Raw genomic sequence first — 55,973 nt, forward strand, 5'->3', positions numbered from 1 at the left:
GGACAAGGTGGTCAGGTGAAGCAAAGCTTCAGCCATGGGCGCACGAAATCGGTCGTGGTCGAGAAAAAGCGCAAGCGCGTTGTGGTCCCCAAGGCTGGGGCGCAGCAGGGTGCGGGTGCTGGAAAGCCGTCCGGCACGCCCAAATCGGACCCGTCGCGCCGTCCGGCTGGTATCTCTGAAGCAGAGATGGATCGCCGTCTGAAGGCACTTGCCGCCGCCAAGGCGCGCGAGACCGAGGAAGCCGCCGCGCGCGAAGCCGAGGAAAAGGCCCGCGAGGAAGAGCGCCAGCGCCGCCGCGAAGAGGCAGAGGCCCGCGAACGCGAAGAGCGCGAGCGCGAAGCCGCCCTGCGCGCCAAGGAAGAAGAAGACGCCCGCGCCAAGGCAGAGGAAAAGGCAGAGGAAGAGGCACGCAAGGCCCGCAAGGCGGCGCCGCCGCCTGCCGAACCGGCAGCCCCCGCTGTGCCCGAAGCCCCCTTGTCAGAGCGCGCGCGCCCGGCTGGCGGCGAGTCGCGCAAACCTGCAAAGCGGGTGGAAGACGACCGTGGCGGTCGTCCGTCCAAACCGCGCGAGGATGGCGGACGCCGCTCCGGCAAGCTGACGTTGAACGACGCGCTGACCGGTGGTGGTGGGCGGGAACGCTCCATGGCCGCGATGAAGCGCAAGCAGGAACGCGCCCGTCAAAAGGCGATGGGCCAGACCCAGTCGCGCGAAAAGGTCGTGCGCGAAGTGCAACTGCCTGAAACCATCGTGGTGCAGGAACTGGCCAACCGCATGGCCGAACGCGCCGCAGATGTGGTCAAGTCGTTGATGAAGATGGGTGTCATGGCCACCATGAACCAGTCCATCGACGCCGACACGGCCGAACTCATCATCGAGGAATTCGGCCACAAGATGGTGCGTGTTTCCGACTCGGATGTGGAACAGGTGATCGAACAGGTCGCGGACAACCCCGAAGACCTGCAATCGCGCCCGCCGATCATCACGATCATGGGGCATGTGGACCACGGCAAGACCTCGCTTCTGGATGCTATCCGCAAGACAAACGTGGTCTCTGGCGAAGCTGGTGGCATTACCCAGCATATCGGGGCCTATCAGGTCACGACCGAAAGCGGAGCGGTGCTGTCCTTCTTGGACACGCCGGGCCACGCGGCCTTTACCAGCATGCGCGCGCGCGGTGCCAATGTGACCGATATCGTGGTTCTGGTTGTGGCCGCTGACGACTCTGTCATGCCGCAGACGATCGAAGCGATCAACCACGCCCGCGCCGCCAAGGTGCCGATGATCGTGGCCATCAACAAATGCGACAAGCCCGCCGCAGACGCCAACAAGGTCCGCACGGAACTGTTGCAGCATGAGGTTGTGGTCGAAGCCATGTCGGGCGATGTGCAGGATGTGGAAGTATCCGCGGTGACCGGCAAGGGCTTGGACGAACTGCTGGAAGCCATCGCGCTTCAAGCGGAAATCCTTGAACTGCAAGCAAACCCCGACCGCGCCGCCATGGGTGCCGTGATCGAAGCGCAGCTTGACGTGGGCCGCGGCCCCGTGGCGACCGTTCTGGTGCAGAACGGCACGCTGCGCCAAGGCGATATTTTCGTTGTGGGCGAACAGTGGGGCAAGGTGCGTGCGCTTCAGAACGATCAGGGCGCGCGTGTCAAGGAAGCTGGCCCCTCTGTGCCGGTCGAGGTGCTGGGCCTGAACGGCACGCCCGAAGCGGGCGATGTGCTGAACGTGGTCGAAACCGAAGCGCAGGCGCGTGAAATCGCCGAATACCGCCAGCAGGCGGCCAAGGACAAGCGCGCCGCTGCCGGGGCTGCGACCACGCTGGAACAGCTTATGGCCAAGGCCAAGGAAGACAAGGACGTGGCCGAGCTGCCCGTGCTGGTCAAGGCCGATGTGCAAGGTTCGGCCGAAGCCATCGTGCAGGCTTTGGAAAAGATCGGCAATGACGAGGTGCGCGTGCGCGTCCTGCATTACGGTGTTGGTGCGATTACCGATACAGATGTGGGCCTTGCCGAAGCATCCGGCGCGCCGATCATCGGGTTCAACGTGCGGGCAAATGCCTCTGCGCGGAATTCGGCCAACCAGAAGGGCGTGGAACTGCGCTACTACTCGATCATTTATGATCTGGTCGACGACATCAAGGCTGCCGCATCGGGCCTTTTGTCCGCCGAAGTGCGCGAAAACTTCATCGGCTATGCCGAGATCCGCGAAGTGTTCAAGGTCACGGGCGTTGGCAAGGTGGCCGGCTGTCTGGTCACCGAGGGCGTGGCGCGCCGCTCTGCGGGCGTGCGCCTGCTGCGCGACAACGTGGTGATCCACGAAGGCACGCTGAAAACCCTCAAGCGCTTCAAGGACGAGGTCAAAGAAGTGCAGTCGGGTCAGGAATGCGGGATGGCGTTTGAAAATTACGACGATATCCGCCCGAAAGATGTGATCGAAATCTTCGAACGTGAAGAAGTCGAGCGCAGCCTGACTTAAGGCAAGATTGTCGAAGAAAAAGGGCGCATTTCGCGCCCTTTTTTATGCCCTTAGCTGAATGTCCCCCGTCCCAAGCTTGCGGGCAGTCATGGGTGCCGCCCTGTGGCGTCAGGACCGGGGGCGTTCTTTCTTGGGGTCGTAATGCGCGAAAGGCACGATGCGTGCGGGCAGCCGTTTTTGGTGCCCGTCCAGCTTGCCGATTTCGACCTCTGTCCCGATGTCGGAACAGGCCACATCCACCCGCGCCAGTGCGATCGTCTTGCCCAGCAGCGGCGAGCGCATGGCGGACGTCACCTCGCCCACCTGCGCGCGCCCGATATGAACGCAGTCGCCATGGCCAACCTCTGCATTGCTGTCTATGTCCAAGCCCACCAGCTTGCGGGCAGGGTGTTCCTTGCGCCGGATCAGCGCGTCGCGGCCGATGAAATCCTCGGTTTTGGATTTCAGCGGCACGGTAAAACCGATGCCCGCTTCGAATGGGTCGGTCTGGTCGCTGAAATCATAGCCTGCAAAGATCAGTCCGGCTTCGATCCGCACCATGTCCAGCGCATCCAGCCCTAAAGGGGTCAGCCCGTGGTCGCGCCCGGCGTCCCAGATCGCATCGAACACGGCGGCGCAGTCGCGCGGGTGGCACATCACCTCGTAGCCTAATTCGCCGGTATAGCCCGTGCGCGACACAACGATGGGCACACCATCGGCCCCGTGCAGCCGCGCGGGCGTGAAGCGGAACCAGTCCAACTGGTCAAAGGTCGGGCGGTGTGGCGCAGTCCAGACCACCTTGCGCAGCAGGTCACGGCTTTCCGGCCCTTGCACGGCGACATTGTGCAACTGGTCGGTCGAGGACCGCACCAGCACGTTCAGCCCCGCTTTTTCGGCCTGTTCGCGAATCCACTCGCCGCCGTAATCGGTGCCACCGATCCAGCGGAAATTGTCGCGCCCCAGCCGGAACAGCGTGCCATCGTCGATCATACCGCCATGCGGGTAGCACATGGCAGTATAGACAACCGCGCCTTCGGCCATGGTTTTCACGTTGCGGGTGAAAATGTATTGGCACAAAGCCTCTGCATCGGGGCCGGTAATCTCGAATTTGCGCAGCGGCGACAGGTCCATGATGACGGCTTTCTGCCGGCACGCCCAGTATTCCTGAATCGTGCCTGCCGTGGCAAAGGAACTGGCCAGCCAATAGCCGTTATACTCCACGAAATTGCCGGTGAATTTCGCGAAAGAGGCGTGGAAGCCGGTTTCCTTGGTCATCTTTGGCTCCGAATCTGGGGTGGCGCGGATCGCTATGGCGCGCTTGAAGGGTTCCGTGCCGCTATAAGTGCGCACATGAATGTCGGTCGGGTTCCAGCCATTGGCGGCGGTGGTGTCGTCCGGGCAGGCGGAACTGACGCAGACCAGATCGGTCAGCGCGCGTAGCAGAACATAGTCGCCGGGGCGCGACCAAGGCTCGTCCGTATACAGCACGCCATGGTCGTCCAGCCCGGTGTTGAAGAAAAAGTTTATCGCCATCCAGCCGGGGCGCGGATCGGCCCCGAACCCGGCCAGCGCGCCGTTGAAATTGTCGGTGCAGTTCACATGGCCGGGATAGCCGATATCGTCATAGTATTTCGCGGCGCAGGCCATGGCGAAAGCATCGTGCCGCCCGCAGGTGTCCTGCACGACCTCGACCAGCGGGTCCATGTCCTGATCGTAGTATTTCGCGTGTAGGCCCGGCATGGGGTAGGCATGGCCCATCAGCGTGCGCGTGGTGGTCACGTCCAGCGGGCGTTGCAGGCCGCGATCCAGCTTGCGGGCGTCGAAACACTGAAAATCGGTGCATTGGCGGCCATCCACATCCAAAATCTGGATGAAATCCCCGGCCTTGACGAAATACGCTTCGGCGGTGGCGGAGCGCACGCGGATATCGGCCAGCGGGTCTGCTAGCGGGTCGGGCAGGTCGAACCCGGCGCGGGGGCGCAGCTTGGCGCGGGTCAGCAGCACGGCAAGCGGGGTCAGCGTGTCTTGCCCATGGGGCGACATGGCATCTCCCGGCGCGGCAATCAGCAGATGCGCGTCGCGGGTGGCGGTGAATTCCTCGGACGCCCCTGCTTTCGTGGCCGCGTCGAACAAGCGCAGGCTTGGGGCATGGGCCAAGCCCGCCCCCAACTGTTCCAGCTTGCGCCGCACGCGGTGCAGCGAGGTGTCGCCCGAAGACAGGACCGCCCGCACCCCTTCGGCCTGCGCATTGGCCGGGGCACCCAGCGCGCCGATGTCGCATTGCCCATTGGCGCAAATGGCCAGCAGCTCCGCCGCCTGCCCGCCTTCCATGTTGCGAATGCTTACCCGGTCGCCTTGGTGCAGCTGCACCAGAATCGCGCCGCCACCTTCGACATGGTAGCGTTCCACCCCGGCGGGCAAGGTCAAGCCTTGCGGCAGGCGCACAGCGCTGGGGCGGGGCGCACCCGGTATGACCTTGGGGTAGGTATCAAGCGGCATGGTGGCACCCGTGCGATAACTAGGAATATTTATTTCCCATGAAGAATATTTGGAAAGACGCCCTCAAGCAAGACAATTCTGAGAATCGCCTGCACGCCATTGCGCAGCCCGGCTATTTGCGATTATCGCAAACCATGTGTCGACCCGGATAATCGCTGATGAATTTTGCCATGATGCTTCTGCTGGCCTGCCTGATCGACCTTGCGGTGGGTTGGCCTGACGGGCTTTATCGGCGCATTGGCCATCCTGTTACATGGCTTGGGCGGGCGATTGGCTGGTTGGAGCAGCGCTGGAACCGGGGCACGCCCGTAGTGCGGCTTGGGTTCGGGGCGTTGACGGTTGCTTTGCTGGTTGGCGGCGTTGCCCTGCTTGGCGCGGTGCTACAGGCGCTATTGCCGCAAGGCTGGCTGGGCCTTGGGCTTGGCGCGGTGTTGGCATGGCCCCTTGTTGCCCTGCGCTCTATGCAAGAGCATGTGCGCGCGGTCGAAGTTCCGCTGGCGGGCGGCGACCTGCCCGCCGCGCGACATGCGGTGTCGATGATCGTGGGTCGTGATGTCTCGCAGGCGGATGAGGCCGCAATCAGCCGCGCCGCGCTGGAAAGCCTGGCCGAGAACAGCGCCGATGGTATCGTGGCGCCCGTGTTCTGGGGCGTGGTTGCGGGTTTGCCGGGGATCATGGCGTACAAAGCCATCAACACGCTGGATTCGATGATCGGCCATCGCAATGACCGGTATGAGGCGTTTGGCAAAGTGGCCGCCCGGCTGGACGATGTGGCGAACCTTGTCCCGGCGCGGCTGACCGGGCTGATCTTCGCGCTTGTCGGCGGGCGGCCCGTGCAAGCCTTGCGCGTCATGTGGCGCGACGCGCGCGCGCATCGCTCGCCCAATGCCGGTTGGCCAGAGGCCGCCATGGCTGCCAGTCTGGGGCTGCGCCTGTCCGGCCCACGCCGATATGGCGACACCGTTACATCAGAGCCATGGCTGAACGCCGCGGGTGCTGACGCCACACCCGCCAGCCTGACCCGCGGGCTGGTGCTGTATAGGCGCATGTTGGGGCTGATGCTGGCGGCGTTGGTCATCACCGGGGGGATTGCTTATGCGTGACCATGGCGGCGATCTGGCACGCGCGCAGGCGGTCTATGGAGTGGGGGACTGGCTGGACCTGTCCACGGGTATAAACCCCGTTGCCTACCCCATGCCGCCCCTGCCGCTGGCGGCGCTGACACGTCTGCCCGAAAACCGCACCCTGATGGCCTTGGAGCAAACCGCACAAGCCTGCTACGGCACGACCGCCCCGATTGTGGCGCTGTCGGGCGCGCAAGCCGCCATCCAGCTTGTGCCCCGGTTGCGCACGCCGGGGCAAGCGCGGGTGCTGGGGCCGACCTATAACGAACATGCCGGGGCCTTGGCCGCGCAGGGCTGGCAGGTGCAGCAGGTGCACAGCGCCGAGGCGCTGGCGGGTGCCGATCTGGCCGTGGTCGTCAACCCCAACAACCCCGATGGGCGGGTGCTGCCCCCGGCACAGCTTCTGGCCCTACGCGACCGCGTCGGCCTGCTGATCGTGGATGAAAGCTTTGTCGATGTCACGCCCGAAGCCTCGCTAGCCGCGCAAATGACCGAGGCAGAGGAGCGGATGATCCTGCTGCGATCCTTCGGCAAGTTCTTTGGGCTGGCGGGGCTGCGGCTGGGCTTTGCGATTGCGGGTGCCGGCCCTGCGCGCGCCTTGCGCGACATGGCGGGGCCTTGGGCGGTCAGCGGCCCGGCGCTGGTGGCCGGGTGCGCTGCGCTGGCCGATAGCGGCTGGCACATCGCCGCCCGCGCCCGACTGGCGCAAGATGCGCCAAGGCTGGATGCCGTGGCCGCACGCGCCGGCTGGGCCTTGGTGGGGGGGACCGACCTGTTTCGCACCTATCACACGCCCGATGCCAAAGCAGCGCAGGCACAATTGGCGCAGGGGCATGTTTGGTCACGGATTTTCCCTTATTCCGACCATTGGCTGCGGCTGGGCTTGCCTGCGCCGACAGGATGGGGTCAGGTGGAACGGGCAATACTTGCGACGGGCGCAGCATGAGTTTTCTAAGCGATGCAGGCACCTTGACCATTCTGGATGCCGCTGCGGTGGCCCTGTTTTTCGCCATCTGGTTATGGCTGGGCTGGCGGATCGGGCACCCATCGGCGGCGAAACCGTCGGTCACCGTGCTGATGCAGGAATACCGCCTGCAATGGATGCAGATGATGGCGGCCCGCGATCCGCGCATTTTTGACGCGCAAATCATGATGAGCCTGCGTCAGAGCACGTCTTTCTTTGCCTCGACCTGCCTGTTGGCGATGGGCGGGCTTCTGGCCTTGATCGGCAATGTCGAACCGCTTCAAGGTGTCGCGACGCGCCTGACCAATATGGAAAGTGTCAGCGCGGTGCTTCAGGTCAAGCTGTTCCTGCCGCTGTTCATGCTGGGCAATGCGTTCTTGAAATTTGTCTGGTCAAACCGGGTGTTCGGTTATTGCTCTGTCATCATGGGGGCGGTGCCGAATGACCCGGACCACCCGCAGACCTTGCCCATGGCCCTGAAAGCCGGGCACCTGAACGCGCGCGCGGCTTTGAATTTCAATGCCGGGTTGCGCTCTATGTATTTCGCGCTTTGTGCGCTCGCTTGGCTTGCGGGCGCATGGGTTTTGCTGGTGGGTATAGCCGTCACGGCTTGGGTCGTCTGGAGCCGGGAATTCGCCTCTGCCTCTCGCGAGATCATCTTGTCGCGGGACAGCGATGCAGCGTGAATGGTGGGTGATGAGAGACTCGAACTCCCGACATCTTCGGTGTAAACGAAGCGCTCTACCAACTGAGCTAATCACCCGACAAAGCGCCAGATAAACGCTTTCCAAGCCCTGTGCAAGACGCGTTATCCCGCCAGCAGCTCTGTCAGCAGCGGGTTTGGAAAACGCCGGGTGCGGGTGATGGCCAGAAAGGTTTCGTCAATTCCGTCAAGTTGTTTCAACTCGACCAGAACGCCTTGGCGCAGTTCGTCCTTCACCGCAATGGGCGGTAGCACGGCAAAGCCTGCATCGGCGCGTGCCAGTAGGCGCAGCATGGCCATGTCATCGGCTTCGGCGGCGATGTTGGGGGTAATGCCAAGCTGGTCAATCAGCCCGTCAAAGGCAGCGCGCAAGGCGGTTTCCGGGGTAGGCAGGACAAGCGGCGCAAAGCTCAACAACTCGGGCAAGGCCAAAGGCGCGCGCGCGGCGCGCAGGGGGGTGCCGATCAGGCTGACGGGTTGCGAGGCCAGACGCTGCACGCGCCACGGGCTGGCCGCATCGCGCGCAGGCGCAAGATTGGTCAGCACCACATCATAGGCCATGGCATCAAGGCCGCGCAGCAGGTCGGCCTGATTGCCCGACCGCAAGATCACCTCGACATCCGAACGCCCGACCAGCGGTTCCAAAAACTGCATCTGGAAATTGCGTGATAGTGTTGCCAAAGCGCCGACGCGCAGCGCGCGCCGCACCTGACCGCGTTCACGCAGCGTGGCCGACAAATCCTCGGCGGTGCGAAAGATGGTTTCGGCATGTTCCAGCGCAATGCGCCCGGCTTCTGTCAGCACCAGCCCACGCCCGCGGCGTTCGAACAGGTCATGGCCAAGCGCGGCTTCCAGCGCCTTGATCTGCGTGGAAAGTGCGGATTGCGACAGGTTCAGCCGGCCCGCCGCCCCGGTCAGCGTGCCGTCGGTCGCCACGGCGCGGAACAGCCGCAAATGGTGCAGGTTCAGCATAGTTCTACCAAACAGAACGATTACCCAAATAATATGTAATTTTTTGAAAGTTTGGCAAGTGATATCTGCGATGCACCATTTCCAGACCGGAGGGACGACATGACCACCCTGCTACCCTTGGGCCACTTTGCCCCGCTGCTTGTTCTGGCGGCTGCTATCCTTGGCTATGCCCGCCCGGGCCGCCGCCCCGCCCATGTGCCATTGCTGGCCGAAGCTGCCGCGCTTGGCGCCTTGGTGCTTGCTGTTTTCGGTGCGTTGCAACTGGTCATGGGCGCGGCCCTGACCACCGGTTCTGGCGCGTTTTTGCTGCGGTTGGACGCGGCAAGCGCAACCATGACCTTGCTTGTCGCCTTCGTGGGCTGGGTCGTGGTGCGCTACTCGCGCAGCTATCTGGATGGCGAGGCGCAAGAGGGCCGCTTTCACGCCCTAATGCTGACCGCGCTTGCCGCCGTGCTGGTGCTGGTGCAATCGGGCAGCATGGCCGTGCTGATCGCATCTTTCATCGCCATTGGCGTGGTGTTGCGGCAATTGCTGCTGTTCTATAGCGACCGGGCAGAGGCCCGGCGCGCGGCGACCAAGTTCGCCCTAGTCTGGGGCGCGGGCGATCTGGCGCTGGTGCTGGCCGCGCTAGCGCTGTGGCAAGCTTTTGGCACGGTCGATGTGGTGGCGCTGGGCATTGCAGCTCAGGGCGGCTTGCCGCTTGCGGGCCATTTGGGGGCCGCGCTTCTGGTTCTGGCGGCTGCCCTGAAAACGGCGGCTTTCCCGCTGCATGGCTGGCTGACCGAAGTGATGGAGGCACCCACGCCGGTCTCTGCCCAGCTGCATGCAGGGATCATCAACGCGGGCGGGTTCCTGCTGATCCGCAATGCGGAACTGGTGCAGGCCAGCCCCGGTGCCTTGGCCGCGCTGGTCATGCTGGGCGGGTTCACCGCGCTGTTCGGCGCCATGGTAATGCTGACGCAAAGTGCCGTGAAAACCGCGCTGGCATGGTCCACGGTTAGCCAGATGGGCTTTATGCTTTTGCAATGCGGTCTGGGCCTGTGGGCGCTGGCGCTGCTGCATATCGTGGCGCATTCCATGTATAAAGCGCATGCGTTCCTTGCCTCTGGCAACGCTGTTCGTGCGGTTGCGGGGGTTACCCGGCCCGGCCCGGTTGCGGTGCCCGGCCTTGGGGCCGTGACGCGCGCATTCCTGTTGGCATTGGCGATCTATGCTGTTGTGGCCACGGGCTTTGGCGCGGTGGCGGGTGCGAAATCGGCGCAGGCGCTTGCCTTGGGTGCGATCCTGATCTTCGGGGTGGCCTATTTGGTTGCCCAAGGTCTGGCAGATGCCGCCCCGCGTGCGCTGACGCAGCGCACGGCGCTGGCCTCGCTCGCTGCCGCCGTCGCCTATTTCGCGCTGCATGTGGTGGCGGGCGCTTTGTGGGGGCCGTATCTGCCCGCGCCGCCCGTGCCCGGCGCGCTGGAATGGGCGCTGATCGTGCTGGCGCTGGCCTCTTTCGGGTTGATCGCTGTCGCGCAGGCGCTGTTCCCGCTCTGGGCGCATCATCCGGCCACCGCCGGGCTGCGGGTGCATATCGCCAATGGCCTGTATCTGAATGCCGTGTTGGACCGCTTGATCGGCGGCCTGCGGACCACCACCAAAGCGTAAGGGAGAGAGCAGATGTTCCACAAGCAAGACCAGTTCACGCCAGCGCATATCTCGGGCATTCTGAAAGCCGCCGAAGCTGCCGCGCGCGACATCCCGCCCGCGTTTCCGCTGGATGCCACGGTCGCTGTGAACCCGTTCATGGGGCAGTTGGGCGAAGATCTGGCCACCGCCAGCGCGCGGTTGGCCCGCGTGGCCGGGGTTCGCATCACCCGCGAGCGGGCTGCGTATGCGCGGGCCGTGGCTGAGGGCACGATCACCGATGACGATCTGACAGAGGCGCTTGGCGCCTGCCCGCATTCCACCAAGCCCGCCAACCTTGACGCCCTGAAAAGCCAGCTTGCCACCGACAGCCCCGCGCCGCGCGCGCTGCCCACGGTCGCGCATCTGGCCGCCCATGCCACGGGCACCGACTGGCCTGCGTTGATTGATCGGTGTTTCGGGCTCTGGGCGGCGGCGTATTTCGACCGGGGCCAAGCGCTCTGGACACCCGCGCCCGGCCATTCTGCATTCGCGGGCTGGCGCGAATGGGCCACGCATGACCTGACGCCCGAAATTGCCGGGCTGACCGGGTTTTGCGCCCATGTCGCCAGCGCGCCAGATACGCCCGAACGCGCCATCCTGCGCGCTGCCGACCGGCTGGGGCTGACCGAGGATATGGCGGAATCGGTCTTTCACCGCTTGCTGATGGATATTGGCGGCTGGTCGCAACACGCGCGCTGGCTGCTGTGGCAGGCAGAGCTTGCTGGCGGTTCGGATGCCACGATCACCGACCTTCTGGCGATCCGGCTGGTCTGGGAAGAGGCATTGTTGGAGCTTGCCCCGCAAGCCGCGAAACCCTGGGCGCAGACCCGCGCGGCCCATGCCGCCCCCTTGGCCCCAAGCCCCGCGCAAGTGGTCGATGCCGTCCTGCAAGAGGCGGCAGAGCGCGCGCATCAGCGCGACCTGACCGCCGCCATGACCGGGATAGCGGCCACGGATGGGCGGCCAGAGGTGCAAGCCGCCTTCTGCATCGACGTGCGGTCCGAAGTGTTCCGCCGCGCGTTTGAAGCACAGGATGCCGCCATCGAAACAATCGGCTTTGCTGGGTTCTTTGGCCTGCCCTTGGCGCACCGGCCCCATGGCGCGGACCAGACGGATATTCACCTGCCGGTGCTGCTGAACCCCGCGCTGACCGCGTGCAGCCATGCGGCCCCCAAGGCAGAGCAAGACGCGCGGATCGCGGCTCGTGCCACCCGTGCCTGGGGCCGGTTCCGGCAGGCGGCGGTGTCGTCCTTCGCTTTCGTCGAATCCGCAGGGCCGCTCTATGGCTGGAAGCTGGTCAAGGGGGCCTTGGGGTTGGACGGGGTGCAGCGTGACAAATCCCCGGCCCCGCAGATCGAGGGCGGGCTGACGCCCGAGCAGAAGGCCGATATCGGCGCCAAGGTGCTGACCGCAATGAGCATGACCAAGGGCCATGCGCCTTTGGTGCTGCTGCTGGGCCATGGCGCAAGCGTCACCAACAACCCGCATGAAAGTGCCTATCATTGCGGGGCCTGCGCGGGGCAGACGGGCGAAATCTCGGCGCGGATGCTGGCCATTCTGCTGAATGACCCCGAAACGCGCGCCGGGCTGCCTGCGCATGGCATTACCGTGGCCGATGACGTGCTGTTCGTGGCCGGGCTGCATGATACAACAACAGACGAGATCACGCTTTACGACGATTGCCCGGCGGCCACGCACAAGGACCGGTTGGCGCAAACCCGCCGCTGGCTGAAGGCCGCAGGCGCGCAGGCGCGGGTCGAACGTGCCATGCGCTTGCCGGGGGCGACCGCGCAAAGCGTGACCGCGCGCGCCGCCAACTGGGCAGAGCTTCGGCCCGAATGGGGGCTGGCAGGCTGCGCCGCGTTTATCGCGGCCCCGCGCGGTGTGACCCGCAAGGCGGACCTGCAAGGCCGGGCCTTTCTGCACAGCTACGACTGGCAGGATGATGCAGGCTTTGCCACGCTGGAGTTGATCCTGACCGCGCCCGTCGTGGTCGCAAGCTGGATCAGCTTGCAATACTATGGCTCTAGCGTGGCCCCCCATGCCTTTGGCGGCGGCAACAAGCTGATCCACAATGTGGTGGGGGGCATCGGCGTGGTGCAGGGCAATGGCGGGGTATTGCGCCCCGGTCTGCCATGGCAGAGCATCCATGACGGTGACGCGCTGGCGCATGACCCGTTGCGCCTGTCGGTGATGATTGAAGCACCGATGCAGGCGATGTCGGACATCTTGCAAAAGCACCCCGATGTGCAGGCGCTGTTCGACAATGGCTGGCTGCACCTGTTCGCGCTGGAGGGCGGCAAAGTAGCAGGCCGCTATCGGCCCGGACGGGTCTGGGACAGCATTGCCGCACAGGCCAAGGCCGCCTGAGCCTTGCCGCGCGCCGCGTGCCGCGCTACGGCAAAGGCAAGCAAGGGGGCGGCAATGGATGATGAAACGACACCGGGGCAGGCCGATCTGGTCTGCCCCGTATGCCTTGGCGCGGCAGTGCCTTTCCTGACCATTGCAGCGCGGCACTACCATCGGTGCCCGACCTGTCAGGCGCGGTTTCTGGACCCTGCGCATTTCATTGCCCCGGCTGAAGAGCGCGCGCAGTATCTGACGCATGAAAACGCCATTGATGATGCGGGCTACCGGCGGTTCTTATCGAAACTGGCCGCGCCGCTATTGGCCCGTCTGGCGCCCGGTGCCCATGGGCTGGATTATGGCTGCGGTCCCGGCCCCGCGCTGGCCGCAATGCTGTCAGAGGCCGGGCATGAAGTGGCGCTATACGATCCGTTTTTCGCGCCCGATCCGGCCCCCTTGGCGCAGGTCTACGATTTTATTACCTGCACCGAAGTGGCTGAGCATTTCCACCACCCCGCCGCCGAATTTGCCCGGCTGCGCGGCTTGGTGCGCCCCGGTGGTTGGCTGGCAGCGATGACCAGCTTTCAGACCGATGACGCGCGCTTTGCGGGCTGGCAGTATCGGGCGGACCCGACACATGTTGTGTTCTACCGCGACGCAACCTTCCGCTATCTGGCCCAAACTTGGGGTTGGCGCTGCGAGATACCTGTCAAGGATGTCGCGCTTTTACAGCGCCCCTTGGGCTAATTCGCTGTTCAGCCGCCGGGCCATCCAGATGCTGCCTGCCGCGAGCGTCAGGCACCACAGGCCCATGGCCAGTGTTTGCGCCGGAAAGTCGATGCCCGCATCGATCAGCATGCCGGTAATGCCCGGCCCGATCGCGGTTGACAACACGATGATCGTGGTCCCCAAGGACCGGATCGCGCCCAGATGCCGTGTGCCATAGACCGCCGGGAACAACCCGCCCCAAAGCGTGCTGGCCATGCCTTGGGTAAGGCCGACAATGGCCAAGGCCACATACCACATGACCACGTTCTCCGCCGGGCCGATCAGCGCCACGCCGACGCCCATCGGCACCAGCAGCAGCGGTAATAGCCGGTGTGGCCCGAACCGGTCCGCCGCCCATCCGCTGAGGAATGACGCGGCCACAGTGAGCGATGCAAAAGCTGAATAGCCCGGCGCCATCTGCGCCAGTGTCCAGCCTTTGACCTCTGCGATATGAACTTGGTGAAAGAACACCACGGTCCCGATAAAGCCCGGTGTCAGCAGCACCGGCACCAGCGCGGGGAAAAACCAGTGCCGCAGCGCGTCGGTCCGGTTCCAGTGCCGTGCGCCAAGGCCGGTCATGCTGTCGGAATGGGCCATCCCTTGGGGGGTGCGTTCATGGCGCAGGCTGGTCCACAGCACAGGCGCGACGACCAGCGCCAGCACCAGCGCGACGCCAAGCCATGTCGTGCGCCAGCCGATGCTGGCGATCAGCAGCACCGTAAGCAGCGGAATGACCACCTCGCTTGCCGGGTGGCCCAGATTGGCGAAAGCCACAGCGCGCCCGCGCGTGGCCTCAAACCAGCGGCCCATAGCCGTCATCGCCATATGGATGAGCATGCCCTGACCGCAAAAGCGCAGCAGGAACAATGTCAGACCCAGCAGCCAGACTGATTGCGCGGTCGCCATCAGCACCGCCGCCAGCGCGAAAACCAGCGTCATTGCCGGGGCTAGCCGGGATAGTGGCACGATGTCGGCCAGCGAGCCGCGCCAGAACATCAGCGCGGCAGAGGCCAGCGTGGCCACGGTATACAGGCTGCCCCAAGCGCCGTCGCTTAGGCCATGCACGGCCTTTATGTCGCCCGCGAAGAGCGAGATGAACCACGTCTGCCCAAAGGCAGAGGCGAAGGTCAGCAAGAACCCCACGCCCAACCAGCGCAGGTTGGTCTTCAAAAACTGCAAGGCGTTTTGCATGGCGGGGCCTGACTGCCGGACAGGTCAAGATGTCCGGGCAAAAGGAATAATGCTTAACATGTGTCATACCCCTGTGCCGGGCGCAAGCGGCCTAGCGCATTAGCACAACCGGCACTTTGCAACTACGCACCATTTCCGTCGTGCTTGACCCGATGACAAGGCTGCGGATGCGCGAATGCCCGTAAGCACCCATGACGACCATGCCGAAGCCCTCGGCCTCTACCAGCTTGCCCAGATCGGTTTCCGGCTGGCCGGGGATGACGCGGGTTTCAACGGCAATCCCCGCAGCTTTCAGCAGGGCCTGCGCATCGGCCAGCCCTTTTGTGACCTCTGCGGTTTCGGCACCGACGGTCACAACGGTTACGGCCAACCCGGTAAACAGGGGGCTGCGCGCGATATGGTCCACCGCTTTCATGGCCGCGCGCCCGCCATCATAGGCCACCAGCACCGACGTAATCGGCCGGAACGCGCGAGAGGCGACAAAGACGGGCTTGGTCGCCGTGCGCACGATGCGCTCAAGGTTCGATCCCAGATGCCCCTTGGCGAAATCGGCGGCCTCGCCGCGTTTGCCGACCATGATAACGCGCGCGTCAGCTTCGATTTCGGAAATCGCCTCGACCACGTCGCCATGGCGCAGGCGGGTGGTCACGTCTTGCGCCCCGGCTTGCTCTACAAGGGCGCGCGCATCGTCCAGAATGGCGCGGCCCTGATGGTTCATCAGCTTGGCACGCTGCGCGTCCAGATCGGCCAGTTCCGCCATCAGGGCGCTGCGCGCGCCCAGCCGGATCGCGCCAGACAGGTCGCGCGCCTCTGACACGTCGCGGCGGCCCAGAACATGGATCAGTCCCACTGGCGCGCCCGTGGCCTTGGCGATCCATGCGGCATGGTGGCAGACGCTTTCGGAATAGATCGAGCCATCGACCAATGCGATGATCTTCTGTGTCATGGTCGGTCCTTTCAATGGTCCATCAACGTGCCCATGGCACCCGGCTTGTCATGAATGGCCAGCTTGTCCACCAGTGTTTCGGTGGCCTTGTTCATGCCCACCACCTCGACCTCTGCGCCATCACGGCGGAATTTCAGAATGGCCATGTCCAGCGCCTGCACCGATGAAATGTCCCAGATATGCGCGCGGCTGACATCAATCACCACCCGTTCTGGGGCTTCCTTGAAGTCAAACGCGTTCATGAAATCCTCGACCGAACCGTAGAACAACTGCCCTTCGATATGGTAGGTGCGTTCGCGCCCATCGCGGCTGGTTTCCGACCGCACACTGAAAAGCTGCGCAATCTTGCCCGCAAAGAAGATACCCGACAACAACACACCCACCAGCACGCCAATGGCAAGGTTATGCGTGTAAACCACCGTCACCACCGTCGCCACCATGACAATAGAGGATGACCGCGGATGCGTTTTCAGGTTGCCGATGGACGACCACGAGAACGTCCCGATGGATACCATGATCATGATCGCGACCAGTGCCGCCATGGGGATGATGCTGACCAGATCGCCCAGCACCACGACCATGAAGAGCAGGAACACGCCTGCCGCAAAGCAGGACAGCCGCCCCCGCCCGCCGGATTTGACGTTGATGATAGACTGCCCGATCATCGCGCAGCCCGCCATGCCGCCGATAAACCCGGTCGCGGTATTGGCTATGCCCTGACCGATGCATTCCTGATTGCGGTCCGACTTGGTGCCGGTCAGGTCATCGACAATGTTTTGGGTCATCAGGCTTTCGAGCAACCCGACCACGGCCACCGCAATGGAATAGGGCAGGATAATAAGCAGCGTATCCAGCGTAAGCGGAATATCGGGGATCAGGAACACCGGCAGGGTGTCGGGCAATGCGCCCATATCGCCCACGGTGCGCACATCCAGTCCCAGTGCAAGGGCCAGCGCGGTTAGCACCACGATGGTCACAAGCGGGGAGGGGATGGCCTTGGTCAGCAGCGGGAACAGGTAGATGATGGCCAGCCCTAGCGCCACCAGCACATAGGTCAGCCATGTCACGTTGCGCGGGTCCAGTTCCGGCAATTGCGCCATGAAAATCAGGATCGCCAGCGCGTTTACAAAGCCGGTCATCACCGATTTTGAGACATAGCGCATCACGAAGCCGAGTTTCAGAAGCCCCGCTGCGATCTGGATCAGCCCGGCCAGAACGGTCGCGGCCAGCAGGTATTGCAGCCCGTGTTCTTTCACCAGTGTGACCATCAGCACCGCCGTGGCAGCAGTGGCAGCCGAAATCATGCCCGGCCGCCCGCCCGTGATTGCCACCAACACGGCAATCGAGAAACTGGCATACAGCCCCACCTTTGGGTCCACGCCCGCGATGATGGAAAAGGCAATCGCTTCGGGTATCAGCGCCAGCGCGACCACCAGCCCGGCCAGCAGGTCGCCGCGAATATTGCCCAGCCATTGGGCGCGGTAAGCGTCGAGTGAAATCATATGTTCAAGTTCCGTGATCGGCAGTCGCGCTGCGCGCAGATCTGTCGTTATCCGGCGGATCGGCGGCCGGAAGAGCCACCCGAACCGTCGTTCGGGTCCATGTTCGCTGCGGTGCCGCGTAACCGCAAAAACACCAAAGGGCAACATGGTTCTGCAAATGGTGCGGCGCGCGACCTGGTGGATCGCGCGCCAAGGGTTTGTGTTGACTGTTTGCCTGTCAGCTCGCGCGCTGGGCTTGCAGCCGGGACAGGTAGCTGGTGGCCTGCCAGTCTGCCCGCGCCTGCCAATCCGCCTCTGGCTGAAGCGCGGCGCGGGCGGCCTCAATCTCGACCTCGTCAAAGCCAGAGCGGCGGGCCATCGCGTATTGATCGGGCATGATCTGCCCGCAAGCCCGCAGCCGCCCGGTATACCCCTTGCGCCGCAAGCTGCGCGCCAGCGTAAAGCCGCGTCCATCGGCCACACCGGGGAAGGTCACGCAGATCAGGGTTATCTCTTTGCCGGGCAGGGGCAGGGCGTCCGGGTCCGTGTCTGGCGCAAGCGTAAGCACTTTGGCCGGGTCGTCCGGTTGGTCCAAGGGCGCAAAGCCCGCGTCTGTTACAAGAACATTCATGCGGCATTGTCCTTTCGGTTCGGATGGGCGATCCCGCCGATAAAGTGAATCCCGCATTCGGTCTTGTCCGACCCACGCCAACGCCCCGCGCGCGGGTCTTCGCCCGTGCGCACCGGGCTGGTGCAGGGTTGGCAGCCGATAGAGGGGTAGCCGCGCGCAACCAGCGGATGGCGTGGCAACGCGTGCCGGTCCAGATAGGCGGCGATTTCTGCCGCGCTCCAGCCTGCAAGCGGGTTCAGCCGAATGCGCCCAGTGTCCGGCTCACGCTCGACCGGGGCAAGGCTGGCGCGGGTATCGGCCTGAAAGCGCTTGCGCCCGGTGATCCAGCCGTCAAAGCCGTGCAACGCGCGCGCCAGGGGTTCGGCCTTGCGCAAGGCGCAGCAGCCCTCGCGGTCCGACAGGTGCAACAGCGCGTCGGGGTCGCGGGTGAACAACGCTTCGCGGTCCGGCGTGACGCGGCGAATGTCGGTCAAGCCCAGATGCTGCGCAAGGTCGCGCTGATAGGCCAGCGTTTCGGGAAATAGCGCCAGCGTGTCGATGAAGATCACCGGCAGCGCGCGATCCACCTGCGCCACCATATGCAACAACACCGCCGAATCTGCCCCGAAGGACGACACCATGGCAACCCGCCCCACCCGTTCAATGGCGCGGGCAAGGAAATCCGGCGCTGGCAGCGCGCCCAAGGCCAGCAGGTCTGGGTCAAGCGGCGCGGACATCGGCATCCCTTTCATACAGCGCGGCTTTGAACGGGTCGTGCCCAAGGCGGCGCAGCGTGTCGATGAAGGATTCAGACGGCCCGGAACGCAGCGCCAGATAGGTATTCACCAGCCGGTCCAGCGCCGGGATGACCTGATCATGGGCAAAGCCCGGCCCGGTGCGCTGGCCAAGGGCGGCCGTTTCCGTGGCGTCCCCGCCCAGCGTGATCTGGTAATTCTCCACGCCCGCGCGGTCCAACCCCAGAATGCCGATATGGCCAAGGTGATGGTGCCCGCACGCGTTGATGCAGCCTGAAATCTTGATCTTCATCGCGCCGATATCCAGTTCTCGTGCTGCGAAATGCTGCGCAATATCCTGCGCCACGGGGATGGAACGCGCGGTGGCCAAGGCGCAATAATCCATGCCGGGGCAGGCGATGATGTCCGAGATCAGCCCGATATTCGCCGTGGCCAGCCCTTCGGTGCGCAAACGCTGGTGCAACGCAGGCAGGTCGGATTCATGCACATGCGGCAGGATCACGTTCTGCTCGTGGCTGATGCGCAACTCGCCATGGCCATAGGTTTCGGCCAAATCGGCCAGCGCGCGCATTTGCGCGCTTGTCGCGTCGCCCGGTGTGGCGCCATGCGCTTTCAGGCTGATGGTGACAATGGCATATCCGGGCGCGCGATGCGGGTGCAGGTTGGTATCGGACCACGCGCGGAACACCGGGTCGGCATTGCGCGCTTGGGCATAGGTATCTGTCGGCGCGGTGCGATAGGCGGGCGGCGCGAATGCGGCCTGCAATTCGCGCAATATCGCGCGATCGGCCCCCTGCCATTCTGCCCGCAAGGCCGAAAAACGACGGTCTACGCGGGCGCGAACCTCTTCCACGCCCAGTTCTTGCACCATGATCTTGATACGCGCTTTATATTTGTTATCGCGCCGCCCGTAGCTGTTATAGGCGCTCAGGATCGCTTCGACATAGGGCAGCAGGTCGGCCTGTGGCAGAAACGGCGTCAGCACCTGTCCGATGATGGGCGTGCGGCCCAGACCGCCGCCCACGCTGACCTCGAACCCCGGCGCGCCGTCGCACATGACCATGCGCAGCCCGATGTCATGCGCACGCGTTGCCGCGCGGTCGCGCGGGCTGCCGGTGATCGCAATCTTGAACTTGCGCGGCAGGAACTGAAACTCCGGGTGGTCGGTGGACCATTGGCGTAGCAATTCCGCCACGGGGCGGGGGTCTGCGATTTCATCGGCCGCGGCACCCGCGAAGTGATCCGCCGTTACGTTGCGCACGCAATTGCCAGAGGTCTGGATCGCGTGCAGCCCTACCGTGGCCAGCGCATCCAGCATATCGGGCACGTCGCGCAGGCGCGGCCAGTTGAACTGAATGTTCTGGCGCGTTGTGAAATGGCCATAGCCCTTGTCCCAGCGGTCGGCCACATCGGCCAGCTTGCGCATCTGCACTGCCGACAGCGTGCCATAAGGAATGGCCACGCGCAGCATATAGGCATGCAGTTGCAGATACAGTCCGTTCATCAGGCGCAGCGGTTTGAATTCGTCTTCGGTCAGCGCACCCGAGAGGCGGCGTTCCACTTGCGCGCGAAACTGCGCGTTGCGGGTTTTCAGGAAATCGTGGTCGAATTCGGTATAGCGATACATCTTGGCTGCTCCGGGTCAGGCATGGGCTTGTTTGCCATGCGCGTAATTGGACGGGCCTTTGGCGCGGAACGCCTCTCGGAAATGGCCGGGTTTGGGACCGTCGGCGCTGGCTTGGGCGGGGGCCAGATACGCGCCGACAAGACGGTCCTGCTGGCCTTCGGCGGCATCCAGCGCCTCGGCGGCCTCGCGGGCATCGGTGAACAGGCGCGCTTGCGATAGCTCGCGCACCCAATCGCCCGAAGCGGCCAGGTAGATCACGTCGCCTTCCAGCAGGTCATTCGCGGTTAGAACGGACGGGGTGAAATGACGGCTCATAGCGCAAGCTCCGTTTGGGGTTGGTTTTGCGCCGCACGCCGCGGCGGCAGGCCCAGAAGGATAATGGCGGGTCCGTCCAGCGCAGCGGTGGCTTGTGGCAGGTCGGACAGGCGGGTGTACAGCCGGGTTTCATTGGGGCAAGAGGCGTTTTCCACGATGGCCACATCCATCGCCGGGCTGGCGCCGTGCATCAGCAAACGCCCTTGCACGAAACGCGCGGCGCGCTTGCCCATGTAAAGCGCTGTCACGGCACCGGGTGCGGCCAGCGCGCGCCAATCGGCTTCGGCAAAGCCCTGCATGTCATGTGCCGTGACCAGCCGCAGATCGCCGTTGCGCCCGCGCCGGGTCAGGCTTTGGCCAAGGCTGGCGGCGGCGGCGCTGGCGCTGGTCACACCGGGGATGACCTGCCAATCCAGACCGGCGCTGTCCAAAGCGTCGGTTTCCTCATCCAGCCGCCCGAAAATGCTGGCATCTCCGCCTTTCAGCCGCACAACATGCGCGCCTTGCGCGGCATGCTCGACCAGCAGCGCGTTGATATGGTCTTGCGACACGGAAGGGCCATAGCCCTCTTTCCCGACCGCGATGATTTGCGCTTCGCGCCGGACCAGTTCCAGAATTGCGCCGCTGACCAAGCGGTCATGGACAACCACATCGGCGCGATCCAGCAGCTTGCGGGCTTTTAGCGTCAACAGTTCCGGATCGCCCGGCCCGGCGCTGACAAAGTCCACCCGGCCCGGCGCGGGTTTGCGCGCCAGATGCCGGGCCAGCAGTGCGTTGAGCGCGTGTTGCACGGCCCCTTCGCCGGTTGCCAGTGCCGCTGGCCCGGCATGATCGTAGAATTCCGCCCAGAAGTCGCGCCGCGGGGCACCTTTGGGCAACCGCTCTGCCATGGCGCGGAACGCCTTGCCAATGCGCGCCAGCTTGCCCAGTCCGGTGGGCAATTCGCCTTCCAGCCCGGCCTTTATCTTGCGCGCCAGAACAGGGGCCGCACCTTCGGTGCCGATGGCCACCACAACAGGGTCGCGGTCGACAATTGCGGGGGTGATAAAATCGGACGCCTCCAGATTATCGACCACGTTGACCAGCACACCTGCCTTCTGTGCGATAGCGCGGATGCGGGCATCCTGCCTGTCATCCTCGGTCGCGGCATAGACCAGCCGCGCGCGCTGTAGGTCGCAGCCCAGAAGCGGGCGGTGCACCAGCGTCACGCGTGGACGCAGGGCAATGATCTGGGGCAGGAAGGCGGGAGCGCATAGCGTGATGATCGCATCGGTCTTTAGCAACAATCGCAACTTGGCCAAGGCCGCATCGCCGCCACCGCCAATGACGACATGCGCGCCGCGCAGGTTCAGGAAAATGGGGAAATGCTGCATGAGCCACCTTTTGGATCTCTTGCCCCCTATATGAAATACTTTCCCGTAAAGCGCCACATAGAGTAAAAAAAAGGGAAAAATATTCCCACATTTTGCCCAAAGTTCGAAAAAAGTCCAAGGCTGCTCGAAACGGGCAGACAGCTTTCCAGTCTTGCTGCCAAGGCAGAAAAAGCGACTTGCGGCAAACCCCTTGTTTGCGCCCATGCGCTTCCCATTTGCGCAAGGCTTCGGCCCGTTCGGTCGATGGATTCGGCTGTGAGAGGGCGTTTCGTGATGGATTGGGTTCTGGTGTGTCTGGGCTTGCTGGCGCTATTGCTGGGCGGTGAAGGCTTGGTTCGCGGCGCGGTTGCCATTGCGCATCGGTTCGCAATGCCGCCCCTGTTGATCGGGCTGACGGTTGTGGGGTTCGGCACGTCCATGCCGGAACTGTTGGTTTCTGCGGATGCCGCGTGGCGCGGCGTGCCCGATATTGCCATCGGCAACGTGGTCGGCTCCAATATCGGGAATATCCTGCTGATCTTGGGCGTGACGGCGCTGGTCTGGCCGGTCCATGTGGCGGGGCGCAGCGTTCGCCGTGATCTGGCCGTTATGGTCCTGGCTGCGATTGCGCTTGTGCCCTTGTTCTGGCTGGCCGAGGTTGGGCGGCTTGCCGGGGCGGCCCTTTTTCTGGGTCTGATCGCGTATCTGGTCTGGGCCTATCTGAACCCGCAGGGCGCAGCGCTGGACACTGAACATACGCCCGCGCAACCGCTCTGGCAGGCGTTGGGCTGGTTGGTGGCGGGTTTGTGCGCGTTAATGCTGGGCGCGCGCCTGCTGGTGGATGGTGCTGTCAGCATCGCCCATGCGCTGGGCCTGTCAGAGGCGTTTATCGGCCTGACAATCGTGGCGGTCGGAACCTCGCTGCCGGAACTTGCGACCTCTGTCATGGCCGCACGCCGCAAACAATCTGCCATCGCCATTGGCAATATTGTGGGGTCCAATATCTTTAACGTGCTGGGTATATTGGGCATTACGGCACTGATTGCACCCATCCCCGTGGCCGATCGTTTCCTGCGGTTTGACCTGCCGGTGATGATCGCGGCCTCTGTCGTTCTGGCGCTGATGCTGCTGATGCGCGAGGGCCTTGGGCGCAGGGCGGGTGCGGTTCTGTTGCTGGCCTATGCGGGTTTTGTCTGGGCCGCGCAAGGCTAGCGCATAGCTAGCCCAGCAGATGCGCCATCTGGCGCAGCGCAAGATTGTAGCCATGCGTGCCAAAGCCTGCCATCACCGCATCGGCCCGCTGGCTGACATAAGAATGCTGGCGGAACGCCTCGCGCTTGTGGACCTGACTGATATGCAACTCTATCACCGGGCCGTCGAAGGCATTGAGCGCGTCTAGAATGGCAATGGATGTATGGGTCAGCGCGGCGGGGTTTATGATGATGCCTGCCGCCGTGCCGCGGGCCTCTTGCACCCAATCCACGATCTGCCCTTCATGGTTTGATTGCAAGAAGCGCAGGTCAAGCCCCAGATCCTTTGCCAGAGCGGCGCATGCGCCTTCCACATCGGCCAGCGTGGTGTGGCCGTAAATCTCTGGTTCGCGCTGGCCCAGAAGGTTCAGGTTGGGGCCGTTCAGAATGTAGATCAGGCGGGCCATGGCGCGCGTCCTTTTGTTATCTTGCCCTGTTCTAACTGCAAGGCGCGGGCGGGCCAAGCGAAAGGCGCTTACTCTGCCAGCGCGCGCATGACCGCGATCAGGTCCGATTTCCCTTCAAACCCGATGCCGGGCAGGTCGGGCATGGTGATATAGCCGTCCTCGACCCGCACCCCATCGGGAAAGCCGCCATAGGGCTGGAACAGGTCGGGGTAGCTTTCATTCCCGCCCAGCCCCAGACCGGCTGCAATGTTCAGTGACATCTGGTGCCCACCATGCGGAATGCAGCGACGGCGCGACCAGCCCAACTGGTCCAGCACATCCAGCGTGCGCAGATATTCCACAAGACCGTAAGACAGCGCGCAGTCAAATTGCAGCCAGTCGCGGTCGGGCCGCATACCGCCATAGCGCAGCAGATTGCGCGCGTCGTGGTGCGAGAACAGGTTTTCGCCCGTGGCCATGGGGCCGGGGTAGAATTCGGGCATGGCGGCCTGAAGCTGGTAATCCAGCGGGTCGCCAATTTCTTCATACCAGAACAGCGGATATTGCCGCAGCATCTTGGCATAGGCGATGGCGGTTTCCAGATCGAAGCGGCCATTGGCATCGACCGCCAGTTGCGCTTGCGTCCCGATCTCATTCAGCACGGCCTCTATTCGGCGCTGGTCTTCGGCCAAGGGCGCGCCGCCGATTTTCATTTTCACGACCGTGTAGCCCCGGTCCAGATAGCTGCGCATCTCGGCGCGCAACTGGGTGTCATCCTTGCCGGGGTAATAATACCCGCCCGCCGCGTAGACAAAAACACGCGGGTCCGCCTGCGCGCCATATCGCTCTGCCAGCAACCGGAACAACGGCTTGCCCGCGATCTTGGCGACTGCGTCCCACACGGCCATGTCGATCGTGCCCACCGCGACGGACCGCTCCCCATGCCCGCCGGGCTTTTCATTGGCCATCATCGCGGCCCATATGCGGTGCGGGTCCAGATTGTCGCCGGTCGCGTCCAGCAGCGTCGCGGGGTCGGCCTGCAACACCCGGTCGCGGAAGCGCTCGCGGATCAGCCCGCCTTGCCCATACCGACCGTTTGAGTTGAAGCCATAGCCAACCACCCGCCGCCCATCGCGCACCACATCGGTCACAACCGCAACGAGGCTTGCCGTCATCTTGCTGAAATCAATGTAAGCGTTGCGGATGGGCGACGCGATGGGCTTCGTCACCTCGCAAATATCCAGAATACGCATATGTGTCCTCTCCTTTTGGGCCAGACCCTAGAAGCCGTGCGCGCAATGGTCCAGAGGGTGCAATCCCGCTCGCGTTGCCGGCGCACCCGCGCTACTCTGTGCCCATGCCTGCCCTGTGCCGTGACTGTCTGACCCAATTCCCCGCCGGGCCGCGTTGCCCGGCCTGCCATAGCCGCAGGGTTGTGGCGGGCGCGGAATTGTTCGACCTCAGTATCGCCCACATGGATTGCGACGCGTTCTATGCCAGCGTGGAAAAGCGCGACAACCCGGCCTTGCGTGATAAGCCGGTGATCGTGGGCGGCGGCCAGCGCGGCGTGGTGACGACCGCGTGCTATATCGCGCGCATCCACGGCGTGCGTTCTGCCATGCCCATGTTCAAAGCCTTGCAGCTGTGCCCCGAAGCGGTGGTCGTAAAACCCCGGTTCGAGGCCTATGTGACCGCCTCGCGCGAGATACGCGCCATGATGGAAGACCTGACACCCGCCATCGAACCCCTGTCGCTGGATGAGGCGTTTTTGGACCTGTCGGGCACACAGACCCTGCACGGCGCGCCGCCTGCGGTCATGCTTGCTGGGTTGGTGCGCCGGATGGAACGCGAGCTGCGCCTGTCCGGGTCCATCGGGCTGTCGCATAACAAGTTTCTGGCCAAAATCGCGTCCGATCTGGACAAGCCGCGCGGGTTCTCGGTTATCGCAAAGGCCGACACCGACGCTTTCCTGCGCGGCAAGCCTGTGGGCATTATCTGGGGTGTGGGGGCTGCCACCCGCGCGCAACTGGAACGCGCGGGCATCAGCACGATTGATGATTTGCTGCGCTGGGACCAGACCGATCTGGTCGCGCGATTCGGGTCGATGGGGTTGCGCCTGTACGATCTGGCGCGCGGGCAAGATACGCGCCCGGTCAGCCCCGACCGGGCGGTGAAGTCTATTTCCAAGGAAACCACCTTCGGGGCCGACCTGTCCGACCCCGACCTGCTGGAAGCGCACCTGTGGCGGCTGGCCGAACAGGTCTCTAGCCGTGCGAAGGCGCGCGGGCTGGCCGGGCGGGTCGTGACGGTCAAGCTGAAACGCGCCGACCATCGCAGCCTGACGCGGCGGCAATCGCTTGATACGCCGACCACGCTGGCAGATACCATCTGGCGCAGCGCGCGACCCCTGCTGGCGGGCGCATTGGCGCAGGGACCATTCCGGCTGATCGGGGTGGGTATTTCAGACCTGACCGCAGATGACGGCACAGGCTTTGCGCTGGACCTGTTGGACCGGGATGCCGCGAAACGCGCCACCGCCGAACGCACCATGGACAGCCTGCGCGCCCGGTTTGGTCCGGATGCGGTCATCAAGGGGCGCAGCCTGCGATGAGCCGGGTTCTGGTCATGGGGGCCAGCGGGCGCATTGGCGCGTATTTGCGGCGAGTCTGGCCCGGTTTGGCCGTTCATGCTGTTTGGCAATACCGCGCGAATGCGCCCGATGGCGGCTTCCTTTGGTCGCCTCTATGCGGGCCTGTGCCAGATTGCGGTCCGGTCGATGCGGTTCTGTGCCTGTCGGGCGGGGCATCTGGCGAGGGGCTGGCGCACACTACCGATCTGGCATTGGCGGCCTTGTCCGCTGCCCGAAGGCTTGGTGCAGGGCGCGTGCTGCTGGCGTCCAGCTCTGCGGTCTATGGCACAAGCCCCGGTCCCCATGACGAAGCCGGACCATGCCAGCCCGCCAGCGCCTATGGCGCAGCTAAGCTGGGGATGGAGCAGGCGGTTTTGAGCCAAGCGGACGCGCTGAACGTAACGTGCCTGCGCGTTGGCAATGTCGCTGGTGCAGATGCGTTGCTGGGTGGTCTGGTGCCGGGTCGCGTGCCGCGTCTGGATCGTTTCGCGGATGGGCGCGCGCCGCGCCGCTGCTATATTGGCCCGCTGACTTTGGCGCGGGTGTTGGCGCAACTGTGCGGCCATCCCGACCGCTTGCCACGGGTGCTAAACTTGGCGCAACCGGGGCTGATTTGCATGGACAGCTTGTTGCGTGCCGCAGGCGTGCCTTGGGTCTGGCAACCCGCGCCCGCCGCTGCGCTTGCCGAACTGGGCATGCGGTTGGACCGGTTGCAACGGCTCGTGCCTGTTAAGCCAGCCACACCCGATGCATTGATCGCCGAATGGCGCTTGACATGGGCCGGACATGGGGCAAACGAGTGCCTATGACGTGGCGAAAACGCGCTTTCGACATTGGTTTCACGATCTTGCTGGCCCCTGCGGCTTTGGCGGTCTTTATGTGCCTTGTCGTGCTGCTGTGGTGGCACGATGGGCGGCCACTATTTTACGGGTCTGAACGGATGCACCGGCCCGGCCAGCCCTTCACATTGTGGAAATTCCGCACCATGCGCCTTGCGGCCAAGGATTCGGGCGTGTCTGGGGGCGATAAATCGGACCGGATCACACCTTTTGGGCGCAAGTTGCGGCGTCTGCGGATGGATGAATTGCCGCAATTTTTGAACATCTTGCGTGGCGATATCAGCTTTGTCGGGCCGCGCCCACCTTTGCGCCAATATGTCGAGCGGTTTCCAGAGCTTTACGCCCGTGTCCTGCGCTCACGGCCCGGTGTGACCGGGCTGGCATCATTGGTATTCGCCCGCCATGAAGAGGCGATATTGCGCCGCTGCACCTCGGCACAGGAAACCGACGAAGTTTATGCGCGCCGCTGCGTGCCGCGCAAGGCACGGATTGACCTGTTGTATCAGAACCGTGCCGGGCTGGGGCTGGATTTGTGGATCATCGCGCTGACGGTGGCACGGTCGGCAGGTTGGGCGCGGGGCAGGCGCTTGCCACGCCGCCGCCCGACGCGCCGCCAGCCCCGCCTACAGCCCCTGCCGTGCGATCGCGGCGCGCAGATCCGGGAGTGACATTCGCGTGTCACGGCGCAGCCCGTCGCGCAGGGCCCATAGCATAAGCCTTGCGCGGCGGCGTCGGTTTTCGCCTGTTCTCAGCCGCAAGGCCCATTTCGGCAGGATCATCAGCATCGCGGGCCAAAACAGCATTCCCGCCGCCGCCCGATACAGAATCAGCAGGTTGCGATGGTAGAAATACAGTTTCCAATCCGGGACCAGCGCGCCGCCAGCATCGAAGCTGTCGGAATCATGCGTATAGTGTAGGTCCGGCCTGAACAGGATCTGGCCACCCGCAGCGCGCAGCTGGTGACAGAACAGCGCGTCATCTGCATATAGGAACAGCCGCCCGTCGGGATAGCCCGCAAGCGTGATCGCCCGCCGCGACACGAACAGCCCAACGAACGACCCGCCATCGACGGGCAGTTGGGTTATGCTGGCATAGCTTTCCTCGCCCAGATGAAAGGCATCACGCCCGCCGCCAAGTGCGGTGCGCAGCAAGACCCGCCAGTCGCGGAACGGGTTGAGCAGCGGACGATTCATGTCGCAGATCGCGCCCTCGGGCGTGCGTACGGCGGTGACGATCGCGTCGGCTGTCGCGGTGTTGGCGCTGTGAAAGCGGTTCACTAGGCCCGGGGCGGGCCATGCGTCATCATCTTGCAACAGCAGCCAGTCGGGGTCATATCGGGCGATGGCATGGCGCATCCCGGTCTCGAACCCGCCTGCGCCACCAAGGTTGTGCTTTAGCCGCAAGCAATCCAGCCTTGGATCGTTTAGCCCGCGCAGAAACGCGTCGGTGCCGTCAGTGCTGGCATTGTCCACCACCACGATATGGTCCAGAGGTTCCGCCAAAAGCCGGTCCAGCGCAATGTTCAGCTTGTCCAGCCGGTCGAAGGTCACGACCACGGCGCACACCCGTGCGCGTGTCATGGCGCCACCGCGAAAGCGGGCATGGGGCGGTCATGCGCAAGGCTTTCCAAGTAGAGCGCGGCGCAATCCAACGCCTCGCGGATGGTGACATCCATGTCCAGATAACGGTAGGTGCCCAGCCTGCCGACAAATGTCACACCGGTTTCGCAGTGCGCGCGGGCGATGTAATCTGTCAGCAGGGCTTTGTCCTTGGCCAAGCGGATCGGGTAATAGGGAATGTCGCCCGGGCCACAAGCGCGAGAGGTCTCGCGGTAGCAGACCGACCGCGCGTGATGTTCCCAAGGGGCGAAATACTTATGCTCAGTAACGCGAGTATACGGAATTTCGGCATCTGCGTAGTTCATGACCGCGCAGCCCTGATAGTCGCCGTCATGAACCAGCCGTGCGAAATCCAGCGTGCGGTAGCCCAGCGCGCCCGCATCCTGCCCGAACCAGCTATCCAGCGGGCCGGAATAGAACACATGGTCGAACCCCTGCGCCAACGGGCGGTCAAACTGCGTGTTCAGCGACAGCGAAATGCACGGATGATCCAGCATCGCCGCAATGATAGGCGTGTAGCCATCTTCGGGCATGCCCTGATAGGTGTGAAAGAAGTAATTGTCGTCATAGGTAAAGCGCAGCGGCAATCGTTTCAGGATGGCGGCTGGCAGTTCTGTTGGCTCGCAGCCCCATTGTTTGGCTGTATACCCTTTGAAGAACGCCTCATACAGCTCGTGCCCCAGCATGGACAGCGCCTGTTCTTCGAAATTGCGCGGGGTATAGGGCAGCGTGACAGCCTTGGCGGCAACAAAGGCGCGTGCCTCTGCCGGGGGCATCGCGGCATCGAAGAACTGGTTGATGCTGTGCAGGTTCATGGGCAGCGTGTAAACCCGCCCGCCGCTGGTTGTTTTGACCCTGTGCGTATAGGGCCGAATACGCCCGAACCTGTTGATGTAATCCCACACCTCAGCGTCATCGGTGTGAAAGATATGCGGGCCATAGACATGGACCAAAACGCCGGTTTCTGGGTCTCTCTGGGTATGACAATTTCCGCCGACATGGCTGCGCGTGTCCAGAACCGTCACATCATGTCCGGCTTCGGCAAGCTGTCTGGCCAGAACCGCCCCTGACAGCCCGGCCCCAACCATTAGAAGCGATTTGCGCATGAGCGGCACCAATAACTGCGCGGATGGTCTCCGCAATCTGCGTGGTTAGCCCGAGTAGCCACCCAGCTTATACCAACGCCAAGCGTCTTCGATCATCAGCTTCAGCGATGAACGTTCTTGTGTCCAGCCCAGTTCTTCGACGGCACGTCGGCTGCCCGACACAAGCGCCGCAGCATCACCCGCGCGGCGTGGCCCGAAACTATGCGGCACACGATGCCCGGTGCCCGCGCGGCATTGCGCGATCACCTCTGCCACCGAAAAGCCGACGCCGGTGCCCAGATTGAACACGCGGCTTCCGCGTGCGTTCAGCAGCCAATCCAGCCCCAGCACATGCGCGCGGGCAAGGTCCATGACATGCACATAATCGCGGATGCAGGTGCCGTCATGGGTTGGATAGTCGTTACCATGGATTGTCAGCGCCGGGCGGGCACCTGCCACGGCCTCTATCATGACCGGGATCAGGTGGGTTTCGGGTTGGTGCCATTCGCCGACCTCTGCCTCGGGGTCTGCACCTGCCACGTTGAAATACCGGAAGATGACAGAGTTCAGACCGTGGCTGACACCGAAATCACGCAAGATGCCTTCCACCGCCAGTTTCGACGCGCCATAGGCGTTCAAGGGGCGCTGCGGGCTGTCCTCATCCAAGACAACCCCGTCCTGATCGCCATAGGTCGCGCAGGTCGATGAAAACACGATATTGCGGCATCCGGCTGCGGTCATCGCCTCGATCAGGTTCAGCGAGCCGCAGACATTGTTGCGCCAATACAGGCCCGGATCGCGTGTCGCTTCGCCAACTTGGCTAAGGGCGGCAAAATGCATGACCGCGCAAGGTTGGTATTCGGCAAAAGCCGCATCCAGCGCGGCGCGGTCCAACAAATCGGCCTGCACCAGCGGCCCGAATTTGACCGCTTGCGCCCAGCCGGTCGTCAGGCTGTCAAATGTAACAGGGGTGAACCCTTGCTGCGCCAACAGCTTGCACGCATGAGAGCCGATATATCCGGCCCCCCCCGTAACAAGAACAACGCGGTTGGGCGAAGTAGTGTCGAGTGTGCCAGTCACGTCAAGCCCCTCGCCGTATCAATGCGCCGTTTGTGCGATCCGGTCGCGCAACAGGTCAAGGAACCGATCCCGATATTCTGGATCACCCAACGCGACATCAACAATCGCGGTCAAGTAGCCGAATTTGTCGCCGCAATCATAGCGGCGCGACGGGTTGGTGATGGCTGCGACTTTGCCAGCTTGTGCAAGCTGGTCGATCGCGTCGGCAAGCTGTATTTCGCCGCCGGCCCCGGGTTTCAGGCCACGCAACACCTGAAACACCTCGGACGTGAACACATAGCGCCCGAAAGAGGCAAGATTCGACGGCGCTTGACCCGCAGATGGTTTCTCGACCACGCCATCGACGGTGATAACACCGTCTGCATCGGTCGCGCCCGGTCTCAGGATGCCGTATTTCGACGTATCTTTCGGGTCAACTTCGGACACGGACAAAATGGTTTGAGCCTTTTTGGCATAGGCCCGCACCAATGCGGCGGTTGGCAGTTCCGTGCCTTGCATCAGGTCATCCGCCAGCAACACCACGAACGGGTTGTCACCCACCGCCGGTGCGGCACATAGCACGGCATGGCCCAGACCCAGCGGCTCGGGTTGGCGCACGAAAATGCACGAAACGCCGTCGGGCACGATGTTGCGCACCATGTCGCGCAAATCGGTTTTGCCTTTGGCTTTCAACTGGGCCTCAAGCTCTAGATTGGCGTCGAAATGATCGCCTACCGCACGCTTGTTGCGCCCTGTCACGAAGATCAATTCGGTTATGCCTGCGGCAATGGCCTCTTCCACTGCGAATTGCACGATGGGCTTATCGATGATTGGCAACAATTCCTTTGGCATTGCCTTGGTGGCGGGCAAAAAACGTGTCCCTAAACCAGCTACTGGAAACACTGCCTTGGTTATCTTGGTCATCAAAACTCTCATCAAGCTGCTTAAAAAGGTCGAAATCACCTACACAGAAGACGTGCACGCTTGCAAGGTGCATGTGAGAAATTCGCGATTATCGCCAAAAAACGCTCGAAAGACGAGCGGTTACATAAATTTGTCATTCAATTGTGCGCTCGGCAGTCACGTCTTGCAATGCAACCTCTGATGGTGCATCGTCGTCGTATAAAATTAACCTTGATAAAGCCTTTAGTAAAAAATGCCCGTCATGGCCTGTCTGGGGTCCAAGACAACAGTATGTGCCAGTATTCGGAGTTCATATATTAGATGTTCTTTGATCGTTTGCGGATTAACGAAACCCTGACCCGCACCCTTTTCGTGATTCGGAATATGCAGCGTGGACATAAGCAGCGCCTGCTGCTGATCGTCGACCTTGCGATCGCCGCCGTCGCTTTCGCAGCGGCGATTCTGCTCGACGTTCCGACCGGTGCTGAGCAACCTGATGTCGTTCGGTATCTGATGGCGATGGGGCTGCTGATATCCGCCACCGCAATCCTGTCTTCGGCGCTGGGTTTGCCAAAGGTGCAGCTCAAATCCTACGAATCGCACGGCATGGCGCTGAGCGGCGTTCTGGGGGCAATCTTGGGCGCGATTGTCTGGGCCTTGAATGCTGTGATCGGTCCCATCATTAGCGTTTCCGGCGTGGTTCTGTTCGCCAGCCTGTTCGTGATCGGTTCGGTGCTGATGCGGATGCTGATGCTGAACCTGTTGCTGAAGTTATATCGCATCGACATCACGGTGCGGAATGTGCTGATTTATGGGGCTGGGACAGCCGGGTTACAGCTTGCCCTTGCTTTGCGGGCGGATCGTTCCACGCGAGTCGTTGGTTTCGTGGACGACAACAAAGCCTTGCAAAGTGTCACAGTGGCGGGCGTGCCGGTATTCCCGCCCAGTACGGTCGCAACCGTCGCAAGGAAGAATGACGTGCGCCATGTTTTGCTGGCCATGCCGTCTATCGGGCAACCGAAACTGGCGCGTATTGCCCGCAAGCTCAGCGATCTTGGGCTGACCGTGCAAAGCATGCCGTCCCTATCGCAGCTACTAGGCGAAAAGCAGCCGCTTGACGCGCTCCGCACAATGCTGCCTGACGACTTTCTCAGCCGCAAGTCAGTGGATGGCAACCTTAGGGCTGCGTATGATGAATACTTTGGCAGAACGGTTCTGGTGTCCGGGGCCGGGGGGTCCATCGGGTCGGAGCTGTGCCGACAGGTGTTGCAGTGCAAACCGTCAAAGTTGGTGTTGCTGGATGTCAGCGAATATGCGCTTTATCAGATTTACAGCGAATTGTCGGACATGTTGCCCGAGGACGCCACCCAGATTATCCCGCTTCTGGGCAGTGTCACCGATCGGCGTTCTATGATCGCTGCATTCGCACAGCATGACGTGCAGATCGTATTACATGCTGCGGCTTACAAGCATGTCCCGCTTGTCGAGAGAAACGTGCTGGCCGGGATTTTCAACAATGTCATTGGCACCGCAACCCTTGCGCAGGCTGCCGCCTTGTCGGGGGTCGAACGTTTCGTGCTTGTTTCGACAGACAAGGCCGTGCGTCCAGTGGGCGTGATGGGGGCCACGAAACGCATGGCCGAAATGATCGTTGCCGATTGGGCGCGAACGGCGCGTCGTTTGGCAACACCGTCGCAAACAGTGTTCTGCATGGTTCGTTTCGGCAATGTGTTGGGGTCGTCCGGTTCTGTCATTCCGCGGTTTCAGGAGCAGATCACAATGGGCGGGCCGGTAACCCTGACCCATCCTGACGTGACCCGATATTTCATGACCATACAGGAAGCGACGCAACTTGTGCTTCGCGCGGGCGCGATGGGGCAGGGCGGAGAGGTGTTCTTGCTGGACATGGGAGAGCGTGTCCGCATTGCAGATTTGGCGCGACGGATGATCGCCGCCGCAGGCTACACGGTGCGCGACGCCGACAACCCATCCGGGGATATAGAGATCGCGGTGACAGATTTGCGCCCGGGCGAGAAGCTGGAAGAACAGGTTTTGATTACCCAGTGCCGGCGGCCCACCGCGCATCCCAAGATATTCGTGGCCGAGGAGCTTGGCCTGTCCCCGGTCCAGATTGCAGAAGCGCTGGGGCAGTTGCGCAAAGCAGTCGCCAAGGGCGACACCGCAATGGCCCGCAAGGTTCTGATGCATTGGATCGCCCGTGACCTTCAGGCGCTGAAGGCAGATAACCTTCACCCGGACGGAACTATCCAGAAGGAAGCAGGCTAGCATTTCCGCCCTGGCAGCCCGGGGCCAAATTTGGCGTATATCTTGGCAGTGCTTTAAGAGCTTCTTCACGCCTCTCGCCAATACTGCGGCCCACGCTTTGGTTCAGTGCTGGCCGTATGACAGTTCCGGTTCGTTTCGCAGATTTGCTAACAAAAGAACGCCGCGCCCGGCTGCGCGCGGAACGCTTGTATGAGCAGTTGCGCCAAGAACTGAAAGCCGCGAATGAACAGCTGCGCGGTCATGCCTTTGCACTGTCCGAACAGATCATGGTGCAGCGGCACGAACTGGATATGGTGCGCAAACACGCTGTTGCGCTGAAAGATGTGAACGAAAAGGCGGCGCAGGACCTTCAGGTCGCCAATTCCGAAGTGGACCTTGCGAATCTGCGCTTGCGCGAAGCGATCGAAACCATGCCGGATGGGTTCGCCGTATTCAATTCGGACCAATGCCTTGTCATGGCCAATCAGGCTTATCTGGGTGTGTTCCATGACTTTCCTGAAGTTGAACACGGCATACGCTACCAGCGCATTCTTGAAATCTGCGCCTATGAAGGGCTGGTGCTGCTAGAGGGGGAAGACCCGGAAATCTGGGTGGACACCATGCTGGCGCGGTGGGCGGGCAAGCATATTTCCCCGCGGGAACTGCATTTCACCAACGGGATGAGCGTGCGCTTGATGGATCGGCGTGTGCCCAATGGCGACTATGTCTCGCTTGTGCGCAACATTACCGAAGCCTTGCGCTACCAGGCAGAGTTGATAGAGGCGCAGGAACGCGCCGAAGCGGCAGCGCAGGCCAAATCCGCCTTCCTTGCCAATATGAGCCACGAAATCCGCACGCCCATGAACGGTGTTGTGGGCATGGCCGACCTGCTTGCGGAAACCCATCTGGACAGCGAACAGCGCATGTTCACCGACACCATCCGCTCTAGCGGGCAAGCGCTGGTCACCATTATCAACGACATTCTCGATTTCTCGAAAATGGATGCGGGGCGCATGGAACTGCATCCCGAACCATTCGATTTGGAAAAGACCATTCACGAGGTGCTGACCCTGCTTGCACCCTCTGCCCGTGCCAAAGGGATAGAGCTGATCCTTGACTACGATATGTTCCTTGCACGCAATTTGGTGGCTGATCCGGGGCGCTTGCGCCAAGTGCTGACCAACTTGGTGGGCAACGCGGTGAAATTCACCGATACCGGCTATGTGCTGGTGCGCGCCGTCGGTGTCGGGGTTTCGGCCGAAGGGCATGTCGTGCATCTGACGGTCGAGGATACCGGCATCGGGATCGCGCCGGAAAACCAAGAACATGTTTTTGCGGAATTCCGGCAGGTTGAAGAAGCGGCCAATCGCCGGTTCGAGGGGACCGGGCTGGGCCTTGCGATCACACGGCGCATCATTTCCCTGATGGGGGGCAAGATGTGGGTGGAATCGGAATTGGGTGTGGGGTCGTGCTTTGGCGTGTCGCTGGCCTTGCCGGGTGCAGATGTTCAAGCGGCGCCGTCTGCCTTGCCCAAACGCATTGCGCGGGCCTTGCTTGTTAGCGACCATCTAATCAGCCGTGGCATCATAGAACGGCAGCTACACGCCGCGCAGGTCAAGACCATGACCGCCACACAGGCGCAAACCGCTACAAAACTGGCCCGGCAGTTCGCCCCCGATCTTGTTGTTTTGGATCACGACCTGTCAGAGGCAGACGCGGTCACGGTGCTGGCAGCCTTGCGGCAGGTTCTGCCAACATGTCCCGTGGTTTTGTTATGTGCCAGTGTAGCAGACGCGACGCAGCTTGCGGCCCAGAACACAAATCTGGCCACCCTGTCGAAACCGCTTCTGTGGCGCGATCTGTGTTCCGTGTTGGAACGGTTGAACGACCATGCGCCCCCCTTGGGCGAACCGCCGGACAAGACCAAAGGTCCGCCCGCGGTGTCACACCGCAAGCTTCGCGTGCTATATGCGGAAGATAACGCCACGAACCGCCTTGTGTTTGGCAAGATGGTGCGTGACCTGCCTTTGGACCTTACCTATGCGGAAAACGGGCGCGAAGCGGTGGAATGCGTCATGCACTCGCCACCGGATCTGATTTTCATGGATATATCCATGCCCGAAATGGACGGGCGCGAGGCGACGCGCCGGATACGGCAACTGAAAGGCGGGCAGGACATTCCGATCATTGCCTTGACCGCCCATGCCCTGCGAGATGAGATTGACAAGATCATGGCCGCTGGCATGAATGCGACATTGACCAAACCGCTGCGCAAAGCCGTTCTGCTCGACGCCTTGCAAACCCATGCGCCGCAAGGTGTCGCGCTATCGGCAAAGCCGGAATAATCAAACCCTGCCGTAACCTGCGATCAGACGGCCGAACTGTGCCCGGTCTTTTCCATCGAATAAGAATCGAACATGGTCGCGATCATGCGCGTCAAGGGCCGTCCCTCTGGCGGGATGCGCAGCGTGTCAGCATCCCGGACCACGAATTGCCCGAATTTCAGGGCCACCTTGTCGAACAGCGCCTGAACCTCTGCGGCGGGCGCACCGAAATTCTTGACAAGCTCTGTCAGCGACACCCGAAAGTCGCACATAAGCGCCTCTATTGCACGTCCACGCCAGATGTCTTCTGGCGTAAAGACATGGCCGCGCACGGTTGAAAACTCACCAGCCTGAACGGATTTCTTCCACGTTGCCGTCGCCGGAGCGTTCTGCGTGTAGCCCTGCGGAAAGCGAGAGATCGACGACGCCCCCAACCCGATCAGAACCGGCGCAAGATCGTCGGTATAGCCTTGGAAATTGCGCCGCAGCAGCCCGGCTTTCGCGGCCTTGGCCATACTGTCATGCGGGCGGGCGAAATGGTCGATCCCGATTTCGTCATAGCCATCCCACATGAACAGGCGGCGGGCGGTATCGAACAGGTCCAACCGCTCTTCGGGGCGCGGCAGGGTGTCGGAGGGGATCATCTGCTGGCGCCGCGCCATCCACGGCACATGCGCATAGCCATAGAGGGCCACGCGGTCTGGGCTAAGTGTCAGCAGTTTTTGAACCGAGTCGGCAATCCGTTTCGGCGTCTGATGCGGCAGGCCATACAGAATATCGGCGTTCAGGCTTGCAATGCCGCGCGCACGGATCGCATCGACCGTGTTCTTCGTGATCTCGAAACTTTGGTCGCGCCCGATAACCGACTGAATTTCAGCATCGAAATCTTGCACCCCGATAGAGGCGCGGGTCATCCCGGCTTCGGCAAGGGCATCCAGCCGGGCACCGTCAATTTCATTCGGGTCAATCTCTACCGAGAATTCGCCGCCCTCGGCCAAGGGCGCGATGTCAAATACCAGCCCGGCAATGCTGCGCATTTCATCTGGTGGCAACATCGTGGGCGTCCCGCCGCCCCAGTGCAGACGTGACAGAGTCACCCCCTCGGGCAGCACGCGGCGCAACATCTCCAGTTCTGCCTTAAGTGTTTGCGCATAGGCGATCACGGGCGCATCGGAACTGGTGCCTTGCGTGCGGCAGGCGCAAAACCAGCACAGTCTGCGGCAGAAAGGCACATGCAGATATAACGAAACCTGCGAACCGGGGGCGATTTGCGACACCCAATCCGCAAAGGTTTGACCCGTCAAACCGGGGCTAAATTGGGGCGCGGTGGGGTAACTCGTATACCGCGGCACACGTGCGTCAAACAAACCAAGCTTTGAAAGTTGCGAAACATGTTTCATGTGTCTAGAGTACACGACACTACTGGCAGTTCCTTGATACAGATCAATCCTGATGACACGCGCCTCGACGACAATCAAAACCTTCAATCAGGATTGTGCGGATTGCCCGATACGGCACCGCGCCGTGTGCGCGCGCTGTGAATCTGACGAGTTGGAGCAGCTAGAGCAGATCAAGTATTACCGAAGCTTCGAGGCTGGTCAGGCCGTTGTCTGGGCTGGTGACAGCATGGATTTCGTCGCCTCTGTTGTGACCGGCATTGCGACCTTGTCCCAAACGATGGAAGACGGTCGCCGCCAGATGGTCGGGCTGCTGTTGCCATCGGATTTCATTGGCCGTCCGGGGCGCGCGACATCGGCCTATGACGTGACCGCTGCGACCGATACGGTCATGTGCTGTTTCCGCAAGAAACCGTTTGAAGACATGATGTTGCGCACGCCCCATATCGGCCAGCGTTTGTTGGAAATGACGCTGGACGAACTGGATGCCGCGCGCGAATGGATGCTGCTTCTGGGCCGCAAGACTGCGCGTGAGAAGATTGCCAGCCTGCTAACGATCATCGCGCGGCGTGACGCATCCTTGCAACTTAGCGCCGCTGATGGGGCGCTAAGTTTCGACCTGCCGCTGACGCGCGAAGCGATGTCCGAATATCTGGGCCTGACGCTGGAAACTGTCAGCCGCCAGATGTCGAGCCTGCGCAAGGAAGGTCTGATTGTGACCGAGGGCAAGCGCCACATCACCATCCCAGATTTCGACCGCCTGCTGGAAGAAACCGGCGATGATTCGGACGGTGGTTTCCTGATGTGACCGCAACCGCCGGTGCCGTAAACCTGACGTGTCGCGGCCCTATTCGCGGCACATTCAGTCGGCAACCTGTCGTTGAGTGACAGCGCAGCGTAGGGGTTCGGCGTGTTCGATTGGGACAAGGATCAGGAAGACCTGGTCGGTATTGGCAACAAACCACCCGCTGTAGGCACGCAGTCCCGCCAGTCAGGGCTGCGCAGCAAGCTGGGCTTTGGCCTGTTGGGCGCAGTGATTGTGCTGGGCTTTGCCTATGAAAAGGACATGCTTTTGCAAACGCGCGCTGGGTCAACCTTTGCGCTGGGCATGTTCGGCCAGGCGGCCTCGGCCCCGTTGCAAGATGCCTTGCCAGAGGGGCTTTTGGCCTATGACAATGCACAGGCGCGCCGGTATCTGCGCGGTTTGCGGCTGGCGGATACGGCCACGCTGCACGGATACGCCGCGCGCTTGCAGTCAGATCTGGTGCAAGCCGACCCGCTATTGGCCCCGTTCTTGCGCGATGCCAAAACCCTTGTCCTGTCGGAACTGGCGCAGCGGGGCGGCTGACGCGCGCCGCGCTTGTCAGTGCATCATGAAGATCGGTGTTGTGGTGTCGGCCAGCAAGCTGCGCGTGGTGCCGCCCAGAATTGCCTGACGCAACCGAGAATGGCTGTAGGCGCCCATAACCAGCAGATCACCCGCTTTGTCGCGCATGTGGCGTTGAAGCGTATGTGCAATGCCCGCGCCTGCGCTGGCAATGACGGCGACCTCTGCCTTGACCCCTTGCCGCGCAAGCATCGTGGTCAGCAATCCGCCGGGGTCCGAGCGTTCCTGACCATGCGCCGGGGGGTCTATGACCACGACATTGACCAAATCCGCGGCAATCATCAGCGGCATGGCTGCGCGCGCGGCATGCAGCGCCTCTTCGCTCTGGTTCCATGCCAGCACGATCCGGCGGAATTCCGGCAGGGGATGCAGGCTTTGCGGCAAGACGATGACGGCGGCACTGCCGTCGAACAAAGCGGCTTCGGTGACCAGTTCATCTTGTGGTCCGCGCCCGGCACCATAAGGGCAAGGCAGCAACACAAGGTCCGAGAACCGCGATTTCAGCCCGACATAAGACCCGATCGCGCCCACTGGCACGACGGCATCTTCGGTGCTCCAGCGAATGGGCAACCCGTTCAGCTTTTCGCGCACTTTGTCGCGCAACATTTCGGCTTGGGTTTGCAACTGTTCCAGCGTTTCCTGAAAGACCACGGTGGGTGCCCCGGCAAATAGCCCGGTCGGTTGTGCCGAATCGACTGCAAGACAGCACACTTCCAGATGCGCGTCCGAGCGTTGCGCCATCGTGCTCGTCGCATCCAGAAATTCGTCCAGCCCTGTCGTTGTTGTCACGAAGCTGATGATTGACTTGTAGGCCATAGGTCCATTCCTGCTAGTTCCGAGGCCAATATCGCAGGAACACGCGTCGTCTACCTTGATCCGTCGCAGATGATCACGATTAATTTCTTGACCTAGGTCAAGGTCGCTATGCGTGACCCGTGACAAAAGGCATCATCCAAAAATGTGTTTCCTGACGTTAGATCGGGGGCGCGAACAGAAAAAAGGGACGCAGATTATGTTGGGATACATAAAGCTCGCCGTTCTGGGCCTGGCAGTAATTATTGCCGCAGTGGCCGCAGGACTGGCACGCGACCTGTCATACCAGATCCACGCTTTGATCTTTATGGTATCGGCAGCCATCGCATTCTTCTGGCTGATCCGTCGTGTGGGCGAACCCGCACCGGTGGTCGACCCGAACACCTATATGGACGGGCCGGTGCGCTACGGCGTGATCGCGACCGCCTTTTGGGGTGTGGTGGGCTTTTTGGTAGGCGTGGTTATCGCATTCCAGCTTGCGTTCCCGTATCTGAATTTCGAATGGGCCCAAGGCTTCCTGAATTTTGGCCGTCTGCGTCCGCTGCACACCTCTGCGGTGATTTTTGCGTTCGGGGGCAACGCGCTGATCGCAACGGCGTTCTATGTCGTGCAGCGTACATCGGCAGCGCGGCTGTGGGGCGGTAGCCTCGCATGGTTTGTGTTCTGGGGGTATCAGGTGTTTATCCTGCTGGCCGCGACCGGCTATGTCACCGGGTCTACCCAAGGCAATGAATATGCCGAACCCGAATGGTTGGCTGACCTGTGGCTGACAATCGTCTGGGTCGCGTTCTTGGCCATTTACATGGGCACGCTCATCAAGCGGCGCGAGCCGCATATCTATGTGGCCAACTGGTTCTACCTTGCCTTCATCGTGACCGTGGCAATGCTGCACCTTATCAACAACGTGCAGATCCCTGTGTCGTTCCTTGGCTCGACCTCTATCCCGGTCTGGTCGGGGGTGCAGTCGGCCATGATCCAGTGGTGGTATGGCCACAACGCGGTGGGCTTCTTCCTGACGGCAGGCTTCTTGGGCATGATGTATTACTTCATCCCCAAGCAGGCAGAGCGCCCGGTTTATAGCTACAAGCTGTCGATCATGCACTTCTGGGCGCTGATCTTCCTGTATATCTGGGCGGGTCCGCACCACCTGCATTACACGGCACTTCCCGACTGGGCGCAGACTCTGGGCATGACCTTTTCCATCATGCTGTGGATGCCAAGCTGGGGCGGCATGATTAACGGTCTGATGACGCTGTCGGGCGCATGGGACAAGCTGCGCACCGACCCGATCATCCGCATGATGGTTGTGGCCGTGGGTTTCTACGGTATGGCCACGTTCGAAGGGCCGATGATGTCCATCAAGGCCGTGAACAGCCTGTCGCATTACACCGACTGGACCATTGGCCATGTGCATTCCGGCGCGCTGGGCTGGAACGGCATGATTACTTTCGGCGCACTTTACTATCTGGTGCCAAAGCTGTGGCAGCGCGAAGGGCTGTATAGCCTGCGTCTGGTCAGCTGGCACTTCTGGTTGGCAACCATCGGCATCGTGCTTTATGCGGCGTCCATGTGGGTGACCGGCATCATGGAAGGCCTGATGTGGCGCGAAGTCGATGCGCAGGGTTTCCTCGTGAACTCTTTCGCAGACACGGTTGCCGCGAAATTCCCGATGTATGTGGTGCGTGGCTTGGGCGGAACGCTGTTCCTCGCCGGTGCGATCATCATGTGCTACAACCTGTGGAAAACTGTGACCAGCACGGCAGAGCGCAAGCCTGCCACTGCTGGCTCCGCAGTGCCCGCTGAATAACGAAAGGGCACGGAAATGGGACTTCTTGACAAACACGGCGCGATTGAACGCCACGCCACGCTGTTGCTGGTTCTCAGCTTCCTGGTGGTCAGCATTGGCGGGATCGTGCAGATCGTGCCCCTGTTCTACCTCGACAACACCATCGAAAAGGTAGAGGGAATGCGCCCCTATTCGCCGCTGGAAATCGCAGGACGCGAGATCTACCGGCGCGAGGGGTGCTATGTCTGCCACAGCCAGATGGTGCGCCCCATGCGCGACGAGGTGGAACGCTACGGCCATTACAGCCTTGCGGCTGAATCGATGTATGACCACCCGTTCCAGTGGGGGTCCAAGCGGACCGGGCCGGACTTGGCGCGCGTCGGCGGCCGCTACTCCGACGATTGGCATGTGCAGCACATGATTAAACCGCAAAGCGTTGTGCCGGAATCGATCATGCCATCCTACGGCTACATGATGAACCGCGAACTGGACCGTTCGGATGCCGAGAAGGTAAAAGACATCATGGGCGTCTACCGCATGCTGGGCCATCCTTACACGGATGAGATGATGGATGCGGCTGTCGATGACTTTTTCGCGCAGGTCGATCCATGGGGTGACCCGGTTGCCGATCGCTACCCCGGCGCGCAGCAGCGCAATTTCGACGGGCAGGAAGCTGTCACCGAAATGGATGCCATGATCGCCTACTTGCAAATGCTGGGCACGCTTGTCGATTTCGACACCTTCGTTCCCGACGCATCACGCTGACGACAGGAGGAAACGCAATGGAAACCTATACCCTGCTGCGTGCCTTCGCCGATAGCTGGCACCTGCTGTTCATGTTCTGCTTCTTCATCGGGGTGTTCGTCTACATCCTGCGCCCCGGTGGAAAGAAGGTCCATCGGGACACGGCGAACATGATTTTCCGCAACGATGACAAGCCTGCCGCGCCGGATAACCGCCAGCGGCACGCCGGTCACGCCGATTTGAGAGAGGCCGAGTGATGGCTGACAATTCAAAAAAGAGCGCCAACCACCAAAAGGGCGACCCGAATACCACCGGCCATAGCTGGGACGGGATCGAGGAATTTGACAACCCGATGCCCCGCTGGTGGGTCTGGATCTTCATCCTGTGTGTGATCTGGTCCTTTGGCTACTGGGTTGCCTTTCCGGCATGGCCAGGCATAAGCAAGGCGACCAGCGGTGTGCTGGGGTATTCGTCGCGCGGGGATGTGGCCGATGAGATTGCCCAATTCGAATCGCGCCATGACGCGCTGTTCGCGCAGATTCTGGAAACTGAACCTGCCGATCTGGCCGATAACGAAGACCTGCACCGCTTTGCCGTGAACGCTGGCGCATCGGTCTTTGCGGCGCAGTGTTCGCAGTGCCACGGTGCCGGTGGTGCCGGCGTTCAGGCCGGCGGCTTCCCGAACCTGCTGGATGACGACTGGCTTTGGGGCGGCACGAAAGACGATATCGTGCAGACCGTGGCCTACGGTATTCGCAACGAAGATTACCCAGATGCGCGCTATTCGGAAATGCCCGCCTTTGGGCGTGACGAATTGCTGAGTGAAGAGGAAATCCAGCAAGCCACGCATTTCGTGCTGTCTTTGTCGGGCTCGGATCATGACGCCGAACTGGCAAGCGCCGGGGCGGAAGTCTATGATTACAACTGTTCGTCCTGCCACGGGGTCGAAGGCAATGGCGATCCTTTCATGGGTGCCCCCGCGCTGAACGACCAGATCTGGCTCTATGGTGGTTCGGAAGAAACCATCTACGAATCGATCTACTCGTCACGTTTCGGCGTTATGCCGGGTTTTGACGGTCGCTTGCGCGAAGCCGAAATCCGCGCTGTTGCGGCCTATGTCCACCAATTGGGCGGCGGCGAGTAACCTGCAATTCGGTAGCAACATCTGGCCCGGCCTGCCTTGCAGGCCGGGTTTTCCATGCGCCATTCAGCGGGGTTTGCCCGGTGTTATCAGCCGCACATGATCGGCTTTGTGGTTGACCCGGCTGTTGGGCGGTGTCGCGCCCATTGGCCTTGGGGCTACGCGCGTGGCGGTTTCCAACCGGCTGGCGACGAACAGCATATTTGCATGAATATCTAACATAGAAGCCTCCGGGGTTGCGTGCTGCATGCCTAAATTTGTATGGTTTAAGCGAGAAATGCGACTCTGGAATTCATACAATATGAAAGCTGAGCTTACATGATGGATTGGCGCGACATGCCCCCGCTTTCCGCGTTGCGTGCGTTTTCTGCCGTCGCCGAATCCGGGTCTGTGGTCGCCGCCGCCGCACGGTTGGGGGTGACCCATGCGGCGATCAGCCAACAGATCAGAGTTTTGGAAAAGGCGCTGGATCTGCCCTTGGTCAGCCGCGCTGGCCGCAAGATAGAGCTGACCGAGGATGGCCGCCAACTTGCGCACGGGCTGGGGCTGGGGTTTGCCGAAATCTTGCGCAGCGTCAGCGCCCTGACCGAAGCGCAGCGCACGCGCCCGCTGCAAGTGACCACAACCGCGATGTTCGCCAGCACATGGCTGGTGCCGCGGCTAGGCTCTTTCCGGATGGCCAATCCGGGTGTCGATCTTGTGCTGGACCCGTCGCCTGTGCTGCGTCCGCTGGAACCGGGCGGCTTCGATGTTGCGATTCGCCACGGCACCGGCGATTTTCCCGGCCTCGACGCCCGCAAGCTGATGGACGCGCCGCTTGTCGTCGTGGCCGCGCCCGATTTGCTGAACGGTCCGCTGGATGGCGGTCCCGACGCTTTGGCCGGGCTGCCATGGCTGAGCGAGTTGGAGCAGAACGAGGCGTCGTTATTCCTGTCGCGTCAGGGGGTTGCCAAGGCGCTGAGCGGTGGGGTCATCCACCTGCCCGGAAATCTGGTGCTGGATGCGGCCCGCAATGGCTACGGGCTGGCAGTGGTAACCGAAGTTCTGGTCGCCGCCGATATCGCCAGCGGAAACCTGCGGGTGGTTCTGCGTGACCAGACGGACCGGGGGTATTACCTTGTAACGCGGCCCGGCGTGCAGCGCCCGGCTTTGCGCGCCTTTTGCCGTTGGTTGACTGCCGAAGCCAAACGCGAACCGGGACTGAATGCCGCAGCGCTAGGGGTTTGATCTGGGTCAATGCAACAGCCATGTAGGGGCGGTATGGAAATCATAGGCTTGCTACAGGCTTGCCGCGCCGGTCTCTGTTTTCCTGTTCGCGCGTGTTACCGGAGACCGGCGCTATCATGCCTAGCCTGACCCACCCCCAGTTTCGAAAACTTGAATGCTGCCTGCGGCTTTTGACGTAGGTCAAGGACGTATGTGTATGCGCGTGACAAAAGCACAGCAAGCCACAGCCAGGAGCCAAGCGTGAGTTCGTCAGATCAAAGCCCCCCGTCGCTTTATGCCAAACGCGAGCCGATTTTTCCGCGCCGTGTGAAGGGCAATTTCCGCACCATGAAATGGTGGCTTCTGGCGGGTATGCTGGGGCTGTATTACCTGTTGCCATGGATACGTTGGGACCGTGGCCCGGAAATGCCGGACCAAGCCGTGTTGCTGGACCTGCAAGGCCGGCGGTTTTTCTTCTTCATGATCGAAATCTGGCCGCACGAATTTTACTTTGTGGCGGGTCTGCTTATCATGGCGGGGATCGGGCTGTTCCTGTTCACCTCTGCCCTTGGCCGGGTGTGGTGCGGCTATGCCTGCCCGCAAACCGTCTGGACCGACTTGTTCATTCTGGTCGAGCGCTGGGTTGAAGGCGACCGCAACGCGCGCCTGCGCCTGCACCGCAAGGGCTGGGATTTCGAGAAAATCCGCAAATATGGGCTGAAATGGGCGCTATGGTTCCTGATCGGCATGGCGACCGGCGGTGCATGGGTCTTCTACTTTGCCGATGCGCCGACGCTGGCGGTCAATCTTGTCACGGGGGAAGCCCCGATGATCGCCTATATCACCATCCTGATCCTGACGATGACCACCTTCCTGTTTGGCGGGTTCTTCCGCGAGCAGATCTGCATCTATGCCTGCCCATGGCCGCGCATTCAGGCCGCGATGATGGACGAGGACACGCTGACCATCGACTATCGCGACTGGCGCGGCGAACCGCGCGGCAAGCACCGCAAGGCCGAAGGGGCCGAGCAGTTGGGCGATTGCATCGACTGCATGGCTTGCGTCAACGTGTGCCCCATGGGCATCGACATCCGCGATGGTCAGCAAATGGCCTGTATCACCTGTGGCCTGTGCATTGATGCCTGCGACGAGGTGATGGACCGTATCGGCAAACCGCGCGGGTTGATCGGTTACATGGCGCTGTCCGACCATGAAAACGAGCGCGCGGGCAAAGCGCCCAAATCGGTCTGGAAACATGTCTTTCGCGCGCGCACAATCGTCTACACGGCGATCTGGTCGGCGGTGGGCATTGGCCTGATAGTGGCCCTGTTCATCCGCGCCGATCTGGATATGAGCGTGTCGCCCGTGCGCAACCCGACCCATATCGTGTTGTCCGATGGCACGGTGCGGAACATCTATGATGTGCGCTTGCGCAACATGGCCAATGAAGAACGCGAATTCGTGCTGTCGATTACGGAAAACCCCGATTTGCGCCTGTCGCTGGAAGGGGAGGCCGCAACCAGCGTCACGTTGGCCCCTGATGAGATGGCGCAGGTCCGTGTTTATCTGGAAGCGCCAAATGGCACGCCCTCGGCGCTTGAGGCGCGCAGCACGGTGCGACTTTGGGCCACTATTGCCGGAACGCAAGACAGGGTTTATTCAGAAACTGTGTTTAACGGGAGAGGTCAATGACCAAGGATAACGACGCCAAGGGCTTTCGCATGACGGGGCCGAAGGTGCTGGCCATTATGGTAACAGCATTCGGGACGATCATTGCCGTGAACTTGACCTTGGCCTATTCTGCGGTCAGCACCTTTCCGGGGCTGGAGGTACAGAATTCCTACATCGCCAGCCAAAATTTCAACGAAGATCTTTCGGCCCAACAAGCCTTGGGTTGGGATGTGTCGGCGGATGTTTCAGGAAACGAGTTGATCTTGAAGATCACCGGCCCCGATGGATCGCCCGCGCAAGTGGCCACGCTTGACGCGCTTCTTGGCGCGGCAACCCATGTACGCGATGACCAGCGCCCCGAATTCGTGTTTCTGGACGGGGCGTTCCGCGCGCCCGTGGATATTGCGCCGGGCAACTGGAATATTCGCCTGCGGGCAACGGCGGCGGATGGCACATTGTTTCAGCAGCGCGTCGTGCTGCATGTGGATGGGTAACGCATGAGCACGGTGCGCGCCTCTGCCTGCCCGGCCTGTGCGGCGGGACCTGCTGCGGAAAACCTGGCCCGGGCAGAGTTGCCCCAAGCGCGCGTTTTGCTGTCGGTGCCTGAAGTGCATTGCGCGGCCTGTATCTCGACCATCGAGCGGGATCTGGCACGAATGCCGGGGGTCAAATCCTCGCGGTTGAACCTGACGCTGAAACGCCTAAGCGTGGATGCCGAGGCGGGCGTTGAACCCGCCGATGTGATCGCGCGGCTGGATGCCTTGGGCTACGAAGCGCATGAGCTGGACGCAGGCACCCTGTCCATGACCGAAACCGAACGCCAAGGCCGCGAATTGCTGATGCGGCTGGGCGTGGCTGGCTTTGCCATGATGAACATCATGCTTTTGTCGGTCGCGGTCTGGTCCGGGGCAGACGGCCCAACCCGTGACATGTTCCACCTTATATCGGCCGTCATCGCCATTCCGACCGTGGGCTTTGCGGGCCAGCCGTTTTTCCGCAACGCGTGGAAGGCCCTGCGCGCAGGCCGGATGGATATGGACGCGCCAATCAGCTTTGCCATTCTGCTAACCTTGGGCCTGTCGATATTCGAGACGTTGCAATCGGGCGCCCATGCCTATTTCGATTCGGTCGTGATGCTGATCTTTTTCCTGCTGGCGGGGCGGTATCTGGATTTCCGCGCGCGTGCTGTCGCGCGCTCTGCCGCGCAGGAATTGGCTGCGCTGGAAGTGCCGCGCGCCATTCGGGTTGTGGATGGGGTGGAACGCACCGTCAATGTGGCTGAACTGGCCGTGGGCGATCTGGTTCTGGTGCGCCCCGGCGGGCGGATGCCGGTCGATGGCGTGGTCGTCTCTGGCCAGTCGGAACTGGACCGCGCGCTTCTGACGGGCGAAACCCTGCCGGTTTTCGCGGGCGAAGGCAGCTTTGTCAGTGCCGGCGAGGTGAACCTGACCGGCCCCTTGACCGTGCGCGTCACGGCGGCGGGCAAGGACAGTTCGCTTCATCGCATGGCAGACCTTGTTGCCAATGCCGAATCCGCGCGCACCAAATATACCACGCTGGCAGAACGCGCGGCGCGGGCCTATGCCCCCAGCATTCCAATTCTGTCGCTGGGCGCGTTCTTTGTCTGGATGTATCTGACCGGCGGCGATCTGCGCGTGGCGATCAATGTGGCGGTGACAACGCTTATCATCACTTGCCCTTGTGCGCTGGGTTTGGCCGTGCCCGCGGTTGTGACCGCGGCCAGCGGCAAACTGTTTCGCAAGGGATTGCTGATAAAGGATGGCACCGCGCTGGAACGCTTGGCAGAGGTGGACACGGTTGTCTTTGACAAGACCGGCACGCTGACTATGGGCACACCCGCGCCGACAAACCTAGAGTCCGCCCCGGATGATGCACGCCGCGTGGCGCTGGCCTTGGCCGAAGCATCAAGCCATCCGCTGGCCGCGTCGCTGGCCAAGGGGTTGCGCGACATGGGCGTGCGCCCGGCGCCCATCGCCAACTTGGCTGAAGTGCCGGGTTATGGCGTGGAGGGCCAATGGCATGGCGCGCGCGTTCGCTTGGGCCGTCCGGCTTGGGTGGGGGCAGACCCGCTAGACTCGACGGCGGCATACCTGTCGCTGGGCGATGCCACTCATGCTTTCACCTTCACCGACCAATTGCGACCCGGCGCAGAGGATGTGGTGCGCGCCCTGCACCGGCAGGGTAAGCAGGTCTGGCTGATCTCGGGCGATGTGCCGGGTGCCGTGCAGTCACTGGCGCAACGTCTGGACATTGACCGCTGGCAGGCCGAGGCGCTGCCGCAGGACAAGGCCGCACAGGTCGCAGCGTTGCAAGCCGATGGGGCACGGGTGCTGATGGTCGGCGACGGCTTGAACGACACCGTAGCGCTGAGCGCCGCGCATGTGTCCATCTCGCCCGCCAGCGCGCTAGATGCCGCACGCGCGGCGTCCGACATGGTGCTGCTTGGCCGCGACATTGCCCCGATTGCCGACGCGTTGCGTATGGCTGGTCAGGCCAAGCGCCGCATCCGCGAGAATTTCTGGCAATCGGGCATTTATAATGCGATATTCGTGCCGATTGCGCTTTTCGGCCTTGCGACACCGCTGATCGCGGCGGCGATCATGTCGGTGTCGTCCATAACGGTCACGTTGAACGCGCTGCGGCTGAAGTAAAGACATTCATGGAAGTTCTGACCATTCTGATCCCGGTCTCGCTGATCCTTGGCCTGCTGGGCCTGGGGGCCTTCATCTGGACCCTGCGCAAGGGCATGTATGATGACCCGGACGGCGACAGCCAGCGCATCTTGACCGATGAATATGATGACAAACCCAAACCCGTGGACAAGAACGGGTAGTCAGGCGACATCCTCGGGGCGGTTTTTCTTCCAGCGCCGATGTGTCCACATCCATTGGTCCATATGCTGGCGCACAAGCGTTTCCAGCGACTTGTTGAGCGCTTTCGTCATCGTCAGCGGGTCGCTATGCGGGATCGGGGCTTCGATGCGCACACTGAAATTCAGTCCGTCCGGTTGGCGGATACCATAAACCGGCACCAGAAGTGCCTTGTATTTCAGGGCCATTTCGGCGGCAGAAAGCGCTGTGCGCGCGGGCTGGCCCATGAAATCCAGAAGCTCTCCGTGTTGCATGTAGTGATCGGCGACCAGCCCGACCATGCCGCCTTGGCGCAAGAAGCGTAGCATTGCGACCAATCCGTCGCGCCCACGCGCGAAAACAGGCGTGCCGATGCGTGAAATCGCGGCGACATAGCGCGTGTTGAAGGCCGGGTTGCGCATGGGCATGTAGAACCCGGCAACTTTGAAACCCTGCGCCAGCAGAAGCGCGCGGGCGGCATCGTAGTTGCCCAGATGCCCGGTCACAAGAATGACGGGCTGGCCCGTGGCATGGGCTTGGCGCAGGGCGTCAAGCCCAGTGCCTTCGATCTGCGACCGGGCCGCATGGGCAACGAATTCGCGGCCCGAAAAGATTTCGGCCATGGTGCGGGCCATGTTGCCGGGCACATGCCGGGCCAGCCGCGCGCGTTCTGCCGGGGGCAGGTCGGGGGCCACTAGGTCAAGGTTGCGCCGCACGCGTTTGCGCAGCCCCGCAACCGGGCCGACCAGATGCGCGCCCAGCCAGCCCAGCAAGGGAATGCGCCAGCGATAGGGCAGGGGCCGCAACCCTTCCAAAAGCGCGCCCGCGACCATGTCTTGGGCGCGGTGGCGCAGGCTTATCCGGCGGGGTTTAGCCATCAATAACTGTAATCGGCGTAAATGCGCGACAGATCGCCTTGCCAGTCGCCATGGTAGCGGGCCAGCAATTCGTCTGCCGGGGTCTGGCCGGTTTCCAGCGTTTCTTTCAGCGCATTCAGGAAATGGGTTTCATCGGGCAACATACCGCCCGCACCGGGGCGTGCGCGCGCTTTCAGGCCCGCTTCGGCAATCGCGACCACCTCTTGCGCGATCTGGGCCAGCTTCACGCCGCCCGCTTCGCCTGCCAGCCCGTCGACAGAGGCCGCCACGCGCAAACCGTCACGCGTTTCCGCGTCCCAGCCCTTGGCAATGTCCCATGCCGCATCCAGCGCGGCTTGGTCGTAGCACAGCCCGACCCACAAAGCGGGCAGCGCGCAAAGCCTGCGCCACGGCCCACCATCGGCCCCGCGCATCTCGATGAATTTCTTCAGCCGTGCTTCGGGGAAAATGGTCGTCAGATGGTCGGCCCAATCCGACAGCGTCGGGATTTCGCCGGGAAGCGCGGGCAACTCTCCGCGCATGAAATCGCGGAAGGACTGCCCCAGCGCGTCAATATATTTGCCATCGCGGTAGACGAAATACATCGGCACATCGAGCGCGTATTCCACCCAAGGCTCGAACCCAAAACCGTCTTCAAACACGAAGGGCAACATGCCGGTGCGCGACGCGTCCAGATCGCGCCAGACCCGCGCGCGCCAGCTTTTATGGCCGTTGGGTTTGCCATCCAAAAAGGGCGAATTCGCAAACAGCGCGGTGGCCACGGGTTGCAGCGCCAGCGCGACGCGCAGCTTTTGCACCATGTCGGCCTCTGACCCGAAATCGAGATTCACCTGAACCGTGCAGGTGCGATACATCATGGTTTTCCCCATGGTGCCCACGCGGTCCATGTAATCGGTCATCAGCTTGTAGCGGCCCTTGGGCATGACGGGCATCTGGTCGTGCGACCAGATCGGTGCGGCCCCCAGCCCGATGAACTCTACCCCGATACCTTCGGCCACAGAGCGCACTTCGCGCAGATGTTGGTTCACCTCGTCGCAGGTCTGGTGAATATTGTCCAAGGGCGCGCCTGACAGTTCCAACTGCCCGCCGGGTTCCAAGGACACATTCGCGCCATCCTTTTCCAGCCCGATGATATGGCCGGCTTCCAGAACTGGTGCCCAGCCGTAGCGGTCGCGCAAGCCTTCCAGCACGGCGCGAATGGAGCGCGGGCCATCATAGGGCAGCGGGTTCAGCGTGTCGCGGCAATAGCCGAATTTCTCATGTTCCGTGCCGATGCGCCACTGGTTCTTGGGCTTGCAGCCTGCGGCCAGGTATTCGGCCAGTTGGGCCTTGCTTTCGATCGGGCCGCCGCCGCTTTGGGGAATGGACATCTGGCATTTCCTTGTTCGTGTTGCGGGCAGACTTGGGCCGGGCGTGCGGCCAAGTCAAGCCTTGGCAAGACGGCTGGGCCGTCGGCTGGGATGCAACCATAGCACACGCGCGGGCTGTGGGTGGTCCAGCGCGCTCAGAACATCGACCATGCGAAGGCCCGCAAACTGGGCAAAGGCATCAAACAGTGCGTCGCTGCCCTGCGCCGCGACCGGGATATGCAAGCTTTCGTCCGGCGTGACAAGCCGCCATGTCTGGCCATGGTCGACCAGATGCAATTCCACGACCTGCCCGATCCCGACAAAGCCGCCGGTTTCCGGCCCAAAATAGCTGATCTGCCCTTCAACCACCTGCACGATGCCCGGTGCATCGGTATCACGGTGAAAGCGCATCCGCCGCCAAGCCACCAGTGCCAGCCCCAGACCCGTGGCAATGATCGCGGTGCCAAGGATCTGGATGAACCGGTCATGGCTTTGCAGCATCCACAGGCCAAACCCAGACAGGCCAAGGCTGGCCAGAACCTCTGACCAGCGGCGCAAGGCGTCGGTCAATTCGGGGCGGATCAGCCTCATGCTGGATTGCCCAAGGTCAGCGGCGCTTGCAGCAGCGCGACGCGGTATTGGCCGATCTGTGCAAACCCGATCCGCGCATAGGCGCGCGCGGCATGGTCGGAATTGGCGAACAGGATGGCACGCTGTGCGCCCTGTTCGCGTAGCTCGGCCAGATGTGCGGCGATAACACGGCCCGCCCGGCCCTGCCCGCGCAACTCTGGCGGCACGAATACACCGCCAATCTGCACCACGCCGCGCGTGGCGCTGTTCAGCCCGGTCATGGCGGTGATCTGCCCGTGTTCCACCAACAGGCGCACCCGGCCAGAGGTGATGGCAGTCGCCGCCCGGTGTTGCGCGGCATCGCCCCCCGGATGGGTGCGTGTTTCGGTCATATAGGCGTCAAACCAGCCGGTCAGCGTGTCGCGGTCATGGTCTGCGGGCGCGCGCAGGGTGGCATCTGGCGCAGCCAGCGCGGCAAGGTCCAACGCACAAAGCGGCTCGTCATGGTTGATCTGCCAAACCGCGCCGGTCAGCGGCAGCGCGTTCAGGATAAGCGCCACCTGCTCTGTCGCGCCGGTCATACCGCGCAAGGTGTAGCCCTTCAGCAGATGGGAATAGGTCTGCGCTTCCAACGCGGTAAGGCGCGGGATCTGACACATCAGCAACCCGCCATTGGTGGCCCCGAACACGCCGATTATCCCATCGCCAGTTTCTTGCAGGAAGAAAGTCGTGCCATACGGGTGGTCAGTGTTGTCTGTGCCATAAGCGTCCAGATTGCCCAACAGGAACATCGAGCTGTCGATATGCGCTTCGAGAAACGCGCCAAGCGCGGCAGTGTCCTTGGGGCCAGCTTTGCGGATCATTGCCAATCTCCGGCCGTGGATTGCCACAAGGTCAGGGCCGCGACGGCGGCGGTATCGGCGCGCAAAATGCGCGGACCAAGCGAGATGGGATGCACCATCGGCAAGCGCCGGAGTCGGTCGCGTTCGGACGCTGAAAACCCGCCCTCGGGACCGATCAGCAGCGCGGCGGGGGCCGGCGGCGGCGGGCACGGGGGGGCACTGTCTGCCAGCCCTTCATCCGCCCAGATCAGCGCGCGCCCTTCGGGCCACGCAGCCAACAGGCGCGAGAGGGGTTGCAGGTCATCCACCACCGGCACGAAGGTGCCGCCGCATTGCTCTGCGGCCTCAATCGCATGGGCTTGCAGCCGGTCTTGCCGGATACGGTCGGAATTGGTGAAATCGGTCTGCACCGGCAGAATACGCGCGGCGCCCATTTCTGCCGCCTTTTCCACGATGAAATCGGTGCGCGCTTTCTTGATCGGCGCAAAGATCAGCCACAGGTCGGGCGGGTTGCGCTGCGGGGCAATCTGGTGCTGGCAAATCAGCGTTCCACCGCGTTTGCCGGCCTCTGCCACTTCTGCCATCCAAGCGCCATCGCGCCCGTTGAACACGGCCACAAAGCCCCCCGGCCCCAGCCGCATGACGTTGAACAGGTAATGCGCATGGTCGCGGGACAGGTCCAACCCTTGCCCCGCCCCCAAAGGCTGCTCTAGATAGAGCCGTATCTTGACCGCTTCGCCAGACATGAGGCCGAATTTATGGACAATCACCCGCAAAGGCCAGAGGGCACGGACACCCCCGTGGCCGATGCCTATGCGCAGAATTGGGTGGACCGGCACGCGCCCGCAAATCTGCGCCCCTATCTGCGGCTGTCGCGTATCGACCGGCCCATCGGCACATGGTTGTTGCTGCTGCCCTGCTGGTGGGGGGCGTTTCTCGGTGCAGCCTCTGCCCCCGATACGGCGGGTTGGCTGACGGTCTGGATATTCACCGCCTGCGGCGTGGGTGCGGTGCTGATGCGCGGCGCTGGCTGCACATGGAATGACGTGACCGACCGCGACATAGACGACAAGGTCGCGCGCACCCGCTCGCGCCCCATCCCGTCCGGGCAGGTCACGACGCGGCAAGCGCTGATCTGGATGGGGGTGCAAACCGGTGTGGCGGCGTTGATCCTGTTCACTTTCAACTGGGCGGCCATCGGGCTTGGGGTGCTGTCGCTGGCGCTGGTGGCGATATACCCCTTTGCCAAGCGTTTTACATGGTGGCCGCAGGTGTTTCTGGGGCTGGCCTTTAACTGGGGCGCGGTTCTGGCCTGGACGGCGCAAACCGGCAGTTTGGGCCTGCCCGCGATCTTTCTGTATCTGGCGGGCATAAGCTGGACGCTGTTCTACGACACCATCTACGCCCATCAGGACCGCGAGGATGACGCGCTGATCGGCGTGAAATCCACCGCGCGGCTGTTTGGCGCCAACACCGACAAATGGTTGCGCGGGTTTCTGGTCGCGACGGTCGTGCTGATGTCGCTGGCGATCATTTACGCCCTGGCACCCTTGGCGAACCCGCTGGCCATGTCCATCGGGCTGGGCGGGGCCTGGGCCATGGGGTGGCACATGCAATGGCAGTTGACCAAGCTGGACATTGATGATGGCGCGATCTGCCTGAAGCTGTTCCGGTCGAACCGCGATGCCGGGTTACTGCCTGCGCTGTTTCTTGCCGCTGCCCTTTTCGCCTGATTGCGCGGCTCGTGCGAAGGCGCTAGGGGACAGGCATGAAACGTTTCTTCGACCAATTGCTCTCTGCGGCATTCGCAGTGCTGGCCCGGTTCAAATGGCACGCGATGACGGCGGCTGCCTTTGTCCTTGCGGCAATACTTGCGCTTGGGGCGGCCCAGCTAAGCGCCCGGGCCTTGGAAAACGTGGTCGCGCGGGAAACATCAAATGCCCTTGTCGCCGAGGGGCTGGATTGGGCCGAAGTCGACACCGACGGGCTGTTGGTGCGCCTGAGCGGCGAGGCCCCGACAGAGGCCGAGCGCTTCAAGGCGATCAGCACCGCGAACCAGATCGTGTCTGCCGAGCGCATCTTGGATGAAGTCTCGGTCACGCCCGCGACCGAGATTGCCGCGCCGGAGTTTTCTATGGAAATCCTGCGCAACGGTTTGGATGTGCAGATGGTCGGGCTTGTGCCTTGGGCGTTCGACATGGACAGGTTTCTGTCGCGGGTCGAAGATATAGATGCTGAATTGTCTGTCGAGAACATGCTGGAAACCGCAGGCTATCCAGAACCTTTTGCTTGGACCAGTGCGACGGATTTTGCGCTGCATGCGCTGGCGTCGCTGGAAGCGGCCAAGATTTCAATCTCGGCCGGCCGGGTGAATGTGATCGGGCTGTCCGATTCCGAGGCAGAGCGCGACCGCATTCGCGTGGACCTTGGCCGCAAGCGCCCGCGCGATGTGATCGCCGCGCTGGATATCAGCGCCCCGCGCCCCGCGATCAGCCCCTTTACCTTGCGTTTCGTGCTGGACGAGTCGGGTGCGCGGTTCGATGCTTGCGCGGCCGATACGCAAGAAGCCCGGACCGCGATCCTTGATGCCGCGCGCGCAGCCGGTGCCAAAGGGCGGCTGGACTGCGTGGTCGGTCTGGGTGCGCCGACCCCGGATTGGCAGGAAGGTGTGGTCGAAGCGTTGAACGCGGTTGCCAGCATGGGGCGCGGCACTGTCACCTTCTCGGATACCGATGTGTCCTTGATGGTGCCTGCATCGGTCGAGTCCGACATGTTCGACACGCAGGTCGGTGCCTTGGAAACCCGCTTGCCAGAAGCGTTTTCGCTGGATGCGGTGCGCCTGCCGCCAAGTGATTCCGAGCTTGCCGTGTCAGAGAGCGAAGCAGAATTCGCCGCCCGCCTTGTCGCAAATGGAGGCGTGACATTATCCGGCCGCCTGACCGACGCGCGCACGCGCGACGCGGTGCGCAGCCTTGCGCAGGCCAATTTCGGGCCGAATGCTGTTACCATGGCCGCGCGGCTTGACCCCGATTTGCCGGGGGGCTGGCCGCTGCGCGCGCTTCTGGCGGTCGATGTCCTGAGCTACCTGAATACGGGCGATGTGCGCGTCACACCGGATTTGGTAGAGATTTCGGGCGTCTCTGGGCTGGCGGATGCGTCTGACCAGATCTCGCGCTTGC

The 55,973-nt window shown here is 62.4% G+C and carries 50 protein-coding genes, 1 tRNA gene and 1 other annotated feature (2 of these 52 running past the window's edge); of the genes, 26 read left to right on the forward strand and 25 right to left on the reverse strand.

The features are described 5' to 3' along the window. A protein-coding gene (infB, locus tag AWT76_RS00665) for a translation initiation factor IF-2 (RefSeq protein ID WP_072244258.1) crosses the window boundary here: on the forward strand, nucleotides 1–2,478 show its 3' portion. It extends 39 nt beyond the left edge of the window; only the last 2,478 of its 2,517 coding nucleotides appear in the window; its start codon lies off the left edge, out of view; its stop codon occupies nucleotides 2,476–2,478. A gap of 108 nt (nucleotides 2,479–2,586) precedes the next feature. Here infB and AWT76_RS00670 read toward each other — a convergent pair whose 3' ends face one another. After that, entirely contained in the window at nucleotides 2,587–4,956 is a 2,370-nt protein-coding gene (locus tag AWT76_RS00670; RefSeq protein ID WP_072244259.1) for a trimethylamine N-oxide demethylase, read from the reverse strand. A gap of 158 nt (nucleotides 4,957–5,114) precedes the next feature. Between AWT76_RS00670 and cbiB the strand changes: the two genes are divergently transcribed. From cbiB to AWT76_RS00685, 3 genes are read left to right on the forward strand one after another with little or no spacing between them, the layout of a single operon-like run. Further along, nucleotides 5,115–6,059 (forward strand): adenosylcobinamide-phosphate synthase CbiB, encoded by a 945-nt coding sequence (cbiB, locus tag AWT76_RS00675; protein ID WP_072244260.1) that lies wholly within the window; start codon nucleotides 5,115–5,117, stop codon nucleotides 6,057–6,059. Beyond that, entirely contained in the window at nucleotides 6,052–7,026 is a 975-nt protein-coding gene (cobD, locus tag AWT76_RS00680; protein ID WP_072244261.1) for a threonine-phosphate decarboxylase CobD, read from the forward strand. The genes cbiB and cobD overlap by 8 nt, the downstream gene beginning before the upstream one ends. Next, nucleotides 7,023–7,730, forward strand: a complete 708-nt coding sequence (locus AWT76_RS00685; protein WP_072244262.1) for a DUF599 domain-containing protein — start codon at nucleotides 7,023–7,025, stop codon at nucleotides 7,728–7,730. Before cobD ends, AWT76_RS00685 begins: the two co-directional genes overlap by 4 nt. 1 nt (nucleotide 7,731) lies before the next feature. Here AWT76_RS00685 and AWT76_RS00690 read toward each other — a convergent pair. Together AWT76_RS00690 and AWT76_RS00695 are read right to left on the reverse strand one after the other, a co-directional pair. Further along, a tRNA-Val gene (locus AWT76_RS00690) sits at nucleotides 7,732–7,807 on the reverse strand. Between the two features lie 45 nt (nucleotides 7,808–7,852). Next, entirely contained in the window at nucleotides 7,853–8,719 is an 867-nt protein-coding gene (locus tag AWT76_RS00695) for a LysR family transcriptional regulator (RefSeq protein WP_072244263.1), read from the reverse strand. A gap of 99 nt (nucleotides 8,720–8,818) precedes the next feature. On the opposite strand from AWT76_RS00695, the gene AWT76_RS00700 reads away from it, so the two are divergent. From AWT76_RS00700 to AWT76_RS00710, 3 genes are read left to right on the forward strand one after another with little or no spacing between them, the layout of a single operon-like run. Further along, the gene (locus AWT76_RS00700; RefSeq protein WP_072244264.1) at nucleotides 8,819–10,369 is read left to right on the forward strand and encodes a proton-conducting transporter transmembrane domain-containing protein; all 1,551 of its coding nucleotides are present in this window, start codon (nucleotides 8,819–8,821) and stop codon (nucleotides 10,367–10,369) included. Between the two features lie 12 nt (nucleotides 10,370–10,381). Beyond that, a complete protein-coding gene (locus AWT76_RS00705; protein ID WP_072244265.1) occupies nucleotides 10,382–12,760 on the forward strand; it encodes a YbcC family protein in 2,379 nt (792 codons plus the stop codon). A 54-nt stretch (nucleotides 12,761–12,814) separates the two neighbouring features. Next, nucleotides 12,815–13,483, forward strand: coding sequence for a class I SAM-dependent methyltransferase (locus tag AWT76_RS00710; RefSeq protein ID WP_082700040.1), 669 nt, complete (start codon nucleotides 12,815–12,817; stop codon nucleotides 13,481–13,483). Here the strand turns inward: AWT76_RS00710 and AWT76_RS00715 are convergent. The 8 genes from AWT76_RS00715 to cysG form a co-directional block, all read right to left on the reverse strand. Continuing rightward, entirely contained in the window at nucleotides 13,463–14,695 is a 1,233-nt protein-coding gene (locus AWT76_RS00715; protein WP_072244266.1) for an MFS transporter, read from the reverse strand. The two genes, AWT76_RS00710 and AWT76_RS00715, sit on opposite strands and share 21 nt — an antisense overlap. Nucleotides 14,696–14,786: 91 nt before the next feature. After that, nucleotides 14,787–15,641: a universal stress protein gene (locus tag AWT76_RS00720; protein ID WP_072244267.1), complete on the reverse strand. Its 855-nt coding sequence runs from the start codon at nucleotides 15,639–15,641 to the stop codon at nucleotides 14,787–14,789. An 11-nt stretch (nucleotides 15,642–15,652) separates the two neighbouring features. After that, the gene (locus tag AWT76_RS00725; protein ID WP_072244666.1) at nucleotides 15,653–17,143 is read right to left on the reverse strand and encodes a SulP family inorganic anion transporter; all 1,491 of its coding nucleotides are present in this window, start codon (nucleotides 17,141–17,143) and stop codon (nucleotides 15,653–15,655) included. Nucleotides 17,144–17,188: 45 nt separating this feature from the next. Then, nucleotides 17,189–17,245, reverse strand: a sequence feature (sul1 is cis-regulatory element that is thought to sense ions involved in sulfur or methionine metabolism; They are found in Alphaproteobacteria). A 115-nt stretch (nucleotides 17,246–17,360) separates the two neighbouring features. Further along, entirely contained in the window at nucleotides 17,361–17,753 is a 393-nt protein-coding gene (locus AWT76_RS00730; protein WP_072244268.1) for a DUF934 domain-containing protein, read from the reverse strand. After that, nucleotides 17,750–18,475 (reverse strand): phosphoadenylyl-sulfate reductase, encoded by a 726-nt coding sequence (locus AWT76_RS00735; RefSeq protein ID WP_072244269.1) that lies wholly within the window; start codon nucleotides 18,473–18,475, stop codon nucleotides 17,750–17,752. The genes AWT76_RS00730 and AWT76_RS00735 overlap by 4 nt, the downstream gene beginning before the upstream one ends. Then, nucleotides 18,453–20,114, reverse strand: coding sequence for a nitrite/sulfite reductase (locus AWT76_RS00740; protein WP_072244270.1), 1,662 nt, complete (start codon nucleotides 20,112–20,114; stop codon nucleotides 18,453–18,455). Before AWT76_RS00740 ends, AWT76_RS00735 begins: the two co-directional genes overlap by 23 nt. Nucleotides 20,115–20,129: 15 nt before the next feature. Continuing rightward, entirely contained in the window at nucleotides 20,130–20,429 is a 300-nt protein-coding gene (locus tag AWT76_RS00745; protein WP_072244271.1) for a DUF2849 domain-containing protein, read from the reverse strand. After that, nucleotides 20,426–21,802, reverse strand: a complete 1,377-nt coding sequence (gene cysG / locus AWT76_RS00750; protein WP_072244272.1) for a siroheme synthase CysG — start codon at nucleotides 21,800–21,802, stop codon at nucleotides 20,426–20,428. Before cysG ends, AWT76_RS00745 begins: the two co-directional genes overlap by 4 nt. 273 nt (nucleotides 21,803–22,075) lie before the next feature. Between cysG and AWT76_RS00755 the strand changes: the two genes are divergently transcribed. Continuing rightward, nucleotides 22,076–22,993: a calcium/sodium antiporter gene (locus AWT76_RS00755; protein ID WP_072244667.1), complete on the forward strand. Its 918-nt coding sequence runs from the start codon at nucleotides 22,076–22,078 to the stop codon at nucleotides 22,991–22,993. A 7-nt stretch (nucleotides 22,994–23,000) separates the two neighbouring features. On the opposite strand, the gene aroQ is transcribed toward AWT76_RS00755, so the two are convergent. After that, nucleotides 23,001–23,438, reverse strand: coding sequence for a type II 3-dehydroquinate dehydratase (gene aroQ, locus AWT76_RS00760; RefSeq protein ID WP_072244273.1), 438 nt, complete (start codon nucleotides 23,436–23,438; stop codon nucleotides 23,001–23,003). A gap of 68 nt (nucleotides 23,439–23,506) precedes the next feature. Continuing rightward, nucleotides 23,507–24,670 (reverse strand): mandelate racemase/muconate lactonizing enzyme family protein, encoded by a 1,164-nt coding sequence (locus AWT76_RS00765; RefSeq protein ID WP_072244274.1) that lies wholly within the window; start codon nucleotides 24,668–24,670, stop codon nucleotides 23,507–23,509. A 104-nt stretch (nucleotides 24,671–24,774) separates the two neighbouring features. Here AWT76_RS00765 and AWT76_RS00770 point away from each other — a divergent pair, with 104 nt between their 5' ends. The 3 genes from AWT76_RS00770 to AWT76_RS00780 are packed head-to-tail and all read left to right on the forward strand — an operon-like array spanning nucleotide 24,775 to nucleotide 27,553. Continuing rightward, entirely contained in the window at nucleotides 24,775–26,028 is a 1,254-nt protein-coding gene (locus tag AWT76_RS00770) for a DNA polymerase IV (RefSeq protein ID WP_072244275.1), read from the forward strand. Then, the gene (locus AWT76_RS00775) at nucleotides 26,025–26,855 is read left to right on the forward strand and encodes an NAD-dependent epimerase/dehydratase family protein (RefSeq protein WP_072244276.1); all 831 of its coding nucleotides are present in this window, start codon (nucleotides 26,025–26,027) and stop codon (nucleotides 26,853–26,855) included. The genes AWT76_RS00770 and AWT76_RS00775 overlap by 4 nt, the downstream gene beginning before the upstream one ends. Next, nucleotides 26,852–27,553, forward strand: coding sequence for a sugar transferase (locus tag AWT76_RS00780; RefSeq protein WP_072244277.1), 702 nt, complete (start codon nucleotides 26,852–26,854; stop codon nucleotides 27,551–27,553). The genes AWT76_RS00775 and AWT76_RS00780 overlap by 4 nt, the downstream gene beginning before the upstream one ends. Here AWT76_RS00780 and AWT76_RS00785 read toward each other — a convergent pair. Genes AWT76_RS00785 through galU form a run of 4 tightly spaced genes read right to left on the reverse strand, consistent with a single transcriptional unit; the run spans nucleotide 27,509 to nucleotide 31,572 of the window. Continuing rightward, nucleotides 27,509–28,465: a glycosyltransferase gene (locus tag AWT76_RS00785; protein ID WP_072244278.1), complete on the reverse strand. Its 957-nt coding sequence runs from the start codon at nucleotides 28,463–28,465 to the stop codon at nucleotides 27,509–27,511. The genes AWT76_RS00780 and AWT76_RS00785 overlap by 45 nt on opposite strands. After that, a complete protein-coding gene (locus AWT76_RS00790; protein ID WP_176699299.1) occupies nucleotides 28,462–29,610 on the reverse strand; it encodes a UDP-galactopyranose/dTDP-fucopyranose mutase family protein in 1,149 nt (382 codons plus the stop codon). The genes AWT76_RS00785 and AWT76_RS00790 overlap by 4 nt, the downstream gene beginning before the upstream one ends. Nucleotides 29,611–29,655: 45 nt before the next feature. Further along, a complete protein-coding gene (galE, locus tag AWT76_RS00795; protein ID WP_072244279.1) occupies nucleotides 29,656–30,669 on the reverse strand; it encodes a UDP-glucose 4-epimerase GalE in 1,014 nt (337 codons plus the stop codon). Nucleotides 30,670–30,687: 18 nt separating this feature from the next. Continuing rightward, nucleotides 30,688–31,572, reverse strand: a complete 885-nt coding sequence (gene galU / locus AWT76_RS00800) for a UTP--glucose-1-phosphate uridylyltransferase GalU (protein ID WP_072244280.1) — start codon at nucleotides 31,570–31,572, stop codon at nucleotides 30,688–30,690. 300 nt (nucleotides 31,573–31,872) lie between these two features. Here galU and AWT76_RS00805 point away from each other — a divergent pair, with 300 nt between their 5' ends. Then, complete coding sequence (locus AWT76_RS00805) at nucleotides 31,873–33,837, forward strand: polysaccharide biosynthesis protein (RefSeq protein ID WP_072244281.1); 1,965 nt, start codon at nucleotides 31,873–31,875, stop codon at nucleotides 33,835–33,837. 116 nt (nucleotides 33,838–33,953) lie between these two features. Next, nucleotides 33,954–36,161, forward strand: coding sequence for a hybrid sensor histidine kinase/response regulator (locus tag AWT76_RS00810; protein WP_072244282.1), 2,208 nt, complete (start codon nucleotides 33,954–33,956; stop codon nucleotides 36,159–36,161). Nucleotides 36,162–36,184: 23 nt separating this feature from the next. On the opposite strand, the gene hemN is transcribed toward AWT76_RS00810, so the two are convergent. Beyond that, nucleotides 36,185–37,540, reverse strand: a complete 1,356-nt coding sequence (gene hemN / locus AWT76_RS00815) for an oxygen-independent coproporphyrinogen III oxidase (RefSeq protein WP_072244283.1) — start codon at nucleotides 37,538–37,540, stop codon at nucleotides 36,185–36,187. Between the two features lie 52 nt (nucleotides 37,541–37,592). Between hemN and fnrL the strand changes: the two genes are divergently transcribed. Both fnrL and AWT76_RS00825 read left to right on the forward strand, forming a co-directional pair. Next, entirely contained in the window at nucleotides 37,593–38,345 is a 753-nt protein-coding gene (gene fnrL / locus AWT76_RS00820) for a transcriptional regulator FnrL (protein WP_072244284.1), read from the forward strand. A 102-nt stretch (nucleotides 38,346–38,447) separates the two neighbouring features. Then, the gene (locus AWT76_RS00825; RefSeq protein WP_072244285.1) at nucleotides 38,448–38,885 is read left to right on the forward strand and encodes a hypothetical protein; all 438 of its coding nucleotides are present in this window, start codon (nucleotides 38,448–38,450) and stop codon (nucleotides 38,883–38,885) included. A 15-nt stretch (nucleotides 38,886–38,900) separates the two neighbouring features. On the opposite strand, the gene AWT76_RS00830 is transcribed toward AWT76_RS00825, so the two are convergent. Next, nucleotides 38,901–39,740 (reverse strand): universal stress protein, encoded by an 840-nt coding sequence (locus AWT76_RS00830; protein ID WP_072244286.1) that lies wholly within the window; start codon nucleotides 39,738–39,740, stop codon nucleotides 38,901–38,903. Nucleotides 39,741–39,936: 196 nt separating this feature from the next. On the opposite strand from AWT76_RS00830, the gene ccoN reads away from it, so the two are divergent. From ccoN to ccoP, 4 genes are read left to right on the forward strand one after another with little or no spacing between them, the layout of a single operon-like run. Beyond that, a complete protein-coding gene (gene ccoN / locus AWT76_RS00835; RefSeq protein WP_072244287.1) occupies nucleotides 39,937–41,544 on the forward strand; it encodes a cytochrome-c oxidase, cbb3-type subunit I in 1,608 nt (535 codons plus the stop codon). A gap of 15 nt (nucleotides 41,545–41,559) precedes the next feature. Further along, the gene (gene ccoO, locus AWT76_RS00840) at nucleotides 41,560–42,288 is read left to right on the forward strand and encodes a cytochrome-c oxidase, cbb3-type subunit II (RefSeq protein ID WP_072244288.1); all 729 of its coding nucleotides are present in this window, start codon (nucleotides 41,560–41,562) and stop codon (nucleotides 42,286–42,288) included. 17 nt (nucleotides 42,289–42,305) lie between these two features. Beyond that, nucleotides 42,306–42,524, forward strand: a complete 219-nt coding sequence (locus AWT76_RS00845) for a cbb3-type cytochrome c oxidase subunit 3 (RefSeq protein WP_072244289.1) — start codon at nucleotides 42,306–42,308, stop codon at nucleotides 42,522–42,524. Next, a complete protein-coding gene (ccoP, locus tag AWT76_RS00850; protein ID WP_072244290.1) occupies nucleotides 42,524–43,411 on the forward strand; it encodes a cytochrome-c oxidase, cbb3-type subunit III in 888 nt (295 codons plus the stop codon). The genes AWT76_RS00845 and ccoP overlap by 1 nt, the downstream gene beginning before the upstream one ends. A gap of 63 nt (nucleotides 43,412–43,474) precedes the next feature. Here the strand turns inward: ccoP and AWT76_RS16805 are convergent, their stop codons facing one another. After that, on the reverse strand, nucleotides 43,475–43,630 hold the full coding sequence (locus AWT76_RS16805; RefSeq protein ID WP_176699300.1) for a hypothetical protein: 156 nt from the start codon (nucleotides 43,628–43,630) through the stop codon (nucleotides 43,475–43,477). Nucleotides 43,631–43,744: 114 nt separating this feature from the next. Between AWT76_RS16805 and AWT76_RS00855 the strand changes: the two genes are divergently transcribed. From AWT76_RS00855 to ccoS, 5 genes are all read left to right on the forward strand, one after another. Further along, nucleotides 43,745–44,635 (forward strand): LysR family transcriptional regulator, encoded by an 891-nt coding sequence (locus tag AWT76_RS00855; RefSeq protein WP_245638739.1) that lies wholly within the window; start codon nucleotides 43,745–43,747, stop codon nucleotides 44,633–44,635. A 240-nt stretch (nucleotides 44,636–44,875) separates the two neighbouring features. Beyond that, entirely contained in the window at nucleotides 44,876–46,306 is a 1,431-nt protein-coding gene (gene ccoG / locus AWT76_RS00860; protein ID WP_072244291.1) for a cytochrome c oxidase accessory protein CcoG, read from the forward strand. Then, on the forward strand, nucleotides 46,303–46,779 hold the full coding sequence (locus AWT76_RS00865; RefSeq protein WP_072244292.1) for a FixH family protein: 477 nt from the start codon (nucleotides 46,303–46,305) through the stop codon (nucleotides 46,777–46,779). The genes ccoG and AWT76_RS00865 overlap by 4 nt, the downstream gene beginning before the upstream one ends. A gap of 3 nt (nucleotides 46,780–46,782) precedes the next feature. Further along, nucleotides 46,783–48,957, forward strand: coding sequence for a heavy metal translocating P-type ATPase (locus tag AWT76_RS00870; protein WP_072244293.1), 2,175 nt, complete (start codon nucleotides 46,783–46,785; stop codon nucleotides 48,955–48,957). A gap of 8 nt (nucleotides 48,958–48,965) precedes the next feature. Then, nucleotides 48,966–49,139 (forward strand): cbb3-type cytochrome oxidase assembly protein CcoS, encoded by a 174-nt coding sequence (gene ccoS / locus AWT76_RS00875; protein WP_072244294.1) that lies wholly within the window; start codon nucleotides 48,966–48,968, stop codon nucleotides 49,137–49,139. On the opposite strand, the gene AWT76_RS00880 is transcribed toward ccoS, so the two are convergent. The 5 genes from AWT76_RS00880 to AWT76_RS00900 are packed head-to-tail and all read right to left on the reverse strand — an operon-like array spanning nucleotide 49,140 to nucleotide 53,540. Further along, complete coding sequence (locus AWT76_RS00880) at nucleotides 49,140–50,033, reverse strand: lysophospholipid acyltransferase family protein (protein WP_072244674.1); 894 nt, start codon at nucleotides 50,031–50,033, stop codon at nucleotides 49,140–49,142. After that, nucleotides 50,033–51,403, reverse strand: a complete 1,371-nt coding sequence (locus AWT76_RS00885) for a glutamate--cysteine ligase (protein ID WP_072244295.1) — start codon at nucleotides 51,401–51,403, stop codon at nucleotides 50,033–50,035. Before AWT76_RS00885 ends, AWT76_RS00880 begins: the two co-directional genes overlap by 1 nt. A 54-nt stretch (nucleotides 51,404–51,457) precedes the next feature. Continuing rightward, a complete protein-coding gene (locus tag AWT76_RS00890) occupies nucleotides 51,458–51,973 on the reverse strand; it encodes a hypothetical protein (protein WP_072244296.1) in 516 nt (171 codons plus the stop codon). Continuing rightward, nucleotides 51,970–52,815 carry a GNAT family N-acetyltransferase gene (locus tag AWT76_RS00895; RefSeq protein WP_072244297.1) on the reverse strand — a complete coding sequence of 282 codons (846 nt, stop codon included), beginning with the start codon at nucleotides 52,813–52,815 and terminating at the stop codon, nucleotides 51,970–51,972. The genes AWT76_RS00890 and AWT76_RS00895 overlap by 4 nt, the downstream gene beginning before the upstream one ends. Next, nucleotides 52,812–53,540 (reverse strand): 16S rRNA (uracil(1498)-N(3))-methyltransferase, encoded by a 729-nt coding sequence (locus AWT76_RS00900; RefSeq protein WP_072244676.1) that lies wholly within the window; start codon nucleotides 53,538–53,540, stop codon nucleotides 52,812–52,814. The genes AWT76_RS00895 and AWT76_RS00900 overlap by 4 nt, the downstream gene beginning before the upstream one ends. A gap of 12 nt (nucleotides 53,541–53,552) precedes the next feature. On the opposite strand from AWT76_RS00900, the gene ubiA reads away from it, so the two are divergent. Then, nucleotides 53,553–54,527, forward strand: a complete 975-nt coding sequence (ubiA, locus tag AWT76_RS00905) for a 4-hydroxybenzoate octaprenyltransferase (RefSeq protein ID WP_072244298.1) — start codon at nucleotides 53,553–53,555, stop codon at nucleotides 54,525–54,527. A 35-nt stretch (nucleotides 54,528–54,562) separates the two neighbouring features. Continuing rightward, on the forward strand, nucleotides 54,563–55,973 hold the 5' portion of the coding sequence (locus AWT76_RS00910; RefSeq protein WP_082700041.1) for an OmpA family protein. It continues 614 nt past the right edge of the window; the window shows 1,411 of its 2,025 coding nt (coding positions 1–1,411); its start codon is at nucleotides 54,563–54,565; its stop codon lies beyond the right edge, outside the window.

The organism is Roseibaca calidilacus, assembly GCF_001517585.1.
Taxonomy (GTDB): domain Bacteria; phylum Pseudomonadota; class Alphaproteobacteria; order Rhodobacterales; family Rhodobacteraceae; genus Roseinatronobacter; species Roseinatronobacter calidilacus.

What these genes read in the sequence shown, in the direction of transcription:
- AWT76_RS00765 (WP_072244274.1), bottom strand. Translation starts at nt 24,670, where the DNA reads ATGCGTATTCTGGATATTTGCGAGGTGACGAAGCCCATCGCGTCGCCC.
- cysG (WP_072244272.1), bottom strand. Translation starts at nt 21,802, where the DNA reads ATGCAGCATTTCCCCATTTTCCTGAACCTGCGCGGCGCGCATGTCGTC.
- AWT76_RS00745 (WP_072244271.1), bottom strand. Translation starts at nt 20,429, where the DNA reads ATGAGCCGTCATTTCACCCCGTCCGTTCTAACCGCGAATGACCTGCTG.
- hemN (WP_072244283.1), bottom strand. Translation starts at nt 37,540, where the DNA reads ATGAAACATGTTTCGCAACTTTCAAAGCTTGGTTTGTTTGACGCACGT.
- AWT76_RS00705 (WP_072244265.1), top strand. Translation starts at nt 10,382, where the DNA reads ATGTTCCACAAGCAAGACCAGTTCACGCCAGCGCATATCTCGGGCATT.
- AWT76_RS00885 (WP_072244295.1), bottom strand. Translation starts at nt 51,403, where the DNA reads ATGTCCATTCCCCAAAGCGGCGGCGGCCCGATCGAAAGCAAGGCCCAA.
- AWT76_RS00695 (WP_072244263.1), bottom strand. Translation starts at nt 8,719, where the DNA reads ATGCTGAACCTGCACCATTTGCGGCTGTTCCGCGCCGTGGCGACCGAC.
- AWT76_RS16805 (WP_176699300.1), bottom strand. Translation starts at nt 43,630, where the DNA reads ATGTTAGATATTCATGCAAATATGCTGTTCGTCGCCAGCCGGTTGGAA.
- AWT76_RS00890 (WP_072244296.1), bottom strand. Translation starts at nt 51,973, where the DNA reads ATGAGGCTGATCCGCCCCGAATTGACCGACGCCTTGCGCCGCTGGTCA.
- AWT76_RS00685 (WP_072244262.1), top strand. Translation starts at nt 7,023, where the DNA reads ATGAGTTTTCTAAGCGATGCAGGCACCTTGACCATTCTGGATGCCGCT.
- AWT76_RS00700 (WP_072244264.1), top strand. Translation starts at nt 8,819, where the DNA reads ATGACCACCCTGCTACCCTTGGGCCACTTTGCCCCGCTGCTTGTTCTG.
- AWT76_RS00845 (WP_072244289.1), top strand. Translation starts at nt 42,306, where the DNA reads ATGGAAACCTATACCCTGCTGCGTGCCTTCGCCGATAGCTGGCACCTG.
- AWT76_RS00900 (WP_072244676.1), bottom strand. Translation starts at nt 53,540, where the DNA reads ATGTCTGGCGAAGCGGTCAAGATACGGCTCTATCTAGAGCAGCCTTTG.
- AWT76_RS00715 (WP_072244266.1), bottom strand. Translation starts at nt 14,695, where the DNA reads ATGCAAAACGCCTTGCAGTTTTTGAAGACCAACCTGCGCTGGTTGGGC.
- fnrL (WP_072244284.1), top strand. Translation starts at nt 37,593, where the DNA reads ATGACACGCGCCTCGACGACAATCAAAACCTTCAATCAGGATTGTGCG.
- AWT76_RS00830 (WP_072244286.1), bottom strand. Translation starts at nt 39,740, where the DNA reads ATGGCCTACAAGTCAATCATCAGCTTCGTGACAACAACGACAGGGCTG.
- AWT76_RS00790 (WP_176699299.1), bottom strand. Translation starts at nt 29,610, where the DNA reads ATGCGCAAATCGCTTCTAATGGTTGGGGCCGGGCTGTCAGGGGCGGTT.
- AWT76_RS00775 (WP_072244276.1), top strand. Translation starts at nt 26,025, where the DNA reads ATGAGCCGGGTTCTGGTCATGGGGGCCAGCGGGCGCATTGGCGCGTAT.
- AWT76_RS00895 (WP_072244297.1), bottom strand. Translation starts at nt 52,815, where the DNA reads ATGATCCGCAAAGCTGGCCCCAAGGACACTGCCGCGCTTGGCGCGTTT.
- AWT76_RS00720 (WP_072244267.1), bottom strand. Translation starts at nt 15,641, where the DNA reads ATGACACAGAAGATCATCGCATTGGTCGATGGCTCGATCTATTCCGAA.
- AWT76_RS00785 (WP_072244278.1), bottom strand. Translation starts at nt 28,465, where the DNA reads ATGACACGCGCACGGGTGTGCGCCGTGGTCGTGACCTTCGACCGGCTG.
- AWT76_RS00710 (WP_082700040.1), top strand. Translation starts at nt 12,815, where the DNA reads ATGGATGATGAAACGACACCGGGGCAGGCCGATCTGGTCTGCCCCGTA.
- AWT76_RS00865 (WP_072244292.1), top strand. Translation starts at nt 46,303, where the DNA reads ATGACCAAGGATAACGACGCCAAGGGCTTTCGCATGACGGGGCCGAAG.
- AWT76_RS00805 (WP_072244281.1), top strand. Translation starts at nt 31,873, where the DNA reads ATGTTCTTTGATCGTTTGCGGATTAACGAAACCCTGACCCGCACCCTT.
- ccoS (WP_072244294.1), top strand. Translation starts at nt 48,966, where the DNA reads ATGGAAGTTCTGACCATTCTGATCCCGGTCTCGCTGATCCTTGGCCTG.
- AWT76_RS00735 (WP_072244269.1), bottom strand. Translation starts at nt 18,475, where the DNA reads ATGCCGATGTCCGCGCCGCTTGACCCAGACCTGCTGGCCTTGGGCGCG.
- AWT76_RS00780 (WP_072244277.1), top strand. Translation starts at nt 26,852, where the DNA reads ATGACGTGGCGAAAACGCGCTTTCGACATTGGTTTCACGATCTTGCTG.
- AWT76_RS00870 (WP_072244293.1), top strand. Translation starts at nt 46,783, where the DNA reads ATGAGCACGGTGCGCGCCTCTGCCTGCCCGGCCTGTGCGGCGGGACCT.
- ubiA (WP_072244298.1), top strand. Translation starts at nt 53,553, where the DNA reads ATGGACAATCACCCGCAAAGGCCAGAGGGCACGGACACCCCCGTGGCC.
- galU (WP_072244280.1), bottom strand. Translation starts at nt 31,572, where the DNA reads ATGACCAAGATAACCAAGGCAGTGTTTCCAGTAGCTGGTTTAGGGACA.
- AWT76_RS00855 (WP_245638739.1), top strand. Translation starts at nt 43,745, where the DNA reads ATGCCCCCGCTTTCCGCGTTGCGTGCGTTTTCTGCCGTCGCCGAATCC.
- AWT76_RS00730 (WP_072244268.1), bottom strand. Translation starts at nt 17,753, where the DNA reads ATGAATGTTCTTGTAACAGACGCGGGCTTTGCGCCCTTGGACCAACCG.
- aroQ (WP_072244273.1), bottom strand. Translation starts at nt 23,438, where the DNA reads ATGGCCCGCCTGATCTACATTCTGAACGGCCCCAACCTGAACCTTCTG.
- AWT76_RS00670 (WP_072244259.1), bottom strand. Translation starts at nt 4,956, where the DNA reads ATGCCGCTTGATACCTACCCCAAGGTCATACCGGGTGCGCCCCGCCCC.
- AWT76_RS00810 (WP_072244282.1), top strand. Translation starts at nt 33,954, where the DNA reads ATGACAGTTCCGGTTCGTTTCGCAGATTTGCTAACAAAAGAACGCCGC.
- AWT76_RS00770 (WP_072244275.1), top strand. Translation starts at nt 24,775, where the DNA reads ATGCCTGCCCTGTGCCGTGACTGTCTGACCCAATTCCCCGCCGGGCCG.
- AWT76_RS00740 (WP_072244270.1), bottom strand. Translation starts at nt 20,114, where the DNA reads ATGTATCGCTATACCGAATTCGACCACGATTTCCTGAAAACCCGCAAC.
- ccoP (WP_072244290.1), top strand. Translation starts at nt 42,524, where the DNA reads ATGGCTGACAATTCAAAAAAGAGCGCCAACCACCAAAAGGGCGACCCG.
- ccoO (WP_072244288.1), top strand. Translation starts at nt 41,560, where the DNA reads ATGGGACTTCTTGACAAACACGGCGCGATTGAACGCCACGCCACGCTG.
- AWT76_RS00880 (WP_072244674.1), bottom strand. Translation starts at nt 50,033, where the DNA reads ATGGCTAAACCCCGCCGGATAAGCCTGCGCCACCGCGCCCAAGACATG.
- ccoN (WP_072244287.1), top strand. Translation starts at nt 39,937, where the DNA reads ATGTTGGGATACATAAAGCTCGCCGTTCTGGGCCTGGCAGTAATTATT.
- cbiB (WP_072244260.1), top strand. Translation starts at nt 5,115, where the DNA reads ATGAATTTTGCCATGATGCTTCTGCTGGCCTGCCTGATCGACCTTGCG.
- cobD (WP_072244261.1), top strand. Translation starts at nt 6,052, where the DNA reads ATGCGTGACCATGGCGGCGATCTGGCACGCGCGCAGGCGGTCTATGGA.
- AWT76_RS00725 (WP_072244666.1), bottom strand. Translation starts at nt 17,143, where the DNA reads ATGATTTCACTCGACGCTTACCGCGCCCAATGGCTGGGCAATATTCGC.
- AWT76_RS00755 (WP_072244667.1), top strand. Translation starts at nt 22,076, where the DNA reads ATGGATTGGGTTCTGGTGTGTCTGGGCTTGCTGGCGCTATTGCTGGGC.